This window comes from Catenulispora sp. MAP12-49 (assembly GCF_041262705.1).
In the GTDB taxonomy this organism is placed as follows: domain Bacteria; phylum Actinomycetota; class Actinomycetes; order Streptomycetales; family Catenulisporaceae; genus Catenulispora.
On sequence record NZ_JBGCCP010000030.1, the window covers coordinates 1 to 57,671 of the forward strand.

General features: G+C 70.6%; 37 protein-coding genes and 1 pseudogene (1 of these 38 running past the window's edge). 19 read left to right on the plus strand and 19 right to left on the minus strand.

The features are described 5' to 3' along the window. Positions 1–193 (plus strand): hypothetical protein (locus ABIA35_RS37125; RefSeq protein ID WP_370361036.1); only part of this gene is annotated, 193 nt, incomplete at its 5' end. Between the two features lie 215 nt (positions 194–408). Here ABIA35_RS37125 and ABIA35_RS37130 read toward each other — a convergent pair. Next, on the minus strand, positions 409–1,722 hold the full coding sequence (locus ABIA35_RS37130; RefSeq protein WP_370361037.1) for a DUF3533 domain-containing protein: 1,314 nt from the start codon (positions 1,720–1,722) through the stop codon (positions 409–411). Between the two features lie 176 nt (positions 1,723–1,898). Here ABIA35_RS37130 and ABIA35_RS37135 point away from each other — a divergent pair, with 176 nt between their 5' ends. The 3 genes from ABIA35_RS37135 to ABIA35_RS37145 all read left to right on the plus strand — a co-directional run bounded on the left by ABIA35_RS37135 (position 1,899) and on the right by ABIA35_RS37145 (position 6,656). Next, on the plus strand, positions 1,899–3,557 hold the full coding sequence (locus ABIA35_RS37135; protein ID WP_370361038.1) for an amidohydrolase: 1,659 nt from the start codon (positions 1,899–1,901) through the stop codon (positions 3,555–3,557). A 277-nt stretch (positions 3,558–3,834) separates the two neighbouring features. Next, positions 3,835–5,811 (plus strand): discoidin domain-containing protein, encoded by a 1,977-nt coding sequence (locus ABIA35_RS37140; RefSeq protein WP_370361039.1) that lies wholly within the window; start codon positions 3,835–3,837, stop codon positions 5,809–5,811. A 335-nt stretch (positions 5,812–6,146) separates the two neighbouring features. Then, the gene (locus tag ABIA35_RS37145; RefSeq protein WP_370344591.1) at positions 6,147–6,656 is read left to right on the plus strand and encodes an RICIN domain-containing protein; all 510 of its coding nucleotides are present in this window, start codon (positions 6,147–6,149) and stop codon (positions 6,654–6,656) included. Between the two features lie 80 nt (positions 6,657–6,736). Here the strand turns inward: ABIA35_RS37145 and ABIA35_RS37150 are convergent, their stop codons facing one another. The 3 genes from ABIA35_RS37150 to ABIA35_RS37160 are packed head-to-tail and all read right to left on the minus strand — an operon-like array spanning position 6,737 to position 10,856. Beyond that, the gene (locus tag ABIA35_RS37150) at positions 6,737–7,720 is read right to left on the minus strand and encodes a hypothetical protein (RefSeq protein ID WP_370361040.1); all 984 of its coding nucleotides are present in this window, start codon (positions 7,718–7,720) and stop codon (positions 6,737–6,739) included. Next, entirely contained in the window at positions 7,702–9,021 is a 1,320-nt protein-coding gene (locus ABIA35_RS37155; RefSeq protein WP_370361041.1) for a hypothetical protein, read from the minus strand. Before ABIA35_RS37155 ends, ABIA35_RS37150 begins: the two co-directional genes overlap by 19 nt. Continuing rightward, complete coding sequence (locus ABIA35_RS37160; protein ID WP_370361042.1) at positions 9,018–10,856, minus strand: NACHT domain-containing NTPase; 1,839 nt, start codon at positions 10,854–10,856, stop codon at positions 9,018–9,020. Before ABIA35_RS37160 ends, ABIA35_RS37155 begins: the two co-directional genes overlap by 4 nt. Before the next feature lie 94 nt (positions 10,857–10,950). On the opposite strand from ABIA35_RS37160, the gene ABIA35_RS37165 reads away from it, so the two are divergent. Beyond that, on the plus strand, positions 10,951–11,112 hold the full coding sequence (locus ABIA35_RS37165; RefSeq protein ID WP_370344595.1) for a hypothetical protein: 162 nt from the start codon (positions 10,951–10,953) through the stop codon (positions 11,110–11,112). 205 nt (positions 11,113–11,317) lie between these two features. On the opposite strand, the gene ABIA35_RS37170 is transcribed toward ABIA35_RS37165, so the two are convergent. From ABIA35_RS37170 to ABIA35_RS37195, 6 genes are all read right to left on the minus strand, one after another. After that, positions 11,318–11,971, minus strand: a complete 654-nt coding sequence (locus ABIA35_RS37170) for a hypothetical protein (protein ID WP_370361043.1) — start codon at positions 11,969–11,971, stop codon at positions 11,318–11,320. Between the two features lie 103 nt (positions 11,972–12,074). After that, positions 12,075–16,325, minus strand: a complete 4,251-nt coding sequence (locus tag ABIA35_RS37175) for a carboxypeptidase regulatory-like domain-containing protein (RefSeq protein WP_370361044.1) — start codon at positions 16,323–16,325, stop codon at positions 12,075–12,077. Positions 16,326–16,584: 259 nt separating this feature from the next. Continuing rightward, positions 16,585–19,629, minus strand: coding sequence for an AAA family ATPase (locus tag ABIA35_RS37180; RefSeq protein ID WP_370361045.1), 3,045 nt, complete (start codon positions 19,627–19,629; stop codon positions 16,585–16,587). Positions 19,630–19,736: 107 nt separating this feature from the next. Further along, positions 19,737–20,879 carry a ferritin-like protein gene (locus ABIA35_RS37185; protein WP_370361046.1) on the minus strand — a complete coding sequence of 381 codons (1,143 nt, stop codon included), beginning with the start codon at positions 20,877–20,879 and terminating at the stop codon, positions 19,737–19,739. Continuing rightward, positions 20,876–22,918: a GMC family oxidoreductase gene (locus ABIA35_RS37190; RefSeq protein ID WP_370361047.1), complete on the minus strand. Its 2,043-nt coding sequence runs from the start codon at positions 22,916–22,918 to the stop codon at positions 20,876–20,878. The genes ABIA35_RS37185 and ABIA35_RS37190 overlap by 4 nt, the downstream gene beginning before the upstream one ends. Before the next feature lie 53 nt (positions 22,919–22,971). Then, the gene (locus ABIA35_RS37195) at positions 22,972–23,460 is read right to left on the minus strand and encodes a hypothetical protein (RefSeq protein WP_370344601.1); all 489 of its coding nucleotides are present in this window, start codon (positions 23,458–23,460) and stop codon (positions 22,972–22,974) included. Positions 23,461–23,752: 292 nt separating this feature from the next. On the opposite strand from ABIA35_RS37195, the gene ABIA35_RS37200 reads away from it, so the two are divergent. Then, complete coding sequence (locus ABIA35_RS37200) at positions 23,753–24,265, plus strand: hypothetical protein (RefSeq protein WP_370361048.1); 513 nt, start codon at positions 23,753–23,755, stop codon at positions 24,263–24,265. A 94-nt stretch (positions 24,266–24,359) separates the two neighbouring features. Here ABIA35_RS37200 and ABIA35_RS37205 read toward each other — a convergent pair whose 3' ends face one another. Next, entirely contained in the window at positions 24,360–25,547 is a 1,188-nt protein-coding gene (locus tag ABIA35_RS37205) for an alpha/beta hydrolase (protein ID WP_370361049.1), read from the minus strand. 263 nt (positions 25,548–25,810) lie between these two features. Between ABIA35_RS37205 and ABIA35_RS37210 the strand changes: the two genes are divergently transcribed. Continuing rightward, complete coding sequence (locus ABIA35_RS37210; protein WP_370361050.1) at positions 25,811–29,164, plus strand: LamG-like jellyroll fold domain-containing protein; 3,354 nt, start codon at positions 25,811–25,813, stop codon at positions 29,162–29,164. Positions 29,165–29,230: 66 nt separating this feature from the next. Here the strand turns inward: ABIA35_RS37210 and ABIA35_RS37215 are convergent, their stop codons facing one another. The 3 genes from ABIA35_RS37215 to ABIA35_RS37225 form a co-directional block, all read right to left on the minus strand. Next, positions 29,231–30,067 (minus strand): alpha/beta fold hydrolase, encoded by an 837-nt coding sequence (locus ABIA35_RS37215; protein ID WP_370361051.1) that lies wholly within the window; start codon positions 30,065–30,067, stop codon positions 29,231–29,233. 110 nt (positions 30,068–30,177) lie between these two features. Then, positions 30,178–33,000: an AAA family ATPase gene (locus ABIA35_RS37220; RefSeq protein ID WP_370361052.1), complete on the minus strand. Its 2,823-nt coding sequence runs from the start codon at positions 32,998–33,000 to the stop codon at positions 30,178–30,180. A gap of 40 nt (positions 33,001–33,040) precedes the next feature. Continuing rightward, a complete protein-coding gene (locus ABIA35_RS37225) occupies positions 33,041–35,842 on the minus strand; it encodes an AAA family ATPase (RefSeq protein WP_370361053.1) in 2,802 nt (933 codons plus the stop codon). A gap of 129 nt (positions 35,843–35,971) precedes the next feature. Here ABIA35_RS37225 and ABIA35_RS37230 point away from each other — a divergent pair, with 129 nt between their 5' ends. The 7 genes and pseudogenes from ABIA35_RS37230 (at position 35,972) to ABIA35_RS37260 (ending at position 41,003) form a co-directional block, all read left to right on the plus strand. Beyond that, positions 35,972–36,796 (plus strand): alpha/beta hydrolase, encoded by an 825-nt coding sequence (locus ABIA35_RS37230; protein WP_370361054.1) that lies wholly within the window; start codon positions 35,972–35,974, stop codon positions 36,794–36,796. 2 nt (positions 36,797–36,798) lie between these two features. Further along, on the plus strand, positions 36,799–37,587 hold the full coding sequence (locus ABIA35_RS37235; RefSeq protein WP_370361055.1) for an oxidoreductase: 789 nt from the start codon (positions 36,799–36,801) through the stop codon (positions 37,585–37,587). A gap of 31 nt (positions 37,588–37,618) precedes the next feature. Further along, on the plus strand, positions 37,619–38,638 hold the full coding sequence (locus ABIA35_RS37240) for an alpha/beta fold hydrolase (RefSeq protein WP_370361056.1): 1,020 nt from the start codon (positions 37,619–37,621) through the stop codon (positions 38,636–38,638). Beyond that, a complete protein-coding gene (locus ABIA35_RS37245; RefSeq protein ID WP_370361057.1) occupies positions 38,638–39,117 on the plus strand; it encodes a cupin domain-containing protein in 480 nt (159 codons plus the stop codon). The genes ABIA35_RS37240 and ABIA35_RS37245 overlap by 1 nt, the downstream gene beginning before the upstream one ends. A 106-nt stretch (positions 39,118–39,223) precedes the next feature. Further along, the gene (locus ABIA35_RS37250) at positions 39,224–40,045 is read left to right on the plus strand and encodes an alpha/beta fold hydrolase (RefSeq protein ID WP_370361096.1); all 822 of its coding nucleotides are present in this window, start codon (positions 39,224–39,226) and stop codon (positions 40,043–40,045) included. A 107-nt stretch (positions 40,046–40,152) separates the two neighbouring features. Beyond that, positions 40,153–40,743: pseudogene (locus tag ABIA35_RS37255) on the plus strand (NAD(P)H-dependent oxidoreductase). A gap of 44 nt (positions 40,744–40,787) precedes the next feature. Next, on the plus strand, positions 40,788–41,003 hold the full coding sequence (locus ABIA35_RS37260) for a WhiB family transcriptional regulator (protein WP_370361058.1): 216 nt from the start codon (positions 40,788–40,790) through the stop codon (positions 41,001–41,003). An 18-nt stretch (positions 41,004–41,021) separates the two neighbouring features. On the opposite strand, the gene ABIA35_RS37265 is transcribed toward ABIA35_RS37260, so the two are convergent. Together ABIA35_RS37265 and ABIA35_RS37270 are read right to left on the minus strand one after the other, a co-directional pair. Continuing rightward, positions 41,022–43,787, minus strand: a complete 2,766-nt coding sequence (locus ABIA35_RS37265; protein WP_370361059.1) for an AAA family ATPase — start codon at positions 43,785–43,787, stop codon at positions 41,022–41,024. 100 nt (positions 43,788–43,887) lie between these two features. Then, positions 43,888–46,722, minus strand: coding sequence for an AAA family ATPase (locus ABIA35_RS37270; protein WP_370361060.1), 2,835 nt, complete (start codon positions 46,720–46,722; stop codon positions 43,888–43,890). Between the two features lie 297 nt (positions 46,723–47,019). Between ABIA35_RS37270 and ABIA35_RS37275 the strand changes: the two genes are divergently transcribed. From ABIA35_RS37275 to ABIA35_RS37295, 5 genes are all read left to right on the plus strand, one after another. Then, complete coding sequence (locus ABIA35_RS37275; RefSeq protein WP_370361061.1) at positions 47,020–49,215, plus strand: chitosanase; 2,196 nt, start codon at positions 47,020–47,022, stop codon at positions 49,213–49,215. 86 nt (positions 49,216–49,301) lie between these two features. Then, positions 49,302–50,579: an MFS transporter gene (locus tag ABIA35_RS37280; RefSeq protein WP_370361062.1), complete on the plus strand. Its 1,278-nt coding sequence runs from the start codon at positions 49,302–49,304 to the stop codon at positions 50,577–50,579. After that, complete coding sequence (locus ABIA35_RS37285) at positions 50,576–51,616, plus strand: TolB family protein (protein ID WP_370361063.1); 1,041 nt, start codon at positions 50,576–50,578, stop codon at positions 51,614–51,616. Before ABIA35_RS37280 ends, ABIA35_RS37285 begins: the two co-directional genes overlap by 4 nt. A 113-nt stretch (positions 51,617–51,729) precedes the next feature. Next, positions 51,730–52,848, plus strand: a complete 1,119-nt coding sequence (locus tag ABIA35_RS37290) for a hypothetical protein (protein WP_370361064.1) — start codon at positions 51,730–51,732, stop codon at positions 52,846–52,848. 401 nt (positions 52,849–53,249) lie between these two features. Continuing rightward, complete coding sequence (locus ABIA35_RS37295) at positions 53,250–54,572, plus strand: DUF4132 domain-containing protein (protein WP_370361065.1); 1,323 nt, start codon at positions 53,250–53,252, stop codon at positions 54,570–54,572. 70 nt (positions 54,573–54,642) lie between these two features. Here the strand turns inward: ABIA35_RS37295 and ABIA35_RS37300 are convergent, their stop codons facing one another. From ABIA35_RS37300 to ABIA35_RS37310, 3 genes are all read right to left on the minus strand, one after another. Further along, a complete protein-coding gene (locus tag ABIA35_RS37300; RefSeq protein WP_370361066.1) occupies positions 54,643–56,859 on the minus strand; it encodes a caspase family protein in 2,217 nt (738 codons plus the stop codon). Beyond that, entirely contained in the window at positions 56,856–57,209 is a 354-nt protein-coding gene (locus ABIA35_RS37305) for a hypothetical protein (protein WP_370344612.1), read from the minus strand. The genes ABIA35_RS37300 and ABIA35_RS37305 overlap by 4 nt, the downstream gene beginning before the upstream one ends. A 104-nt stretch (positions 57,210–57,313) precedes the next feature. After that, positions 57,314–57,671: the end of a LysR family transcriptional regulator gene (locus tag ABIA35_RS37310; protein ID WP_370344613.1), read on the minus strand. It continues 539 nt past the right edge of the window; only the last 358 of its 897 coding nucleotides appear in the window; its start codon lies beyond the right edge, outside the window; its stop codon occupies positions 57,314–57,316.

A 57,671-nucleotide genomic window follows, 5' to 3' on the forward strand; every position in this document is an offset into this window, starting at 1 on the left:
GGTTCGAAAACCGGGCGCAGTGCCGAGGTCGCATGGCATCACAATTCGTCACACACTGTTGAGTTCTCAAGAAACAGACGCCCGAACCACTCGTCCCGGAACCTTCGTTCCGATCGGCTGCGACCCGGCGTTGTCAGGTCTTGCTTTGTTTTTCTTTTTTGTCTTTCTCGCCTTGCTTCGCTTTAGATCTTAGCAGATCCTCTGCGGCTCTTCGCAATTCCGTGTCGTGGCGTTCATCCACAGCACCTGGTCGCGATCCGCTTCGGTCAGGAATTCGTTCCCATTTCCTCGGCGGCTTGGAGACTTTATCCGACTGCGCGGCCCGCGACCAAATCGCCACCTGGAGGGTCCTGACGCCGCTGTCGGGTGCCCGTGGGTCCGGGCACCTGACCTCTGTGTTCAGTACACCTAGCTCCCGGCTTCGGCTCCCCCCGCCATCCCGGTCCCCGCCTCCGACATCGGTTGCGGCGTCAGCCGCCTCAGGCCCTTGCGGTCGTAGTACTCCGTCATCGCGAAGCCGAAGATCAGCGCGAGCGCGGCCCCGATGGCGATCATGGCCCAGGCGCGGTTCAGGCCTGCGTCGGCGCGGGCGTCGAAGTACAGGATGGAGCGCACGCCGCCGCTGAGTTGGCGCGCGGGTTCGAACTCCCCGAGGAAGCGGTAGACGGTCGGTGCCGCCTGTAGTGGGACGGTCGCGCCGGAGGAGGGCAGGGCCAGGGCGATGAAGACGAACATCGACACCAGCTGGCCGACGCCGCCGAACGCCGCGTTGATGGCCTGGACGCCGAGGCCGACCGCCAGGCACGCGCAGTAGGAGAAGATCCACAGCAGCGGGATGTGCGAGGCGTCCATGCCGAGGATGGCGATGCAGGCCAGCATCACCGTCGAGGTGGTGAGCGCCGTGACGCCGGCGGTCATCAGCATCTTCAGCAGCAGGGTCTGGGTCCGGTCGATGGGGACCGTCGGGCGGCGGGTGTGCCAGGGGCCGAGCTCGCTGTCGGCGTAGCCGAGCGCGGTGTCCACGCCGGAGTTGATCAGGTTGCCTCCGACGAAGCCGGCCAGGATCAGCAGCAGGGTGTAGTAGAACGCGGTCAGGCCCAGGCCGCTGTGCCGGCCGATGGGGTGGCCCACCTGCGTGGTCACCGCCACCGGGTCGGCCAGCAGCAGGTGCGTGGTGGGGTCGGCGCCGGGCACCGCCGCGGTCAGCTGCTTGCCCAGGGCCAGCGACGCCTGGTGGGCCGCGGTCTGGTTGATCTGGGACGCCAGCGAGGAGCCCAGGCTGCCCAGCCCCGGATTGGTCAGGACCGTGATGGTCGGGCGCACCGTGGCCTGCGTCGTGGTGAGCGCCCCGACCGAGGCGGTGAAGTCCGGCGGGATCACCAGCGCCCCGTAGACCTTGCCCGAGGCCAGCAAGTCCTGCGCCTCGGCCGGGCTGACCCGCTTCCACTGCACCGCGCTCGACGGCGAGCCCGTGACCACCGCCTGCGCCACCTGCGTGCCCAGGTTCTGCGGCCGGCCGGGCGGCGGGGCGCCGGTGTCGGCGTTGACCAGGGCGATCGGCAGGTGGTGGAGGTTGCCGTTCGGGTCCAGGATGCCGCCCATGTAGAGCAGCGACAGGAACAGCGCGACCAGCGTGGCCAGGACGGAGGGGAACAGCCACAGTTTCGGACGGCGCACCAGCACGGTGGCGCGCGCGAGGCCGGAGGGCTTGGTCGGGGTCACGGTCGTCACCGTAATATGCCGCCGCAGGTAAACCCGGGTGGGACACGTGCGAAGGTAGATCGGCGAGACCCTCATGGCCGACGAATGGCCGACAAATGACCGACGAACCCGGGGCGTACCTCCGAACGGGCCCGCAGCGGTGGCCGGGTTATGGCGCCGAAGCAGAGGCTGACGCCATGGCAGCAGAGTCTGAGGCCTCCTCGCGGTTCGCCGACGTCGTGTTCACCGCCGGCGTGGTGCTGACGATGAATCCCGATCAGCCGCTGGCAGAGGCGGTCGCGGTGCGGGACGGCCGCGTCGTGGCGGTCGGCACCGGCGCCGAGATCGAACTGCTGACCGACCGCTCGACGCGGATCGTGGACCTGGGCGGCCGGTGCCTGATGCCCGGTTTCGTCGAGCCGCACGGCCACGTCACCGAGCAGGCGTTCGTGCTCGGGCCGACCGTCGACGACATCCGGCCCGTGACGATCCCCGCCGCAGACGACGTGGTGTCGGCCGTCAAGGCCGCGGTCACCAGGCGCGGCGGGGGCGGAACCTGCTGTTACGGCTGGGACCCGCTCCTGCAGAAGGGCCTCCCGGCCCCGAATCTGACCTGGCTGGACGCGGTGGCGCCGGACACACCCCTGGTGATCGTGCACAACTCCGGGCACCAGGCCTTCTTCAACAGCGCCGCGGCGACCTGGCTCGGGCTGTCGAAGGACACGCCGGATCCCGCCGGCGCACGCTTCGGCCGCGCCGCCGACGGCTCGCTCGACGGCACCGCGTACGAAGCCGGGGCCGTCGGGGCGTGCCTGCAGCCGTTCATGCCGGAGGGCGACGACTGGCCGGCCCTGCTGAACGCGCAGTACGCGCGGCTGAACCAGGCCGGGGTCACGATGTGCTCGGACATGGCCTTCGACGCACGGCTGCGACCGGCGCTGGCCGCCAGCAGCCCGACCGTCAGGGTGCGGATGTACGAGATGTCCGGGCCGAAGATGGGATCGGACATCACCCCGGACAACGGCGACGACCTCGTCAGACAGGTCGGCATCAAGACCTGGGCCGACGGGTCGCCCTGGATCGGGAACATCGCCACCTCCTTCCCTTACCTGACCAACGACACCACCCGGGCCCTGGGCCTGGAGCCGAACCACCGCGGCCGGGCCAACTACACGCCCGAGCAGCTGAAGGCGATCAGCCAGGCGTACTTCCCGGCCGGCTGGCAGCTGGCCTGCCATGTCCAGGGCGACGACGCCGTGGACATGGTCCTGGACGTCTGGGAGAAGCTGCTCGCCGCGCACCCGCGTGACGACCACCGGCTGCGCCTGGAACACGTCTGCACCATGCGCCCGGACCAGTTCGAGCGGGCCGCGGCGCTCGGCATCACCGCCTCGATCTTCGTCGACCAGCTGTACTACTGGGGCGACGTCCTGGTCGACGACCTGTTCGGACCCGAGCACGGCGCGCACTACGCGAACGCCGGCTCGGCCCTCAAAGCCGGTCTGCGGATCTCCTTCCACAACGACGCCCCGGTCACGCCGGTCGAGCCGCTGCGGAACATCACCGAGGCGGTGACGCGGCTGTCGAAGTCGGGCCGGGTCCTGGCGCCCGAGGAACGGATCACCGTCGACCAGGCTCTGCGGGCGCAGACCGTCGACGCCGCCTGGCACCTGTTCGCCGACGACATCACCGGCTCCATCGAGGTCGGGAAGTACGCCGACTTCGTTGTCCTGGACCAGGACCCGCACACCATCGAACCGGCGCACATCGCCGACATCCCCGTCGACGCCACCTGGCTGGCCGGACAGTGCGTCTACAACCGAAGCCGAAGCGCCCGGGGCGAAGCCCGCAGTTAGCCCACGGCAGTCCGTAGAGCCATCCTCACCCGTTCCCGGCCTCGGCCGGGGACGGGTTTTCTCATGGCCAGGTTCCATCCCGGACTGGCGACGGCTCCGCACCAGCGCTTTCTGAGGCCCCTGAGTTCCGGAACCACATTTCCTTGACTCTCCGGTTACGCCTCTGTAAACCGAATCCCATGGGAGAGCGCTCTCCAACGAGTCCCATAGCCACCCCACCCCTGGGAGAACCTCCATGACCGGAATCAGGCGGCGACCATCCGCCATCCTGGTGTTGATGATCGCCCTCGTGGCGAGCGTGATGCTCGTCAGCACCGCCCCGAAGGCCCATGCGGCCGGCACCCTGCTGTCGCAGGGGAAGCCGGCTACCGCGTCGTCGGTCGAGAACGCCGGTACGCCGGCCGCGGACGCGGTCGACGGCAATACCGGGACCCGCTGGTCCAGCGCCTTCAGCGATCCGCAGTGGCTGGAGGTGGACCTCGGTCAGGCCTCGACGATCAGTCAGGTCGTGATCCAGTGGGAGACCGCCTCGGCGAAGGCGTACCAGATCCAGACCTCGAACGACGGCAGCACCTGGACGTCGATCTACTCCACCACCACAGGGCCCGGCGGCACCGAGACCCTGAACATATCCGGGTCCGGACGGTACATCCGCATGTACGGGACGGCCCGGAACACCCAGTACGGCTACAGCATCTGGGAGTTCCAGGTCTACGGCACCGCGGGCACCGGCGGCGGCACCTGCAACAACAACGCGGCCCTGAACCACCCGGCCACCGCGTCCTCGGTCGAGAACGCCGGTAACCCGGCCTCCGCCGCGGTCGACGGCAACACCGCGACCCGCTGGTCCAGCGCCTTCAGCGACCCGCAGTGGCTCCAGGTGGACCTCGGCTCGACTCAGCAGATCTGCGGGATCCAGCTCCAGTGGGAGACCGCGTCCGGCAAGGCGTACCAGATCCAGACGTCGAACGACGGCACGACCTGGACGTCGATCTACTCCACGACCACGGGCCCCGGCGGGACCGAGAACCTGACGGTCAGCGGGTCCGGCCGTTACGTCCGCATGTACGGGACCGCGCGCAACACCCAGTACGGCTACTCGCTGTGGGAGTTCGAGGTCCTGACCGCCACGGTCGTCGGCGGTGACATGATCACCGTCACCAACCCGGGCAACCAGACCGGGGTCGTCAACACGGCCGTCAGCCTGCAGATGGGCGCCACCGACTCGGTGTCCGGCCAGACGCTGACCTACAGCGCGACCGGTCTGCCGGCCGGGCTGTCGATCAGTTCTTCGGGCCTGATCACCGGCACGCCGACCACCGCGGCCACCTCCAGCGTGACCGTGACCGCCAAGGACACCACGGGTGCCACCGGCTCGACCACCTTCGGGTGGACGGTCAACGCCGGCGGCGGCGGCACCGGTGCCCCGCCGGCGGCGTTCTGGGGCAACGTCTCGTCCATCCCGGCGGCGACGCACGTGATGGAGTTCATGATCCAGAACCAGACCAACGGCCAGTACCCCGACAGCCAGGTCTACTGGAGCTTCAACGGCCAGACCGAGTCCATCGCGCAGCAGCGGTACATCGACATGCCGGCGAACTCGGCCGGCCGCATGTACTTCTACCTCGGCACGCCGAACGGCCCCTACTACGACTTCATCGAGTTCACGGTGGGGACCACCTTCATCAACGTCGACACCACCCGGGTCGACCGGTTCGGCCTGAAGCTGGCGCTGCTGGTCCACGACCACAGCGGAAACGAGCAGGAAGTCGGCGAGAACTACGCCACCTTCCAGGAGAGCCGCACGGCGACGTTCAACCGGTTCCAGTCCTCGGTCCCGACCGAGTTCAAGGAACTGGCCACGGACAACGCCCCCTACGGCATCCCCTCGCCGGGCAACGACGCCGCGTTCCAGGCGGGCGGCGCGTACGCGAACTACTTCCAGGCGTACGCGGCGGCCAACGGTGACACGGCCGACAGCACCCCGCAGATCTTCGGCTGCGGCGGCACCCTGTCCGGCAACCCGCAGCTGTGCGCGGGCCTGAACCGGCACGTGGCCCAGCTCCCGACGGCGCAGCAGTCGATTCCGGCGAACTTCTACCAGGCCGGACCGGCGAACTACTACGCGCAGTTCTGGCACCAGAACGCCATCAACGGGATGCAGTACGGCTTCCCGTACGACGACGACGCGGGCCAGAGCTCGGACATCTCGGTGAACAACCCGCAGTACGCGGTCGTCGCCGTGGGCTGGTGAACTGTCGGGCAGAACGCTGATATCTCAGCGATCTGATGCGCGATGAGGCTGCGGCCGGCACCCCGCGAGGGGTCCGGCCGCAGCGGTATCGAGAGCCGAAAAGCCCCTAAAACCCACCACCCAACCGCACCCGCGCCCCCACACCGACCCACACACGAGTCAGGGGCGCCCGAATTCACTCGATGAGGCGTCGCCTCGGCACTCGAGCCGAATCGTGCGCCTGCGACATGCCACGATTGGAGCAATGCCGCTCCTCAGGGCTGACCTGGCGCGATGCTGAGCCTGCCGCTGACATCGCACTGGTTAGGCGGACCAGCTTTTGAGAGGAGAAACGTATGTACGCTTCTGTCAGGACGCGGTGGCACCTCCTGCGCGTGCTCGTCGTGACGGCCGGAATGCTGGTTCCGGCGGCCGGCACCGCCGAGGCCGTGAGCACGGACGGCTCAGTGCACATCCTGACCTTCGCCGACAAGTGCTTCGACATCGGTGGCGCAAGCACCAGCGACGGAGCACCGCTCCAGCAGCGGACCTGTGGCACCCAGTCCGACCAGCAGTTCAAGGTCGTCGACATCGGCGACGGCCAGGTTCAGATCGAGACGTTCGCGAACAAGTGCCTCGATGTCAGAGGGGCGGACTCCTCCAACGGGGTGCAGATCCAGCAGTGGGCCTGCGCGGGCGTCTACAACCAGAGGTTCCGGGTCACGCCGGTCGGGGGCGGCGAGGTCACGATCACGACCTTCGCGGACAAGTGCTTCGACGTGCGGGGCGCCGGCGAGACCGACGGCACCGCCATTCAGCAGTGGGCCTGCTACGGCGGATACAACCAGCGGTTCAGGATCTCCTAAGGCCGGATCGCCGCTCGGCGCGCTGGGTGGTCGGCTTCGCCCCGCCCGCCCAGTAGCCGCGAGGACCGACCGGTCCGGTTCTACCGGGCCAGCGCCGCCAGCGAGAGGAGCAGGTGCGCCGTCTCGGGATGTGCGAAGTCCGAATGGGCTCCCTGCGGAAGCCAGAAGCGGCCCCGCTTGAAGCGCGCGGAGGCGTTGATGTTGACGATGCGGTGCTTCAGCTCGTCCCGGGTGTAGTCCTCGGCGACCGGACGGAGACGGCGGACGACTACTACCTCGGCGGGGGCACGGGCTCCCACATGCCCGATGCCCGGCGAGAACTCCGCGATGCGGTGCCAGATGCCGGTCGCGTGGTCCGCTTTGGAGTACGTCAGCACGATGGGGCAGTTGATGGGCGCAGCGGTGAGGAGCCTGTTGAAGCCCTTGGCGAACACGTCCGGCGGTGATGCCATCTGGAGTATCAGGACGCTGTCCACCGTGAACGGGAAGTCCTTCTTCGTCCAATCCCAGGCAAGCGTCGGCGGGCGGACGAGCCCGGCCCCCGCTTCCTGGATGGCCTGGCACAGGAACCGGCCGCCGAAGGAGTGCCCGATCGCGTGCAGATACTGGCCCTGCGACGTGCGGAGCTTGGCGGGTCCACGGTATGGCTTGTGGCGTTCGGTGTTCAGGTAGCCCAGGAGTTGGGCGACGACTGCGGCCGCCGAGCCTTCCGTGCTCATCCGGTGTGCGCGGTTCCGGATCTTGCGGTAGCGGCCTTTGGACGGCCACCGGACCACGATGTTGTAGCTGCGATAGGGTCGGAGCTGCTGGTAGCGCTCCGGCGAGGCCGCATAGAGGTCGTTGATATCGCGCAGCAGCCGCTGAGCGCTCTGCTCCGCCGAGGTCTTGGACGTCATCCAGCCGTGGGCGAACACGTTGATGTCGGTGGTCCCCGCCGGTATCGCGATACGGCGCTTGAGGAATGCGGGCACGGCTGCTGGCTGCACCGCCTTGCCCTCCGCGTCGAGAAGGAGCCCTTTGCGGTTCAGATCCAGCGTCACCGTGGTCATCGGGAAGTCGTCCATGCCGATTCGGGCGCCGATTCGTGCGGCGCGATATGGGTGTCGATGCCCCGGAACAGCGATATGGCGATGCCGAGGGGGTTCTCGCACTTGTCCGCGAAGTGCCGGGCGAGGTCGCGGGTGACGTCGCCGACGCGTACCCCGCGTTCGAAGAACGCCTCGAAGAAGCGCGTCGCGTATTCGAGGGCGAACACGGGTGGCAGGTCGATCTGCGGCCCGATCAGACAGTTGATCCCGGAATCAAGAAGCGTCGCCCCGATCGACCCGTAGAACTGGGTGGCCAGTTGACCGCCCTGGCAGGCGTTGGCGAACACGATCGGGCCGGGCTTGAACTTCCGGCCCCCCAGCCAGACCAGTACGTCGGCGGTGCGTATCGGATCGTCATCGCTCAGGACGAGTTGGGCCGGCGTCAAAGCGGAGTCCGCGTCCTGCGTCGTTCCGCTCACCTTCATGTGGCACCCGAAGTACATGATCTGTTCGGTCTGGCATCCGGGGCCGAGCGAGGCGGCCATCTTGGGCCGGGTCTCGCGGATCTCGACATCGGAGTGCCGTTGGAAGAACTCGATCATCGGTGCGACGCACGGGTAGTTCTTGTAGGGCGGTAGCCTCGCGAATTCGGTGTCCAGTCGCGGGTCGACGTTCATGCCCGTCCTGAGTCGGCCCTCCGCCGGATGGATCCGGCTGTCATGACCGTTGGCCCGGCCCAGGCACTGCTCCACCCAGTGGCTGTAGCCCCAGAAGCCGGACGTGACCCACTGGGCGTCGGGTGCCTCCAGGCTCGGCGAATCCGCTTGGGGCGTGTAGAGCATCGACCACGGCACGTGGAGATGCTCGGAGTGAATCGTGATGATCTGCGCGTCGCGGTTCAAAGCTTCGCCCAGCTGCTGTCCGATCTCCTGGAGCCCCTCATCTCCGAGTTCGAACAGCATCTTGTAAAGAGTCGACCCTTCGCGGGCGAGGCGTTGGCCGACATCGCTCCAGCGGGTCGGATGGGTGGCGCTTCCACTCAGATCCCATTGCTGGGCATAGGGGAACTCCAGGCCCGGCGTCGCTTCGTACCGTTCGATGACCTGGTCCTGCCAGGCGTCCCGCAGGGTTTGTATGGCCCCCCTGATCTCCTTCGGCTTGGCGGTGAGCCAGCCTTGGAAGCCGCCTCCGCCGTCGTCGGGGAACGCGGTTCCGAACGCCCGCAGGCTGATTCTCTTGCCGTACTCCTCGAAGAGCAGGTTGATCGTCCGATTCCGGACCTGCGGATACCGCGGGGGCGGCTCGGCGTCGAAGACGGCGCGGACAGGGCTGATCATCGGTTCAGCGTCACCTCTTCGTCGATGGCGACGTCCAGTTCTGTCGCGCATTCCTTGAGCGGGATGCCGACTGACTCGTCAAGCACCACGATCCTGATTTCCACCTGGCCCGCGCGTTCCGGGCGGATGTCGAAGTCGGTCGAGACGGGGGCGCCGGCCCTGTCCAACCGCAGCCTGCGGGTCGCCGGCCGGACCTCGAATTCCTCGGCGGACAGCATGAGCCGCACCTCGAGCGTGGCGGCGGCCTCCGCGTCGCCCGGCGCCGGTGCCCAGCGGGCGGTGACCCCGATCGTCTCCACTTCGCCGACCACCGGGGATTCGGTGGTGGTGAGCCGATCCACCTCGATGGTGATCCCGGGTGCCGGCGCCGGATCGGAATCGGAGCCGGAATCGGAATCGGAACCGCTGGAGGCCGGGACCGTGACGGCCGGCGGCGGCAGCTCCGCCACCGGCCGGGTAAGACGGTCCAGCTTGCTGCGAAGCCCTGGTTCGAGGTATGCCGTGGCCTGGGCGCACCGGATGGCCAGGGTCGTGGCGTGGACGCTGCCCGAGGCCAGGCACGCCGCGACGATCGCGTTCACGTTGGCGCGCTGCGCGTACAACCAGGTGGTCTCGCCCCACCACCGGTCGTCGATCGACTCGCTGATCACCTCGGACTGTCCGCTGCGCTCGATATGGACCGATGCCAGGTAATCCTGGAAGGCCCGGTGGACGAACCCCAGTTCCCCGGTACGAGAAGACGCGATCAGGATGCCGCCGGACACCGCGACTCTCAAGACGTCTTCGGGGCTCGGCGCGGCGGGAGCGGCCAAGCTCTCCAGTGCCTGAAGGATCTCGGTGAGTCCGAGGAGGCTCTTGCGTCTGATCTGCATCGCGTAGGCCAGGTCGCGGAGCGGCGTCTCGATGTGCTCGCCGGTCCACGGCTGGTGCACCCCCTTCTCCTCCTGCCGCCGCCACAGCAGGGCCTTGCAGAGCTCGTCGTAGACCTCGGCCCGGCCTTCGGGAAGCGGCGAGGCGTAACGGTGGACGTTGGCGATGCAGGCCAGCGCCAGCGGGCTTTGCGCCAGGCTGGCCAATCCGGGCTCGACGCGCACGCAGGACCACAGCTCGGCGGCGGCGGTGAAGGCATGGCCGTGAGGACGGATGGTGAAGGGCTCGTACCGGTCGAGCGCGCGGTACCACCTGTACAGGAAGTCACGGGCGTGAGCCTGCTCGAACGGTTCGGGGCGGAGCAGGGTGCCCCGCGCGGCCAGCGACCGGTGGAAATCGCGGTCCGGTCTGGAGGTGATGATGAAGTCGCAGAGGGGATGCCGGTCGATCTGGTGCTCGATCCACCGGGCCACGGCGTGCCGGGCGTCGGGATCGATCACCTCGTCGAGCCCGTCGAGCATGACGACGCACCGGTCCCGCTCGAGTGCTCCGCCGAGGAATTCGAACGCTGACGAATCGTCGAATTGAGAGCTCAGTATCTCGACAAGACCACTTTCCGGCATGGCCTTGATAAGACCGGCGTGATCGCGGAGATTGAGCAGTATCGGAAGTCTGGTTTTCTCCTCGCTCTCGTCGGCCTCGGAGAGAAGCCGGCCGGCAGTGTGCCGCACAAGTGTGGTCTTACCGCTGCCGGGAGCACCGGTGATGGCAAGAACCACGCGATCGCTACAGTCAAGGTGGGCACGCAGAGTCTGGAATTCCAGCGGCATGACCGGCGAGAGCTCATCGCGCTCCGGGTCGAAGGCCATCGCCCGCAAAGGCACGTCGACGAAGACGTCTTCGACTCGGGGCGCCTCCGCGCGCGTCGCCAGGCCTTGGAGGTCGACCCGCAGCTCACGGCGCATGAGCGCGGACCACTGCGCGTACCCGGATTCGTCGACCGCGGGACCGCGGCGTCCGATGCCCAGCCCCCTGCGCTGCAAGAGGAAGGCGAAGGGGATGGTGGTGAAGAACGCGGCCGCCCCGGCCGAGACCAGGGTCAGCGAAGCCACGCCGAGGTCGGTGAACCCGGCGGTGAAGGCGACCACGACGGTACCCAGAGCCGTCCCGATGCCGACCGGCTTCAGCCTCTCCTCGGCGACGGCAGCCCGGCGGCGATGAACGCGAGCCATGGTCCCCCTCTTGGGCCGGCCTACCTGATCTACTCAGTGCTCTGCGGCCGGATACATCCGGACGACATTTTCAGAGTACTGCGATAAGGCCGCGACGGAGCCGGATCGGGGTTACCCCTGATTCGACACTCGGCATCATGAGGCATCACGGAGATTGAATGGCATCATCGGGATTTGTCGAGACCGAAACGCCTTTACTCCGACGCCATCCGCCGGGCGAAGCGCTCCCTCACACTGGCTTCGAAAACAGGGTTCTGCGGCCTGGCCGGGTCGTTGAGCAGCGCCTCGACGTACGCCGGGTCGGCCACGTCGATGGCGAGGATGAGTTCGCGGTCCAGGTCGGAGCCGAGGGCTTGCTCGATGGCGAAGGTCGGCGTCTTGAGCTCGGCCATCGCGTTGTCCGGGTCCAGGAGCCAGTGCATGCGGGGGAAGGCTTCCTCGGTGAGGCGCCCGGCGAGGGCGGTGCCGGCTGGTTCGAGGCCGGCGGGCAGGCCCAGGGCCCAGCGGCGTTTGAAGGTGTAGGGGGGTCGTTCGTCCGGGCGGAAGGACCACTCGTCCGGCGGCATGAGGTGGGTGTCGAGGAAGATGCTTTCCTTGCCCGGTTCCGTCGGGCCTCCGCCGCCCTGGTACAGCCGGCGGCAGAAGTCCCAGTAGGCCAGAGGGAGCAGGGCGTAGCCGACCTCGAAGCAGAGCCAACTGGGGTCGGTGGCGTGAGTGTCGAAGTACAGGAGCGTGTGCGAGTACCGGCCCTCCAGGCGGAAGTAGCGTCCCTTGCGGGACAGGCCTGCCTGCTTCGCCGCGGGGGCTACGTACTTCCTGATGATGACATCGATTGGTCCGGCCACCATCAAGCTCCGTTCCGTGGGCGCCTGGCGCCGACACTGTGTCGGCGCCAGGCATCGTATTGGCCGATGCCCACACCCTTGCGGGTCGCGCGTCGGGGACCGTCCGCTATGTGGTCGCCAGCGTGAAGTCGAGCTCGGAGACGCCGCCTGTGCGGATGGTCACCTCCTTCGTTTGCGAGGCGTATCCGGTGCTGGAGGCGACCACCTTCAGTGGCTCGTTCCGGCCGGGCAGCCACAGCGAGTACGCGCCGTGGGCGTCGGTGGTGACCGTGTACGTCGGGCACGTGCACGTGCCGGACGTCGCGTCGCGTGCCGGGCACAGCTGCACCGTCGCGCCGGGAATCGGCTTGGCGGGGCTGCCTGTCGTGCCCGCCGTGCCCGTCGTGGCGGCCGAGGTCACCGTGCCCTTGACCTCGCCCCAGGACCACGGTGCGGCCACGTGCAGGTTCACCGGCAGCGCATTGGTGACGTCGGGCGTGTCGGTGGTGAACGTCAGCGCTCCGGCGTACCTGCCCGGCGCCGTGAGCTGCGAGGCGTCGACCGTCACCCGGACGCGGACGCTCTGGCCCGGTGCCAGCTCCAGGGAGCCGCGGTTCTGCTGGGTGGTGAGCCAGGGGACCGTGTCGCCGCCGCACTGGTCGAAGCCGGGCAGGACCTGTGCCACGGTGTTGCCCGAGGGGAAGGCCAGGCCGTTCGCGATCGAGCCGCCGACCTGGTACATCCCGCAGCTCGCGCCGCCGCTGCGGAACGTCGGGTAGACCGCGTTCGGCAGCGCGCTCCACACGTTGTTGACCGGGTCGTACTGTTCGGCCTGGTTGGTGCCGTCGGCGTCGGTGATGCCGCCGACGATCTGCAACTGGCCGTTGGCGCCGCTGGAGGACATGCCCCAGTCGGGATAGGGGATGTCAGCAGCCTGCGTCCAGGTGTCGGTCTTCGGGTGGAAGAGGTACGTCGAGGCCAGGCCCACGGTGTGGCCGCCGGAGTCGTGCGTGTCGCCGCCCGCGCAGATCACCTCCGCGGCGATGCCGGCGCAGGCGCCCCACTGCACGGACACCGGGTAGTCGGCCAGCTTCGTCCAGCTGTTGGCGTTCGGCGAGTAGCGGTAGACCGCCGAGGAGAGGCTTTCGCAGTTGTCGGTGGCGCAGCCGCCGATCACGTACAGGCTGCCGTCGAGCACCGCGACGGTGGCTGAAGCAGTGCCCTGCGGCAGGTCCGCGACCTGCGTCCAGGAGTCGCCGGCCGGATGGTAGGCGTAGACGGTGGACTGGATCTTGCTGGTGCCGTTCCAGCCGCCGACCACGTACATCGTGCCGTTCAGGAACGCCGCCGCGGGCGACTCCAGCGCCTGGGGCAGCGGCGCGATGGCGGTCCACGACGCGGCGACCGGGTCGTACACGAAGCCGTCGGTGCGGGCCACGCCGCCGATGATCTGGCTCACCCCGCCGACGGAGTAGGCCCGGCCCTGGTAGTACCCGACCGCGTTGTCCATGATCGGCTCGGGGTAGTCGGCGACGGCCTGCCAGCCTCCGGCATCCGGCACCGGGGCGATCGCCGGAGTCGGAGTCGAAGCCGACGGTTTTGAATCAGTGCCCTCAGGTTGTGAATCAGTGCCCACAGCGCGGACTGCCGGACCGGTCGGGTAGTCGCCCGGCACCCTCTTCAGCGGCACCGGACCCGTGGAGTCCTGAGCCGAGGCGCCGGCGTTCGAAACCGGTGCGGTCGAGCCGGCGCTCTGCTCGCCGAGAGTGACGTGCAGCGGGGCCCGTCCGGTGTTGGTCAGGGTGATGTCCCGCTGCGTCTTCTTGCCGAGTTCCTCGCCGACCGAGAGCGACGACGGACCCACCGAGAGCCGCCCGGCCTGCAAGGTGACATCGTGCTCGACGACCGAGTCCGCGACGGTCGCAGCCGACGTGGTCAGCGTGGCGTACCGGTTGGCCGCAGTGGTGTAGGTGTGCCGCCCGGCCCCCTGGCTGAACAGCCAGTAGAAGCCGTCGGCGGTCGCGGTGTCGTCCGGAGTCGGGTGACTGGTCGCGGTGGTGGCCGCGCTCGCCGTGTCCGTGGTCACCGCGCCGTTGAGAGGCTGGCGCGTGTTGCCGTCGGTGACGTGGCCCTCGACGATGCCGCCGGGCACGGTACGGCAGGTGCCGACGTAGACGTTGTCGATCTCCCACAGCGAAGAGCCCGCACCGCTGTAGTGGAACCGCACCTGGACGCCCGCGTGACCGGCCAGACCGGTCAGCGGTACGTCGACCGGGCCCTGGACGACGTTGCCGTTCGCGTTCCAGATCTGGTGCCAGGTCTTGCCGCCGTCGCCGCTCCCGTCGATCTCGGCCTCGGTGCCCGCGGCCGGCAGGTATGCGGTGAGGAACTTCAAGTCCGCGTTGGGCTGACCGGACAGGTCCATGACCGGCGAGACGAAGTCGGTGTCCTCGGCCGCGCCGTTGTGGTCGTAGGGGTCTGCGACGCCGAAGTTGCCCGAGCCCGTGGTGAGGTTCCACATGGTGTTCGGGTCGTCGAACTCCCACGTGCCGGCCGCGCCGCTGTTGTCGGTGACGGTCCAGCCGCCCTTGCCGGTGGTCCCGCTCCAGCCTTCGAAATCCGCCTGGGCCGGGTACCCGTAGCCGGGGGCCGTGCAGAGATTCTGATCGGCTCCCACCGCGAGGTCCTGGGTCACGGCGGCGGTGCCGACCGTGACGGACTCGACGGCCGTGCCATAGCCGGGATAGATCGGCGTCACGTGCAGGGTGTACGTCGCGTCCTCGGGCAGGCTCACCGAGTACGCGCCTGTCTTCGGGTTCGAATAGATCGCGCCGTACGGATAGCCGTCGATGGTGATCTTCGAGTACAGGCCCCACTTGTGGCCGGTCGAGTCGAGCACCTTGCCCGAGACGGTCTTGGCCGGGATGACGGACAGGGTGAGGTTGATCGTCGTGGTCTGATTCGCGGTGATCTGCACAGCGGCCTGCGTCACGGGCTTGAAGCCGTACGCCGATGCGGTCGCGGTATAGGTGCCAGGCGCCACTTCGACCGTGTACTTGCCTTGCGCGTCAGTCGTCGCATGGAAGGTCAGGCCTTGCGATGCGTCGGTGAACACGACACCGGCGTTCGCCACTGCGCTGCCGGCCGAGGAGGTGAGCGTGCCGGTCGCGGTGCCGAAGCTGCCCAGGGTCAGCGCGGTGATGCCGTTCGGCGTGCCCAAGCCGGTCGGGCCGTCCCAGCCGGGACCGGCGGTGCACAGGACGTTGCCGCAGGTGCCGTCAGAGCCCTGGGTCACGTCGTAGAGGTGGTTGCCGCCGAAGGCGTACGGATAGGTCACCGGGTACGTCCCGGCGGCCGGAGCGCCGGCCAGGGCATACATCGCGGTGATCAGCGGTGCGGACAGGCTGGTGCCGCCGACCTGCACCCACCCCGGCTGGCCGAGCGTGTCGTAAACCGCCAGGCCGGTCTTCGGGTCGGCGTCCGCGGAGAGGTCCGCGGTGGCCCGCTTGGCGCAGGCCGTGGCCAGGCCGGTCTGGTACACCGGCTGCGGCTCGTACGCCGAGCAGCCGGACCCGCCGGAGGCCCAGGCGGTCTCGGTCCAGCCGCGCGCCGTCGACGGATCGGCGGTCAGGGTGGTGCCGCCCACCCCGACCACGTCCGGGTCGGACGCCGGCCAGTTGACCACGTTCCCGGTGTCGCCGGAACTGGCCACGATCGCCACACCGGGGTGGTCGTAGTCGGTGTCGGCCTGTTCGCCGGCGAACTCGTTGGGGATGCCGTAGGAGTTCGAGACGTACTTCGCGCCCAGGCTCACCGCGGTCTTCTCGGCGGCGCCCAAGTCGTCAGTGGAGTTGCTGGTCGCCTCGACAAGCAGGATGTGGCACTGCGGGCACGCCGAGGACACCGCGTCCACATCGAGCGAGGTCTCCTCGGCCCAGCCCTTGTCGTCGGCCGGGTAGTCGGCGCCGCCGGTCTGGTCGGTCTTGCGCAAACACCCGTTGGCGGAGGTGCAGGCGGGCAGACCGTAGTGCTGGCGGTAGACGGCCAGATCGGACTCCACGGTGGAGGCGCCGAAGGCGTCGACGATCGCCACGGTCTGGCCCTGGCCGCCGTCCGGCAGGTTGTACGCGGCCTTGATCTGGGCCGGACCGAGCGCGGTGGCCGGCGGTCCGTCGGTACCGGCGATCAGGCTGCGGGTCTGGGTCGTGGCTTCGAGGGCGAAGCAGGTCGCGCGGCCGGGGGTCGGGTCGGGCACGTTGCACGACGCCGGGCTGTAGTCCGGCTGGCCCGCGGCGAGCTTGGCCAGGCGGGGGTCGCTCTGGGCCTCAGCTGTGGGCGGCTTGGGCGTTATAGGCGCAATTGGCGTTGTGGACGTCACAGGGCTCTGCGACGTGGCGGCGATCGTCGTACTCGATGAGGTAGCGATGCCGAGTGAGTTCGTAGCCGCCGACGCCGGGCCGGCGCAGCAGAGGCTGAAGCCGAGCAAGCCGGCTGTCAGTCCGAGAAAGGGCGCGCGCCGGCGCCCGGAAAAGTGCATCGGGCAGTTGCCTTTCGAGGGGAGTTCAGGCGTCCCTGGCGAGTATGCGGGGTGAACGCGTGACACTCGATTGGGCAGATGCCCTAAAGAAAAGAACGCTTTAGTCCTGAGGCCTGTCCGCCGTAGCTGCGAACCGCATCTGCGTCACGATCACGGCCAGCGCGGTGCGCGTCGTCACGCCGTATTTGCGCATTGAGGAGTTGAGCTGGGCGGCGACGGTCTTGGGGGAACGGGACAGCGCGATCGCGATCTCGCGGTTCGTCAGACCGCTGAGCAGCAGCTCGACGACTTCCAGTTCGCGGGGTGAGAGGTGGTTGCCGTAGCCGCGGCGTCCGGCCCGGCGGCGGCCGGCCTTCTCGCCGCCGTGCTCCTTCAGCGTGGTGGCGACACGATCGGCGTCCTTCTTCGCGCCGAGTGCGGCCAGCCCTTGCGCGACCTCGGTCCACTGGGACAGCGCGGCTTCGCGCTCGCCGGCCTTCTCCAGGGACCGGGCCTTCTGCTCACGGGCCAGCAGCGCGTAGTACGGCCGCGGCAGCGCCTGCCATGCGGCGACGGCGACATCCCATGCGGCGACGGCCTCGGCATGGTCGTTGTGCGCTTGGGCGATCAGGGCACGGCAGGTCTCCAATGCCGCACGGGTCGACGGGATCTCCCGGTCGCCGAAGCCCCGGGCGAACGCGGCCGCCAGCTCCCCGGCCTCGCCGACGCGTTCGGCCGCGATCAACGCCGCCACGCGCACCGGTACGGTCTCCGTGGCCCACAACCACATCTCCTTGCCCATGACCACTTGGACGGCGTCGTCGGTGAGCGACAGAGCCTCCTGGACATCGCCGGCGGCCAGGCGGATCCGGGCGAGCGCTCCGGTCGATTCCATCGACATGTCGGCGATGCCGCGCCGGGCGGAGTCCTCCCGGACCGAGCGCACCACGTCCTCGGCCGCCGGGTCGCCGCCTGTGGCCGCGCCCAGCAGTCCGAGGACCAGTCGGCTGTCGAGCTGCATGATGGGTTCGTCGTCGAGCCGCACCCAGTGGCCCGCGCGGTCTGCCAGACCGCTCCACGCGCCGGTGAACCAATCCAGGTGCGCGTTCGTCACCGCCGCCATGTCGCGCAGCCGCACGTAGTGGTGGCGTCGCGAGACGTCTCCGGCGATCGCCAGCCGCCGCCGAGCGTCCTGGTAGTGGCCCCACTGCATCGCGCCGTCGCCGGTGTTCAGCGAGAGCCGTGCCAGGTTCAGCGCGTCCTGGGGCGTGTCCTCCCGGGCGGGGAAGCCCGCGGCCAGGTCCCAGCCGGACGGATCGCCGAGGTCGAGCAGAGAGGTGATCCGGTCGATCGCCAGCGCGAGCCGTTCGGCCTCCGGCAGCCAGGACTCGGCGACCGCCGCGGCCCGGTCGATCCAGCGCCGGTGCTCGGCGGCGGGCCACAGCGAGCCGACCGGGCCGCCGAGGGTGGCCATCGCCCGGGCCACCTCGGACGGGCTGTCCGCCAGGTCCGGGATCGCGCGCTGGAGCTGGTCGACGCCGTCCGCGTGCTCGCCGACGTGGAGCAGTATCCTGCCGAGCTGCGCGCGGATGCGGCCCCGGTCGGCCTGCTGGATCCGCTCGTCGTCCAGCACGAATCGCAGGGTACTGACGACATCGGCGCCGCGCAGATAGCCGGTGATCAGGAACAGCGGGATCTTCTGCGCGACGCGTGCGACGTCGGTCGGGGGCAGACCGCCTTCGGTGAGCAGTTCGTGCAGCAGCGGAAGCGCGGTCGGGTGATCGCCGGCGGCCAGCGCGAGATCGACGACCTGCTCGGCGTACCGGCACCACTGGGTCATCTCGTTCGCGGCCCGGTAGTGGTAGGCCAGCCGCGCGACGGGTAGCGGGTGTTTGTCTTCGAGCACTGCCGCCGCCCGCCGGTGCGCCGCCCGGCGATCCGGGCCGGCGGCACGGTGATAGACGGCGCGGGCCGCCAGGACGTGCCGGAAGGCCAGGCGTCCTGCCTCGTCCTCCGCGATCAGGCCGCTGCGAACGGCCTCGCGCAGCGCGGGCCCGACCTCGTGCGGGGCCAGGCCGCTGACATGGGCCAACACCGGCTCGAACTCGGCGTCCACGAGCACGGCTGAGGCCAGCAGCATCTGCTGTGCCCCGGCGTCGAGCCGGCCGACGCGATCGGTGACCGCGTCCCGGATCGAGGGCGGCACGTCGATCTCGTCGAGGGTGCTCCGGATCCACTCGCCGTCCCGGCGGACCAGGTCGGAGCGGGCGTGCAGCAGGCGTACCGACTCCTCGAGCGCCAGCGGCACGCCTTCGGTGCGCGAGTGCAGCAGCTCGGCGAAGGCCGGGGAGACCAGCTCGTCGTCCAGCATCGAGGAGACCAGCTGCGCGACTTCGAGCGGCTCCAGCCCGCCGAGCGTGACGCGGACGCTCCCGTGGCCGCGGGCCGACAGGCGCGGCACCAGGGAGTCGGCGGGGAGGTCCTCGGCCCGGTAGGTCAGCAGGAGGCTGACCCGCTGGGCGGGGCGGGTGACGAGGAAGAGCAGAAAATCCATGGTGGCCTCGTCGGCCCAGTGCACGTCCTCGACCACGAGCACGCCCACCCCGAGCCGGTCCAGCAGTTCGGCCAGCGCGCGGATCACACGGTGCCGCGCCGCCCCCGGATCGCTCAGCGGCTCGGGCGCGAGCGGCAGTGTGTCGGCCCACTCGGGGAACAACGGACGCAGGGCGCCGGCCAGCGCGCTGAGTCCCAGGCCGGAGACCTCGGAGCAGCGTTGCCGCGCGGCGTCGACGATCGGTCCGAGGGTGAGCGGCTCGCGGAAGGGCGGGCAGACGGCGACCAGGGGCTCGGTGGTCGGCGCGGCGGTCTGCGCGGCGCTCGGTGCGGCGGTCTGCGCGGCGCTCGGTGCGGCGGTCTGCGCGGCGCTCGGTGCGGCGGTCTGCGCGGCGCTCGGTGCGGCGGTCTGCGCGGCGCTCAGGTCGGTCGCGGCGGCGCTGTGCGTCCGGTACGTCCGGAGGGTGGCCAGCGCTTCGCGGACCAGCCGGCTCTTGCCGATGCCGGCCTCACCTTCGACGAGGACCAGTGCGGGCGGGGCGATCAGGGCACGGACGACCCGGGTCAGCTCGGCGTCGCGTCCGACGAAGCGCGGCGTGCCGATCTGGTTCACGGGGCCAGACTACCGATGGCCGCCAGCGCGCTTATAGGTCGGAATTGCTCCAGATCACGGCGCTCGCGGCCGGCGTCGGCGAGGCGGCGCCGGCCGCGGGCGGCGGATCACCGGGATCCGCTGCGCTCCTCGACGTGCCGGATGAGCTTGTCCCGGTCGCCGCCGAGCGCCACGTAGCCGAAACGCGGGCACAGGGTGTGGCCGGGGCGCTCCGGGTTCGGGGTGCGCATCAGGGCTACGGCCTTGTTCTTCAGGCCGTACATGGCGTGCACGGCGACCTGGAGGCCGCTCAGCGGCGGTTCGGACTGGGTCGAGCCGCCGCCGAACGCGGCGTAGACGGCGTCGACCAGCTGGGAGTACGCCAGGTCGAACTCGTCCAGGGCCGCCGCCTCCGGGCCGCCGTCGCCGTTGCGGGGCTGGAATTCGGCGGGCTCGACCTGGCTGTAGTCGACCAGGAGCATCGCACCGGCCGGGGTTTCGCCGGCCGTCTGGTCGGGGCGGAACTTGCGGCCGGCCTGGATCTCGCGGAAGCGCGCGTAGTGCGAGTACATCTTCCAGCCCGAGCTCAGGCGGTCGGCGTCGGTGACGGTCTTGGCCGGCTTGTGCAGGTCCTCCTCGGGCAGGCCTTCGCCCTGGTCCACGATCTTCCTCACGGCCTGGCGCGCCGTCTTGCGGTCGCACACCTGCACCACGTCGCCCGCGCCGCCGTAGTACTCGGTGACAGGGACCTGGTTCACGGGCTTGAACAGCGTGTCCGGGCAGATCTTCGGGTCCCGCAACGCGTTGTCGATCGCGTGGTAGAACTCGCCGATCGTCCGATAGGAGCCCTCCTCGGAGGGGATGGCCTGAATGGTGGCGGCGCCGTGGAGCGGGTGCTCGATCTCGACGTAGTTGTCCACGGCCGGCGGCGAGAACGGCAGCAGCTCCAGGGTGCCGATCCCGGTGATCAGCGGGCTGTCCAGCGGGTAGACCGGGATCGGGCTCAGGTGTCTGCGTCCCAGGAAGTCGACCGGGTCCGGGCTCGGCACCTCGCCGATGGCGTTCAGGACGTTCGCCGCCAGCGTCATGTGCAGCATCTCCTCCATGACGACGCTGCGGATCGTCTGGGCCGCGTCGGTGTTGCGGCCTTCCCGGATCGAGTAGAGACCGGTCAGGTACGCCGGGATCGTGCTGAGCTCCAGGCCGACGGCCAGCTGGAGCCCGGCCTTCAGATCGGCGAGCGTCGGGATCTTCATCGGGTGCTCGTTCATGCGTCCTTCTTCTCCTTCAGCTGCGCCGCGATGTGGTCGCCGGTGCGGATGGCCAGCGCGGTCATGGTCAGAGTCGGGTTGGACGTTCCGAGCGTCGGCATGCTGCCGCATCCGACGACGTACATGTTCGGCAGGTCGTGGCTCCGCTGGTAGCCGTCCACCACCGAGTGCTCCGGGTCCTCGCCCATCCGGTGCGTGCCGACGACGTGGCCGGCGCCGCGCACCCAGTAGGTCGTGCCGTCGTAGTCCACTTGCGACGGGTCGCCGGCGTCCCAGTGCGTGTAGTCGCCGGGCTTGTACTCCGGCCGCCGGACCTTGTCGCCGATGCCGAGCCGCGCGAACAGCTGCCGGCTGGCCTCGGCCGCCCAGGGCAGCGAGGCGCGGACGTACTCCGACAGGTCGTAGTGGATGACCGGGCGGTACATACCCAGCGCGTCCTTGTAGCGCTCGTCGATGGTGATCCGGTTGCTCGACTCAGGGTCCTGTTCCAGCTCCCAGGCGATGCGGAACTGGTTGGGCAGGATCTCGCCGAGCCGCTTGCGAAGCGGACGGCCGTAGAGCTGCGCCGTGCCGGTGGCGGCCCCGCCGACGAGGTCGTGGACCGTGTCGTAGGGCGCGTTCTCCGGGAAGTTCCAGCCCCAGTTGCCGATCTCGACGCGGAACGCGGTGCGCTCCGAGCGGTACGCGCCGTCCCGGAAGGCCGGGATGCCCGACGTCGACCCAGGGCCGCGGTAGGCCCCCGCGCTGTCGTCGAGCAGGCCCCAGGTGAGCAGCAGCGGGTGGTCCATCAGGTTCCGCCCGACCTCGCCGCTGTTGTTGGCGGCCTTGGACGCCAGCAGCAAAGTGGCGTTCTCGATGGCGTTGGCGGCCAGGACGTACACGTCGGCGGTCACCGTCGCCGACACCGGCGGGCTCCCGTCGTCGGAGTACTTCAGGTAGGTGATGCCGGTGACAGTGCCCTGCTTTTTCGGGTGCTGCGTGTGCCGGACGTTCGAGACCACGCACTGGCTGCGGATCGCGACGCGCGCCTTCTCCTTCTCGCCCTCCCCCGGGTCCCGGTCCGGGTATTTCACGATCAGCTCGTACAGGGTCTTCAGGGCGTTGTACTTGGCCTGCACCGGGCAGATCGGGATGCAGCTGGAGTTGCCCTCGCAGCGCTGCCCCTGGTCGGCGTTCCCGACCGCGCCGACCGGCTGGTATCCCGGGGCCGGCGTGGAGTTCCGGCCGACCGGGGTGTTGCTGATCCGGATCGGGAACGTGTACTCCCGGCCGTCGTCGCCCTTCAGCGTCACCACCAGACCGGCGGACTTCTTCGCCAGGTACTCGTCCAGGAAGCTGCTCGGGATCTCCTGCATGGGGAAGTGGTAGGCGCCGTCGGGGAACTTGGCGGTGTTCTTGCTCTTGAAGAACTTCGCCGGGTCGTCGCCGATGCCTGGGTAGTACTGGTGCTCGACGTCCGCCGACACCCCGATGATGTCCCACTCGGCGCGCTCGTAGTAGGGCTTCAACTCGTCGTAGGTGATCGGCCAGTCGACCCCGCGGCCGTACTCCGAGTGCATCCGGAAGTCGTTCGGCAGCATGCGCAGGCAGGTGCCGAGCCAATGCAGCGTGGTGCCGCCGAGCGCGCGGGCGTAGTCGCTGCCGAACGGGAGCGGGCCCATCTGCACGAAGTAGCCGTTGTCGGCGGGGATCTTGGTGGTGCCGTCCGGGCCCATCACCGGGCGGCTGATGTCCAGCACGTCCGGTTGCGGCGCGGAAACGGTCGGCGGGTACGGGGAATTGGGGACCTTGGCCAGGGCCCGCTGGTAGGACTCCACATAGGTGTCGTACTTGTCGGCGCTCATCGCGGTGGCGCGGCCGGCTTCCAGGATCAGGATGCGGGGATGGCGGGCGGGACGGCGCCCGGCGGCCTTCTCGATGACCGTCTTGGCGACCGTGGCCCCGGCGATGCCGCCGCCGACGATGACGATGTCGTAGTGCTCGTCGTAGTGCTCCTCGACGCCGCCGGCGGTCTTTCCCCCGCTGGTCTGCTTCTGCATGTCAGGGTTCTCCTCAAGGCACTTCGGGATGGCTTGCGACGCCTCGTCGCGGCTCAGGACGAGGGGAGCGCGGGCGCCTCGGCCCAGGACCCCCAGCCCGGCGCCTTGGCCCCCATCGGGTGCGCCCCGGCCGCGCGCCAGACCAGAGCCTCCCGGTAGGCCTGCGCGGACACGACGTGTTCGACGTCGTCGGCGGTCGAGCCGTTGACGTCGGCGTAGGAGCCGGGCAAGGGGTACCAGCTGCCGAGGTACCAGAGCTTGATCAGGCTGATGATCACGGGCCCGTAGCGCCTGCTCCCGATGACCCGGGTCCGCAGCGCCTCGCCGTCGTGCTGCTCGCGGTCGGCCTCCAGCGCCTCGGCGGCGGCCTGCAACAGGTGCCCGGCCTCGCGTTCGCCGATCAGCCGGAGCAGGGTGTCGTAATGCTGTTCGAGCAGGCCGGTGCCGGCCAGCTCCACGCGGTCGAAGCCGGTCAGCTCGACCGACAGGTCGGTGAAGACGGCGATCGAATCCGGCCGGGCGGGCATTCCGGTGGTGGTCATGCGGGTGCTCCCTGGGGGGACTTGGAAACGGCCGATCACCACCTTCGCCTTGATCCCGACCTGCGGCGCGGTGGGACGGGGACCCGCGTTGGAGGGTTCGGGCCATTCGGGCGACGCGCGGTTTGGCGGCGGCTGACGGCGGCCGACGATGGCTGGCGGCAGCCGGTGACAGCCGGTGATGGCTGGCAGCGGCTGTCACCGGCTGCCGACAGAGTGTGCGATCGCTGTGGTCGGATTGTGAAAAGGCGATGCGACGGTCTGGACATCATCCGTCGCCGAGAAGGGCCCACCTGTGAGCACCATCGAACCGTCCAGCCGCCGTAAGCATGCCGAAGGCGGCGCCAAGCGCCTGCGGCGCGTCGTGCCGCTCCTCACCGCCGCCACCGTCAGCGCGTCGCTGGTCGCGGCCGCCGCCGGACCCGCCGGCGCGGCCGCGCGACCCGCGGGGGTGGCGAGTATCCAGGTCGCCATGGCCATCCCGGCCGCCGCCCAGGACCAGGTCATCACGATCGCGCCGGGGGTCACGCTCACCATCGGCAGCACCGAGGTGCAGCTGTCGCTGACCAAGGAGGCCGTGACCGAGGTGCAGACCGTCATCGGCTTCGGGCAGACCGTCGCCGCGCTCGTCACCCCGATCCTCGTCGCGGCGGGGGTCCCGAACGCCGCGCTGGTCAGCGGCGCCATCGCCGTGGCGCTCGGGGTCGGCAGCGCGTTCCTCAAGGTCTGCACGGCCAGTGACGGCAGCGCGGCTTTCACCGTCTCGTTGAACGCTCTCCCCTCCTGCAGCGGCTTGGGCTCCCTGTAGAAGCAAGCACAGCAGCGCATCGCCGCCCGACAGGAAGCCGGGCGGCGATGCGGCGATGCGGCCGTGCGGTAATGCAGGATGCTGTGATGCGCTTTCAGCCGGCGTTCGTGGTACCGAAGTCCTGCTGGAGCCGCGGAATCAGGTCGGCCAGGTCCTGGTCCCAGCACGTGACGTCATGACCGCCGTCGCAGTGTCCCCACCCGGCGCCGTCGCCGTAGTCCTGGAAGTACGGGTGCTGACCCGCCGCCGTCAGCGCGGCGTCGAAGTGCTGGGACGCGCTCTCCAGCCACCACTCGCGGTAGTCCCCCGTCGGCCCGTTGCCGTTGCCGACGTAGATGGAGACGCCCATCCCCGCGAACGCCGAGGCGTTCTCCGTGGGATCGGCGGCGGTCCACAGGGAGTCGTCGAAGGGCGGCGTCACCGATATCGGATACGGGGACCCGAACAGCGCGTCGCTGCTGACGGCCGGCTGGTAGGGGTCGTTCACCGGATGGCAGGCGCTCCAGGCGACGGTGCCGGGGAGGATGCCGCTGCTGACGACCGGCAGCGCCCCCTGGGCGTCGATGAGCGAGGCCACGACGATCTCGCGCAGGACCATCTCGTTCCGTGACAGGTCGGCGTCCCCCGACAGCGTCGCCACCTGGCTGAACAGGGCGGGGTGGAGCTGCGCGAGGTGCAGCGCGCCGAAGCCGCCCATGGAGATGCCGGCGATGGCGCGGTGCTGCTTGTCCGCGACGGTGCGCAGGTTCGCGTCGACGAACGGGATCACCTGCTGGGTCTCGAAGGTGTCCCAGTTCTGCGCGCCGGCCGCGGTGGACTGGTCGCGCCAGTCGGAATACCAGCCGCGCGCGCCGCCGTCGGGCATGACGACGATCATCCCCGAGGTGTTCTTCAGCGCGTTGAACTGCGGGAAGCCGGCGCTGCCGAAGTAGTCGCAGGGGTCGCCCGGCGAGCCGTCGAGAAGGTACAGGACGGGGTAGCGCTTGCCGGGATCGCTGTAGTAGTCGGCGGGCAGGACGATGCGGACGTGGTGTCCGACCGTGCCGGGGTCGTTGGCGACCTGCGGCGAGGTCACCGTGATGGTGAAGTCGGTCGCGGTCGGGGCGGCGATGCCCGGGTTCGACAGGGACGGATCGGCGACCTGCGTCAGCCCGTACCCGTCCGACAGGACAGGCGGGCCGGCGGGGTCGGCGTGGGCGGCGACGGGACCGGCGATGGCGCCGGCGGCCGTGAGGGAAGCGGTGACGAACACCGCCATGGTGGCGGCTAGCCGATGTTTCACAGAGCCCTCCTGAACAGTGGTGAGGTTGTGGCTCGGTTCGGAGTGTCACAGCGGCGTTTCACAATCCGAGCACAGTGATCGCACACCCCCGGCCCGGCCGGTCACGGCACGGCGCTGAGTCAAGAGAAGGTAAAGAGTTCTTGACGGCTTGTGTTCGAAGTTGTTCGCTGACGTTCGATACAACGTTGTAAAAGCCGAACAGAGCATGACAGAACGCTGATCCGATGCCACAGGCAGCGCCCTGGCTCGGAAGGAGAAGCCTGATGTCCATCCACCTCCATCGGCCACCCCATAAGCCGCGCCGTCGGCCACCGGGTCTGACGGCCGTGCTCATGGCCCTCGCCGTCATCGTGGGCCTGTGTGTGCCGGCGGCCGCCGCGTCGACCACGGCCACGGCCGCGACCGGCACCGGCACCGGCACCCCGACATCGACGACCGAATACCCGGGCCTGGAAGCCCAGTACGGGCCCGCCACCGGCACGGCCGGCGGCAGCGACTGGACCCTGGGGCCGGTGAAGAACACCATCGTCGATCCCGACATCGACTTCTCGGATCTGCTCCCCCGCCTCCAGCAGTTCGCCGGCAGCGGGACCGCCGCCGGGATCCAGTGGAGCGGCGTCATCCACGTGCCGACGGCCGGCAGCTACACCTTCAAGTGGTACGGGGACAACGGCTTCCGGATGTCGATCGACGGGAGCTCGGTCATCGACCACTGGGTCGACGACTGGAACGTCCCGGTCACCGCGACCGTGGACCTCACCGCCGGCGAGCATTCCTTCCAGGCGCAGTACTTCCAGGACACCGGCGGTGCGAACGCGCAGCTGTCCTGGGCGCCGCCCGGCCAGGCGATGGCGGTCGTCCCCGCCTCCGCCTTCACGCTGCCGCCCGGCTATGTCCCGACCCTGACCAACGCCTCGCTGTCCACCGACGGCACACAGGTTCGGATGACGTTCAGCAAGCCGCTGGCCGCGTGGCCCGCGACGGCGACCAGCCACCTGAGCGTCGCGGGGTTCCCCATCGCCTCGGCGGCGCTGGATCCGACCGATCCGGCGACGCTCGTGGTCGTCCTCGGCGGCCCGCTCTACAAGACCTGGGCCAACCTCACCATCGGCTATGACGGCACCGGCGGCGCCGACTACGCCGACGGCTCGGCTGTGCCGCTGTTCTACAGCGGTCTGGCCAACACCTCGACGGCGAACATGACCACGCCGTGGGCCTCGCAGGTCAACCCGAACAACCCGCTGCCGGACTACCCCCGCCCGCAGATGACGCGGCAGCAGTGGCAGTCGCTCAACGGCAAATGGAGCTTCCAGGGGCTGCCGGAGAGCACCGGCGCGACCGACGTCCAGACGCCGCCGGCGACCAGCGCGCACCTCACCGGCTCGATCGTCGTGCCCTACCCGATGGAGTCGGAGCTGTCCGGCGTCCAGCAGCACTACGACTACTCCTTCTACCGCCGCACGTTCAACGTCCCGGCCTCGTGGCGGGTCGGCGGTCAGCGGACCGTGCTCGACTTCGGCGCGGTGAACTACCAGACGACGGTCTGGGTGAACAACGTCCAGGTCGCCACCCACACCGGCGGCTACCTGCCTTTCAGCGTCGACATCACCGCCGCCCTGAAGGGTTCCGGCCCGCAGCAGATCACCGTGGGCGTCAGCAACACCGACGCGCCCAACCAGCCGCAGGGCAAGCAGCAGCTCGACCCGTCAGGGATCTTCTATACGGCCTCCAGCGGCATCTGGCAGACCGTGTGGATGGAGCCGACGCCGGCCAAGCGCCTGGACCAGGTCGTGTTCACACCGAACCTGCCGAGCGCGCCGAGCACCGCGAACGCCTCGGTCACCGTGGACGCGGTCAGCAGCACCTCGGCCGGCGGCCGCGTCACTGTCGCCATCACCGACGGCCGACGGATCGTGGCCGTGGGCACCGGGACGACGAACACGCGGTTCACCATCCCATTGGCCGACCCGCATCTGTGGTCGCCATCGGATCCGTACCTCTATCACGCGACGGTCGTGCTGACCGACGGCTCCATCCCGGACGTGGTCGGTTCCTACTTCGGCGAGCGCACGGTGAGCGTCGGAGCCGTGAACGGGGTCAGCAAGATCCTGCTGAACGGCACCCCGACCTTCGTCGACGCGACCCTCGACCAGGGGTTCTGGCCGGACGGCATCTACACCGCGCCGACCGACGCCGCCCTGAAGTGGGACATCACCGAGACCAAGGCCATGGGCTTCAACGCGATCCGCAAGCACATCAAGGTCGAACCGGCGCGGTGGTACTACGACGCCGACACCACCGGGATGCTCGTCCTGCAGGACATGCCGTCGATGAACGCCGGGTACACCCCGACCGCCTCGGACGACACCGCGTTCCGGTCGCAGCTGCACCAGATGGTCGAGGACCTGCGCGGGGAGACGTCGATCATCTCCTTCGAGCCCTACAACGAGGGCTGGGGCCTGGACCGGAACACCGTGTCCAACGCGGTGAGCGAGGTCAAGGCGGCCGCCGCGCAGGTCCACGCCGACGACCCGAGCCGGCTCGTCGACGCCGAGTCCGGCTTCAACTGCTGCGGCAGCGTGAACACCGACACCGGCGCCGGCAACGTCATCGACTGGCACACCTACACCGGCCCGGCCGACCCGCAGCCCGACACCGCGGACAACCGCGCCGCCATCGACGGCGAGCACGGCGGCTGGGGCCTGGCCATCCCGGTCCACGACTGGGACCAGGGCTTCATCAACTACGCCGGCGCCGCCGACACCGCGCAGCTGACTCAGAAGTTCGTGCAGACGGCCGACGCGGTCCGCGTGGAGGCCCAGTGCCAACTCTCCGGCAGCGTCTACACCCAGCTGACCGACGTCGAGGGCGAGGTCAACGGTCTGTGGACCTACGACCGCCGGGAACCGAAGATGGACATGTCCCAGGTCGCGGCGGCCAACGCCAAGATCATCGCGGCCGGGAGCAGCGCCGGCGACTGCGGCCAGAACGTCGTCAGCAAGGCGGGCACCTGGCCGCTGACTGACGGAACCGGCACGGTCGCCAAGGACACGTCCGGCAACGGCGATGACGCGACGCTGTCGAACGGCGCCACCTGGGCCACCTCCGGCCCGAACGGCGGCGGGCTCCAGCTGAACGGGACCAACCAGTACGCGCAGACGCAGGGACCGCTGCTCAACAGCGCCGGCAGCTACACCGTCGCGGCCTGGGTCAACCTGAGCAAGAAGGGCGCGTTCGCCACCGCGGTGAGCGAGGACGGCACGGTGAACAGCGTGTTCTTCCTGCAATACGACTCCGCGGACGACCGCTTCGCCTTCAGCAACGCCAACGCCCGAGCGGTCGGCAACACCGGCGCGAACGGCGGATCTCCGGCGACAGGTACCTGGTACCACATCGTCGGAGTCCGGGACGCGACGGCGAACACCATGTCCATCTACGTCAACGGCACGCTCGCCGGCACGACGACCGTCTCGCCGGCCGACATGGCGACCGGCCCGATCGCTATAGGGCGCGCCAAATTCGGCGCGCAACAGGTGGACTTCTGGCCGGGAAGCCTGGACGGCGTCCAGATCTTCCCGACGGCTCTGACAGCTGACCAGGTGTCCGCGCTCGGCTGATGCAACCGCGTTAAAGCAGCCACGTTCGTGACGCGCCGGCCGGATGGTCGGCGCGTCACGAACGTCTCAGCTCGCCAGGAAATCCAGCAGCGCAGCGTTGAACTCAGCGGTATGAGTCGCGTTGACGCCGTGCGGGCCGCCTTCGATCAGCGCGAGCCGGGATCCCGGGATCGCCTCGTGGGTCCGCGCGCCGCTGGTCTCGAAGGCGACGACCGCGTCGGAGTCGCCGTGGACGACGAGGGTCGGGATCGTGAACTTGGCGAGGTCGCCGCGGAAGTCCGTCGTGCCGAACGCGGCTATGCACTCCCGGGTCCCCTCGGGCGACGCCGTCACAGCGAGGCCGAGGTGGTAGTCGCGGCGCTGCGGGCTGATGAGGTCGGTGCGGTCCCCCGCCGTGAAGAACCGGGTGATGAACGCTTCGAGGAAGGCGATCCGGTCCTCGGCGACGCCGGCCTGCATCGTGGCCAGTGCCTCGTCGGTGAAGGCGCCGCCCGGGTTGTCCGGCCCGGCGTAGAGGTAGGGCGGTATCGCGGCGGCGAAGACGGCCTGGGCGACCCGCTCGGTGCCATAGCTGCCGACGTACCGGGCGACCTCGCCGCCGCCCATGGAGAAGCCGACGAGGGTCGCCTCGCGCAGGTCCAAGTGCTCCATCAGGGCGTTGAGGTCGGCGGCGAAGGTGTCGTAGTCGTAGCCGGTCCAGGGCTGCGACGAGTTGCCGAACCCGCGTCGGTCGTAGGTGATCACCCGGTACCCGGCCGCCACGAGCGGAGAGACCTGGCCCTCCCACGAGCGGCCGGACAGCGGCCAGCCGTGGATCAGGACGACGGGCCGCCCGGCGCCGTGGTCCTCGTAGTAGAGGTCGATGGATGTGCTGTTCTCGGTGCCGACGTTGACGTGTCCCACAGTTGTCTCCTCGGATTGCCGGCGGTGCGATGCCGTGCCGCCACCCCACCACCGCCGCGGGATCACTCATATCCTGGAAAGACCCCAGTCCCGAGGGGTCCTGAGGAGAATCAGGCTGCGCCGAGGACGTCGGACAGCTGCCTGCGGGACGTGATGTCGAGCTTCCGGAACACCTTGTTCAGGTGGTACTCGACGGTGGACGTGGTGATGAACAGCCGCGTGGCGATCTCGGTGTTGGTGGAGCCGCCGGCGGCCAGGGCGGCGACCTGCTTCTCCTGCGGCGTCAGGTCGAAGTCGGCGCGCACGCCGCGTTTGCGGGCGTGCTCGCCGAGAGCGAGCAGCTCGGTGCGGGCGCGCTCGGCGAAGCCGGCGGCTCCCATGTCGGTGAACATCTCGTAGGACTTCCGCAACTGGGTCCGGGCCTCGGCGCGGCGTCCGACGCTGCTCAGCCACTCGCCGAAGAGCAGGTGGGTCCGGGCCTGTTCGGTGACGATCGCGGTGTCGGCGAGATGCTTCACGGCCTGCTCGTAGAGCTCCTCGGCCTGCTCGTCGCCGGCCATCAGGGCCCTGGAACGGGCCAACAGGCCGAGCGCCCACGGCGTGCCGCTGAGCGGTGCGCGTTCGGTCAGGCGGGCCAGCGCGGCCGAGGCCGTCGCCGGGTCGCCGGCGCGGACCGCGGCCTCGATCACATCGGGAAGCAGGAGATTGCCTTGCCCCGGCACGTCGTTCTCGAATCCGCGACGGGCCCAGGCGAGCGCTTCGGAGTAGTTCCCGGCGCCCAGTTCCAGGATGGCCAGAGCGTTGTAGGCGTTGTTGGCCATGACCTCGAATCCCAGATAGCCGCCCCATCTGGTGATCGCGTCTTCGGCACCGACCAGTAGCTCATCCCTGCGGCCCTGCCACGCCAGCAGCTCCACGCGGTGGGAAGGCCCCTTCGGCACCGTCCCGAGGGCCACGGCGAGCTCGTCGGCCTCGTCGTAACAGGACTGCGCGCCGACGAACCGGCCGGCCCACAGTTCGCTGACGGCCAGGGCGTAGAGCACCACACCGAGGGACTGCAAAGCGCCCTGGGCCCGGGCGACCGCCGCGAGACGCGCCATCACGGCCCCGTAGCCCCGGTCGTCCCACAGATCCTCGGCGCCGACGTAGGCCATCAGCGCGATGGGCATCCCGGTCTCCACCAGGTCGTCGGTCAACAGCGCCGCGACCGAGGCCCGCAGCTTGGGGACCGCCGCCGCGTACCCCTCGGCGATCCGGGTGCAGTACGCGTCCATCACCAGATCGGGAAGGGTCGGGGCCGAACGGTCCCACGGCATCGCGAGCGTCTGGCGGGCCATCTCCTCCAGCGTCATGCCGACGGTCCGGTCTCGCGTCATCATCCCGGCGGCGAGCGCCTCGAACACCATGTCCCGGGCCACTCGCTGGTCGATCGGGAGGACGTCCGCGGCGGCGGGCATCAGGATCGAGGGCGCCATCGCGGCGCGGCCCCGCAGCCATTCGATGGTCGCACGCAGCCGCTGCGCCGTGGCCCGCGCCGTCGGGGTGCCGGGCTCGTTTCCGGCTTGGTCGAGCACGGATTGGGCCATGGCGGTGTCGCCGATGACGAGGTGTGCTTGGGCGGCGGTGAAGTACCGTTCGGCGCGGATCCGCGGGTCGGGGGTCAGCTCGGCGGCCCGGATCAGGAAGGTGGCCTGCGCGGCGTAGCCACCACGGCCCCTCGCGCGCTCGGCCGCCCGTTCCAGTTCGGCGGCGACGTCCTCGTCGAGACCGACGACCGCCTCGGCCAGGTGCCAGGCCCGCCGGTCCGGTGCCGACGCGCGGTCGGTGGCCTCGGCGAGCGCCTGGTGCGCACGCCGCAGTTCGCCCGGCGCGGCTCCGGAATGCACCGCCGAGCGGATGAGCGGGTGGCGGAACGCCGGGTGCGGGTTCGTGGTGAGGATCCGGCCCGCGACGGCCGCGTCCAGGGCTTGCGCCGACAGTCCGAGAGCGGCCGCCGCGAGCCACAGGGCGATGGGATCGTCGGAGGGAGCGACGGACAGCAGGAGCAGAAGCGACTTCGTCTCCTGCGGCAGGGAATCCACCTGACGCTGGAAGTGGGCTTCGAGCCTGGGCCCGAGCGGCAGCGGCGCCAACGACACCGCGCCGCCGCTCAGGTCCGCGGCGAACTCGTTCAGGGCGAGCGGGTTGCCCGCGGCCTCGGCGATGATCCGGGAGACCACGGAAGCGTTGCGCAGTGCGACCGGAGCAGAAGACGATCCGGCCGGCACCGAAGCCAGGAGCTGCGTGGCATCGGCGTCGGACAGCCCGGTGAGGCGGAGCGCGGGCAGCCCGTCGATCGGCGTCGGCGTCGGCGTCGGCGAGGTGCCGGGCTCCCGGTCCCGCGTGCACAGCACCATGCCGACGCCGTCGGCATGCAGGCGGCGAGCGACGAAGGCGAGGACTTCCAGGGATTCGCGGTCCAGCCATTGCGCATCGTCGACGAGGCACATCAGCGGCCCGTCCGGGACGACCTCGGACAGCAGGGTCAGGGTGGCCAGGCCGGCCAGGAACCGGTCCGCCGGCGGGGCCGCGACCAGACCGAACGCCGAGCCGAGCGCCTCGCGCTGCGGATCGGGGAGCCGGTCGAGCCGGTCCAGGAAGGGAAGCAGCAGCCGGTGCAGCGCGGCGTAGGCGAGCTGGGATTCGGTCTCGACACCGGCGACGCGCGCCGTCTGCAGGTCGCCCGCGGCCTCGGCGGCGTACTTCAGGAGCCGGGTCTTGCCGATGCCGGCCTCGCCGGAGATGACCAGTACGCCGCTCAGGCCCTCGCGGACCCGCGCGATGAGCTCGTCGACGGCCCGGCATTCCTCGTCCCGGCCGAGGAACCGCGACGGCTCGAAGGCCCGGTGTCGCGCGTCGATGCGGTGGAGGGCCGAGGAATCGGGTGTGCTCACGAGCCCGAGGGTAGAAGGCCGGCGGCGGGCATCGCGTGCGTCACGTGACGGTCGTCCCGTCCCCGAAGTCGCCGTCTTCGAGCAGGTCGGGGGGCAGATTGAGGGTCCAGGCCAGTTCCGAGCGCGACACGACCCCCAGTTTGGGGAAGATCCGGTGCAGGTGCGTGCTGATCGTCCGGTGCGAGAGATAGAGCTTCTGGCCGATCTCCCGGTTCGTCAGGCCGCTCGCGGCCATCTGCGCGATCTGGAGTTCCTGCGCGGTGAGCTGGTCGCGGGCGTCGAGATTCCGGCTCCGGCTGGTCTCGCCGGAGGCCCTGAGCTCCTGCCGGGCGCGGTCGCTCCACGGGATGACGCCGAGCGCGTCGAAGGTCTCCCGGGCGGCGCGCAGGTGCGGCCGGGAGTCCGCGGCGCGGCGCTGGCGGCGCAGCCATTCGCCGTAGGCCAGCTGTGTCCGGGCCCTGATGAACGGCCAGCCGGCCAGGTCGGCGCGCAACGCGGCGGTGTAGAGCTGCTCGGCTTCGGTGTCGTCGGCCAGCAGCGCGCGGGCGAAGCGCAGGCCGGCGTGCAGAACCGGGGACGGGGTCTTCAGCGCGGCGGACTCCATCTCCCGCATGATGTCCGCGATCGCCGCGCCCCGGCCGCAGTGCGCGGCGGCGTCGACGAGGTCTGCGATGGCGAAGCAGCGCAGCGCCACCTGGTAGCAGGGGTCGGCCGGATCGTGCAGGCGGCGCAGCTGGGTGTACGCCTCGTCGAACCGGCCCGCGCCCAGCGCCGCCAGTCCGCGTGCCATCTGGGCCCGGGCCAGGACCGGGCGCGCGCCGACCGGGAGTCCGGCCTGTTCGGCCTGCGCTGTCAGGACCCTGACCCTGTCCTGGTCGCCGCGCAGCGCGCCGATCGCCGCCTCGATGGCGCGGATGAGGCCGTGCAGGAACGGCTGGGTGGTCTCGCGGGCCAGCCGGCCGGATTCCTCGGCCGCTGGTATCGCCACACTCAGGTCGCCGAGCTGCACGGCGCTGGAGGCCTCGGCCCCGAGCGCGCGGGCCAGCAGTCCCAGCCGGCCCTGCGGCCGCAGTCCCGCCGCGGCGGCCGCCGACAGCTTCTGGGCCAGGTCGAAGGAGCCGACCATGAGCGCCCCGGTCCCCAGCATCCGGTCCATGCGGGCGTCGCGGCCCGGGGTGGCCACTATCCGGTTGAGCCGCTCGATCACCACCGCGCCGCGGTCGATCGGGGCGGCGTAGGCGAGGATGGCCAGCAGCCACGGGTCGTGCTCGTCCAGCCCCAGGTTCTCGGCGACGTCGACGACGTGCTGCCGGGCCGGGCCTCCCGGCTCGGTCCAAAAGCAGCGCTGCGCCGCGCTCCACAGGATGCGGACGGCCAGGTCGCGGTCGCCCTCGGCGGCGACCGTCTCGGCGAGTCCGGCCAGGGCCCGGGTGTCGGCGGTCCGGCCGCGCAGCCCTTCGTCGAATCCGCCGCGCAGCCACACCACCCGCGCGCGCTGCTGCGTCGTCAGATCGCAGCGGGAGGCCTCGTCCAGAAGGTTCCCGACAACCTCCCGGCTTCCCAGCTCGACGGCCAGTTCGGCGGCCCGCAGCAGGCGGTCCGCGCGCGACGCAGGATCCTGACTGAGCCGCGCGGCATGGTCGAGCGCCATCACGGCGTCGCCGATCCCGCCGCGGTGTTCGGCCCGCAGCGCGGCGGCCTGGAGCTGGACGGCGACCGATTCCTCGGGCAGGGCGGTGGCCGCGGCGCGATGCCAGATACGGCGGTCTTCCTGGTCGGCTATGACCTCGGCCAGCGCGGCATGGGCCGCGTAGCGCTCCGGCAGGGCCATGCTCTGGTGGATCGCCGAGCGCATCAGCGGATGCCGGAAGCGGATCTCGCCCCGGTGCACGTCGATGAGTTGCGCGGCGACCGCCGGCGTCAGATCGCCGGTGCCGGAGCCGAGGCCAGTGCCGATGCCGGTGCCGGGTTCGCCGCCGGCCAGCCGGGCCATGGCGCTCATCGTCTCGGTCAGCGAGGGGCTGTCGTTGAGCGCCGCGATCTGGAGCAGCGTGCGGGTCGGTGCCGGGAGCCCGGACAGGCGGATCGTGAACGCCTGCTCCAGCCGTTCGGTCAGCGGGATCCAGGAGCCCGGCGTCGAGGTGCCCTCGGCGGTCGCGGCGGCGGTGCGTGGAAGTTCGGTCAGGGCCAGCGGGTTGCCCGCGGCCTCGGCCAACACTCGGCGGCGCAGTGCCGGGTCGAGGTCGGGAGCGTGGGTGTCCAGCAGGGCCACGGCCGCGTCGGCGCCGAGCGGCGGCAGGTTCAGCTCGGGCAGCTCGGCGTCGACCAGCGACGAGGGGAACCCGTCGCGCGCCGCCGCCAGCAGCACGATCGGCTCGGATTCCAGCCGCCGGGCGAGGAAGGCCAGGACGTGGGAGGTGGAGATGTCCAGCCAGTGCGAGTCCTCCACGACCACCAGGACCGGCGTCGTCTCGGCCGCCTCGGCGATCAGGTTCAGGGCGGCCAGCCCGACCAAGAAAAGGTCAGGGGCGGCTGATTCCGCGCCGCCGAGCGCCGCCTCCAGCGCCGCGCGCTGCCGCTCCGGGATCAGGGCGATCCTGTCGCGGATGGGGTAGAGCAGCTGGTGCAGGCCCGCATAGGGAAGGTGCGTCTCGCACTGGACGCCGGAGGTCGTCAGCACCCGCATCCCGGAGGTCCTGGCACGTCCGGCCGCGTAATCCAGCAGGGCGGACTTCCCGACGCCGGCTTCGCCGCGCACCACCAGGGCGGTTCCGCGCTCGCGGACGCCGACTATCAGGCCCCTGAGTCGCTTCGTCTCCGCCGCCCGCCCGACCAGTGCCACAAAGCTCCCTGAAGGAAGAGGCGGCGCCAGGTCGCCGTGGGCATCACTTTAGTTGATCAAGCTGCGGCTCCGCAGGACTGGGGTCTTTCCACGGTACGAAGTCCGCCACCCGGCTGTTGTGCTTCTGCCATGACCACACCGACCGCATCGACAACGCCAACGACACCGACCCCGGTCCTGTTCATCCACGGACTGTGGCTGCACGCCACGTCCTGGGAGCCCTGGATCGACCTGTTCCGCCAGGAGGGCTACGACCCGTCCGCCCCGGGCTGGCCCGGCGACCCCGACACCGTCGAGGAGGCCCGCGCCAACCCCGAGAGCATCGCCGACCACGGCATCGACGACGTCGTCGAGCACTACGCCGGGATCATCAGGGAGCTGCCGGTCCTGCCGATCCTGATCGGGCACTCCTTCGGCGGCATGATCGCGCAGAAGCTGCTGGGCCAGGACCTGGCCGCCGCCACCGTCGCGATCGACGCCGCGCAGATCAAGGGCGTGCTCCCGCTGCCGCTGTCCGCGCTGCGCGCCACGCTGCCGGTGTTCAAGAACCCGGCGAACAAGCACCGCGCCGTATCGCTGACAGCCGACCAGTTCCGCTTCGCGTTCGGCAACGCGCTGACCCCCGAGGAGTCCTCCGCGCTGTACGAGCGCTGGACGATCCCCGCCCCGGGCAAGCCGCTGTTCGAGGCGGCCGCGGCGAACTTCAACCCGCACTCGCCGGCCAAGGTCGACACCGCCAACGCCGCGCGCGGCCCGCTACTGCTGATGACCGGTGGCAAGGACCACACCGTCCCGGAGGCGGTGACCCGCGCGACGCTCAAGCAGTACCGGCACTCCGAAGCGGTCACCGACATCACCGACTTCCCCGACCGCGGGCACTCGCTGACCATCGACGGCGGCTGGCGCGAGGTCGCCGGCACCGCCCTGGAGTGGCTGCGCCGGCAGGGGCTGTGAGCATGGACCTGCATCTGACCGGCAAGACCGCGGTCGTCACCGGCGCCAGCCGCGGCATCGGACTGGCTGTGACCCGCGCCCTGGTCGCCGAGGGCGCCCGGGTGGTGGCCGGCGCCCGCGAGCTCACCCCCGAGCTGAAGGAGCTCGTCGCGGACGGCGGGGTCCTGGCGGTCGAGGCGGACCTGACCGCGCCGGAGGGTCCGGCCGAGCTGATCGCCGCCGCCGTGCTCGCCTTCGGCGGCCTGGACATCCTGGTCAACAACGTCGGGGCGGTCCGGCCGCGGGTCGACGGCTTCCTGGCCGTGACCGACGAGGACTGGGACGCGACGCTGGCCGTCAACTTCCTGGCCGCCGTGCGCACGACCCGGGCCGCTCTGCCGCACCTGGTGGAGCGGGGCACGGGAGCCGTCGTGACGGTCAGCTCCGTGAACGCCTTCCTGCCCGACCCGCTCGTCATCGACTACAGCGCCGCCAAGGCCGCGCTGTCCAACTTCTGCAAGTCGCTGTCCAAGCAGGTCGGCCCTCAGGGCGTCCGCGTCAACACCGTCAGCCCCGGACCGGTCGCCACCGGCCTGTGGCTGGCCGACGAGGGCGTCGCGGCGACCGTCGCGAAGGCCACCGGCAGCACCGCCGGCGCCATCGCCGAGCAGGCCGCCAGCGACGCGGTCACCGGCCGGTTCACCCGGCCCGAGGAGGTCGCGGACGTCGTCTTGTTCCTGGCCAGCGACCGGGCCGCGAACATCACCGGATCGGACGTCGTCATCGACGGCGGTCTGATCAGCACCCTGTAACACCTGTCCCACTCACACCCTGGAGCACTTTGTGAAGCACCTCCATGCCGTTTTCCGGCCGGGCGTCATGCTCACCCTCGCCGTGGCCTCGGCCTTCGGGCTGGCCGCCACCACGATCAGCACCGGGACCGCGCAGGCCACGACGAGTCCGCCACCGGCAGCCTCGTCCGCCTCCTCGGGCGAGCAGATGCCGGCCGGGTTCAGCGAGCACAAGGTCCAGGTCGGCACGACCGGCATCGACTACGTGATCGGCGGCCACGGCCCGACCCTGGTCCTGCTGCACGGCTACCCGCAGACCTGGTACGAGTGGCGCGAGGTCCTGCCCACGCTGGCCCAGCACTACACGGTCATCGCGCCCGACCTGCCCGGCGCCGGCCGCAGCGACGCCCCGGCCACCGGCTACGACAAGAAGGACCTCGCGGCCGACATCCACGGCCTGCTGGTCAAGATCGGGCGCGACCACGACATCCGGCTGGTCGGCCACGACATCGGCACGATGGTCGCCTACTCCTACGCCGCCGCCTACCCGCGCGACGTCACGAAGCTGGTGCTCAGCGAGGCCCCGATCCCCGACCCGAGCATCTACACCTTCCCCTCGCTCACCGCGGACGGCCCCGGGGCCTGGCACTTCGGGTTCTTCGCCCTCACCAACGGCCTTCCCGAGGAGCTCATCACGGGGCGGGAATCGCTGTGGGTCGACAAGTTCATCGACGACCTCGAGGTCGTCAAGGGCGCCGTCACGCCGAACGACGTCGCGGTGTTCTCCACCTACCTGAAGGACCCGGCCCACCTGGAGGCGAGCTTCCAGTGGTTCCGGACCCTGCCGCAGGACATCGCGAACGACGCCGTGTACCAGAAGACCAAGCTCACCATGCCGGTGCTCGCGATCGGGGCCTCCGGCAGCCTCGGCAGCTTCGTCCCGGACCAGGTCCGCAAGTACGCGAAGAACGTCACAGGCGTCGTCGTCCCGGACTCCGGCCACTGGATGTACGAGGAACACCCGGCGGAGATGGCCCAGATCCTGCTCACCTTCCTGAAGGGCGACAAGTAATGCTCCCCCCGTTCCCCGACGACACGTTCCCCGACACCGAATCCGAGCCCTTCTGGTTCCTCGGCGGCCGCAGCCGGATCCTGCTGCCCGGAAGCAAGACCAACGGCGCGCTGAGCGTCATGGAGTTCCTGGACACGGCCGGCCACGCGCCTCCGATGCACGCCCACGAGGACGAGGACGAGGTCTGGATCGTCCTGGACGGCGAGGTCTCCTTCTTCGTCGACGACAAGCGCCTGGACCTGCACACCGGCCAGATCGCGCACGGGCCGCGCGGCGTCCCGCACAGCTACCTGGTCCGCTCGGAGAGCGCCCGGCTGGCCGTCGTGTTCAGCCCGTCGCGCATCGAGGAGTGGTTCAGCACCAACGGGACGCCCGCCACCCGCCTCGACGAGGAGCCCGCGCCCTTCGACATCGGCGGCATCCTCGCCTCCGCGGATTCCTTCCACCTGCGCGTCGCCGGCCCGCCGCCGACCGCCTGAGACGAAGAAAGGCTTACCCATGCTTGAAATCTCGCCCGATGCCGCGCACTCGCACCCGCACCGCTGGGCCCGCAAGCGCGCCACGATACCGGCCGTCCTGGCTGTCATGACCCTCCTGGTCCCGGCTGTCGCCTCGGCTTCGGCCGCACCGGCGACTCCGGCGGCCCGGCAGAGCCAGAGCAGGGCCGCCGCGTCGAAGCACCACGGCCCCAAGCCCACGGTCGTGCTGGTCCACGGCGCCTTCGCCGACTCCTCCAGTTGGAACGGCGTCATCTCCCGCCTGGAACACGACGGCTATCCGGTCATCGCGGCGGCGAATCCGTTGCGCGGACTGGACAACGACTCGGCGTACGTCTCCAGCCTGCTGAGCACCATCCCCGGGCCGGTGATCCTGGTCGGCCACTCCTACGGCGGCGCGGTCATCACCAACGCCGCCGTCGGGCACGCCAATGTCAAAGCCCTGGTTTACATCGCCGCGTTCGCCCCGGACCAGGGCGAGAGCGCGCTGGGGCTGACCGGGATGAACCCCGGCAGCCAGCTCGGTGCGGCGCTGGTCGTCCGGCCGTACTCGGCCACCGGAGGCGACGGCGGGGACGGCGAGGACGGATACGTCGACCAGGCGAAGTTCCGCGCGGTCTTCGCCGCGGACGTCCCGGCGTCCACCGCCGACCTGATGGCGGCCGAACAGCGCCCGGTGGCACTGGCCGCTCTCCAGGGCGCCAGCGGCGTCCCGGCCTGGAAGACCATCCCGTCCTGGTACCTGGTCGCCGGAGCAGACCAGGCGATCCCGGCCGCGACCGAGAAGTTCATGGCCAAGCGGGCCGGCGCCCACACAGTCGTCGTCCCGAACGCCTCGCACGCGGTCATGGTCTCGCACCCCGACCAGGCCGAGGACCTCATCGTCCAGGCCGCCGACGCGACCGGCTGAGGCGCTCGACCGGCACCACAGCGGGGTCGCAGCGCCGATCGGCGGTGCGGCCCCGCGCCACCTATGACCCTTTTGATCCTTTTGGCCCTTTGAAAGGACCGCATCCCATGGAGACACCCGTCAACGTCGCCGTCATCTACTACTCGGCCACCGGCAGCGTCTTCAAGCTGGCCAAGGCCGCGGCGACGGAGGCCGAGAAGGCCGGCGCCGAAGTACGGCTGCGCAAAGTCCGCGAACTCGCGCCCGACGAGGCGATCGCCACCAACGAAGGCTGGTCCGAGCACGTCGCGACCACCCAGCACATCGCCGAGGCCGCTCTGGACGATCTGGAGCGGGCCGACGTGATCCTCCTGGGCTCGCCGACGCGCTTCGGACTGCCGGCCGCGCAACTCAAGCAGTTCGCCCGCCCGTCTCCCACCACCACCCGTTAAGGAGGCGCTATGCGCCGCAGTTACATTGCCACCACCGGACCCCTGTGGGGCCAGGGCCGGCTCGTCAACAAGATCGGCTCCTCGTTCACCTCCACCGCCACCGCCCACGGCGGCCAGGAGTCCACCATCCTGGCGATGAACAACACCTTCTACCACTGGGGCTGCATCATCGTCCCGCCCGGCGAGCTGGAGCTGGCCGCCGTGGAGTTCCAGACCCGCCGCGCCATCGAGATCGCCGAGATCCTGCGGCGCGGGCGCGACACGTGAAGCCGCCGAGGACGCGGCCGCTCGCCTCGGTATGGGACTGGCAGATGTCAGCGGCCTGTCGTGGCCTGGAGAGCGCCAGGTTCTTCTCTCCGACCGGCGAGCGGGGTATGGCGCGCATGGAAAGAGAGCGGGCAGCCGGCGAGATCTGCCGAGGCTGCGCCGTCCGTGAACAGTGCGCCCGGTTCGCCGCGGAATCCGGCGAACGGCACGGAGTCTGGGGCGGTGTCAGCCGCGAGCGGGCGACGGCACGGCAGCGATGAACGGCCTCTGGCGCGAGCTCACTGAAGGACCGTGCGCAGCTGCCGCCGGGATGTGATGCCGAGCTTCCGGAACACCTTGTTGAGGTGGTACTCGACGGTCGACTGGGTGATGAACAACCGGGTCGCGATCTCGGTGTTCGTCGCCCCCTCGGCTGCCAGCCCCGCGATCCGCCGTTCCTGCGGCGTCAGATCATGTTCGGTCGGTTCGGTCCGCTTCCGGGTGTGCTCACCGGTCGCCAGCAGCTCGACCCGGGCGCGTTCGGCGAAGGCCGCCGCGCCCATCCGCGCGAACATCTCGTACGCGGTCCGCAACTCCTCCCGGGCGTCGGCGCGGCGTCTGCGCCGGCGCAGCCACTCGCCGTAGAGCAGGTGGGTCCGCGCGAGCTCCGTGCGCACCCGCGTGCTGCCGAGCAGCGCGATGGACTCGGCGAACAAGGCCTCGGCCCGGTCGTCGTCGGCCATCAGGGCCCTGCTGCGCGCCAGCAGCCCCAGCGCCCAGGGGGTGCCGGCCGACGGCGCGCGCTCCTCCAGCCGCCGCAGGGCGTCCTGGGCCGTCAGGTCGTCGCCGCAGCGCACGGCGGCCTCGACCAGGTCCGGCAGGACCCGTTGCACGGCCCCCGCGTTGTCGTGGTCGTAGGCCACGCGGGCCCGGGCCACGGCCTCGGCGTAGCGTCCGAGGCTGATGTCCAGCACGGCCAAGCAGTTCCGGGCCCAGTCCCCCAGACCGCCGTTCCTGTAGCGCGCCGCCAGGTTGCCGAGGAGCTCCTCGGCCGCGGCCCGGGTCTGCGCCTCCTGGCCGCTCCACGCCATCAGCTCGACCCGGTAGGCCAGGCCCGAGGGCTGGCCGATGACGCCTGCGAGGTCCTCGGCCTCGTCCAGGCACGCCGTGGCCGCGGCGAACCGCCCGGCCCGCAGCTCCCAGGTGGACCGGACCATCAGCGTGAACTGCAGCGCCCCCAACGCGCCGACGCGGCGCTCGTGGGCCTCGGCGAGCAGGGCGGCCTCGTGGCCGCCGACGTCGTCCCAGACTTCTTCGGCGGCGTAGAGGGCCAGCGTCGCCGGGCGCAGGCCCTGCTCGATCACCTCGCCGTCCCGGCCCATCGCGGCCAGCGCCGCCGTGAGCACCGGCACCGCCCGCGGGTGGTCGCCCTCGGCGCGCAGAGCGAAACCCCGCAGGAGCAGATCGGCGCTGGTCGCTCCGACAGACCGCACGGCGGACGAGGCCAGGACCGCCGCGCCGAACCTCTTCGGCGCGACCGGATCGTGGTCGCCGAACAGGACCCCGAGAAGCCCTTGCATCAGGATCGACCGGGCCAGGTCCGGATCGGTGCCGGCGACGATGTCGGCGGCGTCCAGCAGCCGGGTCAGCACGTCCCCGATCCGTTCGACGTAGATGTCGGCGCTCGCCCTGGTCTGCAGGGCCCGGGCCCGCAGCACCGGATCGCCGGCGGCCAGGAAGGGCTCGGCCTGTTCGAGCATCGTGTGCGCGGCGGCCGGGTCCCCGAGCAGGAGGTGGGCATGGGCGGCTTCGACCAGCCGGGCCCCCCGCCCGGCGACCGACAGCTGCGCCGCCTTGGCCAGGAGCGCGGCCCGCTCGGCGTAGCCGCCTCGGGCGCGCGCCAGCTCCGAGGCGGTGTCGAGTTCGGCGGCGACCTCGTCGTCGAGCCCGATCGTCGCCTCGGCGCGGTGCCAGGCCCGGCGCTCGGGACTGCGGACCGGATCGCTGGCCGCGGCGAGCGCGGCGTGGACCCGGCGGCGTTCGGCGGCGTCGGCTCCGCGGTAGACGGCCGAGCGGATCAGCGAGTGGCGGAACTCGATGAGCCGGCCTCGCTTGAGAACCCCGGCGGTCATCGCGGCGTCGGCGGCTTCGGCGGTCACGCCGAGTTCGGCGGCGGCGCGCCACAGCAGCAGCGGGTCCTCCGGGGGCGTGGCCGACAGCAGCACCAGGAAGGTCCGGGTGTCCTCGGGAAAGCCTTGAATCAGCTGACCGAAATGGGCCTCCAGGCTTTCCCCGACCGGGAGCGGCCCGATCAGCGGCGCGGTGCCGGCCAGATGGGCCGGGGTGAGCGCGTCGAGGCTCTCGATCAGGGCCAGGGGGTTCCCGCCGGTGTCGGCGACGATGCGCGCGGCCACCGCCGGGTCCAGCCGTCCGGCGACGTTCAGCCCGAGCAGTTCGTGCGCGTCGGCGTCGCTCAGGCCGCGGACCGGCAGCACGCTGAGCCCTTCGAAGGCCCGCAGCCCCGAAGGATCGTCGCGGCCGGCCAGGACCAGGCCGATCGCGTCGGCCCCGAGGCGTCGGCCGACGAAGGCCAGCGCGTCGCGGGACTCGCGGTCGAGCCAGTGCACATCGTCGATCAGGCACAGCAGCGGCCGCGCCGAGGCCGCGCCGGCCAGCAGGGTCAGGGTCGCCATGCCGACCAGGTGCCGGTCCGCCGGCGGCCCGGCGAGCATCCCGAAGGCCGAGGCGAGGGCTTCCCGCTGCGGAGCCGGCAGCGCGTCGAGCCCGTCCAGGAACGGACGCAGCAGGCTGTGAAGGGCGGCGAAGCCCAGGCGCTCCTCGGATTCGACGCCGGCCGCGCGGACGATGTGCACGCCGGACGCCGTCTCGGCCACGTGCTCCAGCAGCCTGGTCTTGCCGACGCCCGCCTCGCCGGCCAGCACCAGCGCCGAGCTCATGCCCTCGCGCACACCGGCCAGCAAGTCGGTCAGCGCCCGCAGTTCTTCGCCCCGGCCGGTCAGCGGAACCCGGCGGGATCGGATTCCGGCCGGGAAGTAATCGGCCATCCCCTCCAGGGAACCAACCAGAGGCCTACCGGCACCCTAGGGTCGGACCCTAGTTCGCTCGTCTGTACGGCTGCGACTACCCGCCTACTCGCCTACTCGCCTACTCGGTCCGCAGCGCCTCGCCGAGCTGTCGGCGCGACGATATGCCCAGCTTCGCGTAGATGTTGGACAGGTGGTACTCCACCGTCTTCTGGCTGACGTAGAGCTCGGCCGCGGCCTCCTGGTTCGTGCGGCCGTCCACGATCAGGTGGGCCACCGACAGCTCCCGCTCGGTCAGCGCGAGCACACGGCTGCTGGTCCGGCCCAGGGCGGTCAGGCCGATGGCCGCCAGGTCGGCGTCGCAGCGTTCGAGGAACGGCGTGGCGCGAAGGGCGCTGAAGCGGTCGTGGGCCGATCTGAACCAGCGTGCGGCCTCGCGGCGGGAGCCGGAGCCGGTCGCGACGAGCAGTCTCGCGTAGCGGTGTTCCAGCATCGCGCGGAAGAAGGGCGCGTCGTCGTCGGCACCGGACGCCGGGACGACGGCCTGCTCGTAGATCGCCAGCGCGTCGCCCGGCCGGTCCTGTGCTTCGGCCAGGTGGCCGGTGAGCCGGGCTATGACGAGCCGCATGTAACCCGTGCCGTCGTGTTCGGAGGCGAGAGCGTCGACGGCCTGTTCCGCCGCCTCCAACTCCCCCACGCCGATCAACGCCTCGGCCAGCAGCGACTGCTGCCACAGCCAGAAAGGCCTGTGGCGGAAGCGCATCTGCTCCTGCGCGCCGTCGGTTCTGGCCTCCAGCAACGGCTCCAACGACCTGAGCATGGCTGCCGGGTCCGTCTGGGCCTGCGCCAGCACCGCCCCGGCCAACGCCCAGAACACGGTCTCGGCGGCCGGCGAGCCGAAGGCCTGGTTCATCCGGTCCAGGGTGTCGATCTGGGCCAGGGCCTCGTCCCAGTGCCCGCGGCCGGCCAGGACGCACACGACCGCGAACCCGGCGGCGGCGTCGCCGAACACGTGATCCTGGGCGGCGGCGATCGTCTGCGCCCGGTCGGCCGCCGACTCCGCGGCGTTCCAGTCGCCCGCCACGTATTCCGCCACCGCCAGCAGGGCCAGCGACAGGTGGCTGAGTTTCGACCCGGCGCCCTGCCGGTCGCGCAGCGCCACCGCCGCCAGATCGGCGCGCGCCGCGGGAATCCTTGCCAGGAACAGGTTGCAGACGCCCCGGGTGGCCAGCGAGTCGAGCTGGTCGTTCGGCACCTCGGTGGCCTCGGCGGCCAGGTAGTCCAGCCGCCGCAGCGCGGTGCGCGGGCCCTGGTCCCACATCACGCCGGTCGCCAGCAGCGTCCGGGTCAGGTCGGTCGTCGCGGGGTCGAGGTCGCCGATGGCCAGGGTCCGGGCGGCCACCTCGGCGGTCTCGGCCCCGCGGCCGTCCCGGATCATGATGGTGGCCAGGAACGTCCCGGCCAGGACCGCGACCCAGCCCGGCTCCGGATCCGTGTCCGCGAGGGCCTCGCGCCAGGCTTCGGTGAGGCGGGCCTCGGCGGCGGGGAACCGGCCGGAGAGCATCTCCATCACGCCGAGGACGCAGTTGCGCAACGCGCTCGGCGCGCAGTCCTCGACCTGCGGCCGCATCGTCATCGCCGCCACCGGCTGCATGGTCAGCAGCGATTGGGCGCAGGCGGTCAGCAGCCGGCGCTCCCGGTCCGCGCGCCCTTCGGAGAGCTCGGCGGCCCACTGCAGGCGGGTGGCCGCCAGGGCGTTGCGGCCCGCGGCGGCCTCGGCCGCTCCGGATTGTTCCAGTTCGGCGGCGAGCCCGGCATCGACGGAGACCGCCGCCGCGACCCGGTGCGCCCAGGCCGCGCCGGTGGCGACGACGTCGGCGGCGGCGAGGTGGAGGGCACGGCGGCGTTCGGGGGCGATGGCGTCGTAGACGGCGTCCCGTTGCAGGGCGTGGACCAGCGTGACAGGGCTTTGCGATTCGGTCGGCCACCAGCGGACGAGTCCGGCCTGCAGCGCCGGGCCGAGCGCCTTGGCCGGATCGGGTGTCCCGGCGACCTGCGCGACGGTCGCGAGCGGCACGCGGGCGGCCAGCACCGCCATCGCCTCCAGGAGGGCCACGGAGTCCGGGGGAAGCTGGTCCAGCAGGGTTCTGATACTCACCCGGAGCGTGCGCGGGGCCGGCCAGCGCTGCGCGGTCTCGTCACGCAGGGTCTGGACCGGCACCTCGGCCAGGACCGTGCGGAGGTAGAGGGGATGACCCTTCGTGTAGCTGTGCAGCCGCTCGACCAGGCCCGGCGCCAGACGCACGTCGAGCAGCCGCCGGGCCACCAGCGCCACGTCGTCCTCGCCGAGCCCGCCGATCTCGACGCCCACGGCCCGTTCCAGGGACCGGACCAGCCGGTCCAGGGTCCCGACGGTGTCCTCCTCGTCGGACCGCGACACCAGGACGGTCAGCACCCGGTCGGCCCACAGCCGGCGCAGGACGAACCCCAGCACCTGCACCGACAGCTGATCGGCCCAGTGGAGATCGTCGACGACGATCGCGACCGGCCCCTTGGACTCCTGCAGCACACCCAGCAGAAGCAACAACTGCCCGGCGATGGCATTCGCCGACGCCCCGCCGGCCCCCTGAAGCGCCAGCAGCGGAAACGGGGCCGCCAGGTCGTGCTCCACCCGCCGTATCAGTTGGCTGATGACGCCGCCCTGCAGGTCCGTCTCCGACGCGTCGCCGGTGGCCCACAGGACGGTGAAGTCCTCCAGCGAGGACACCACCCGGCGCACGAGGGCACTCTTGCCGATGCCGGCCTCGCCCTCGACCACGGCCAGCCACGCCTCGCCGTCCCGCGCCTTCCCCGCGCACGCCGCGAGCAGGTCGCACTCGCGGACCCGGCCGACGAACACCTCGGCCCGGCCGTCCGGGACTGGTACCGGGCCCGAACCCGGGCCCCCCGCACTCATGGCCACGCTCATAGTTCAGGTCTCCCAGGGGGCGGGGTCGTGCGGACCGGGCAGCCGCGGACGAGGTGATCATAATGCGATTCGATCCGGTGCGTGGCCTGGCCAGTGCCAGCACCCACCTTTCTAGTAAACCTTCTTGACAGGATCTACCGGGGCCGGTAGGTATGAGTGTCAGTGGCTTGGCGTGGAAGTTCCGAACCGGACACGCTCAGAGGGATCTGACCCGGCCGCTTGCGGCCATATGCCGCCTTCTCGTTCCCCACCGCTTCGAGGGCAGCGTCCCTCAAGGAGACCGGAATGCGACTTCGGCACCCCTTCTCACCGGCCACTTCGTTGGCCACGAAACGGCGTCGCGCCGTGATAGCCACCGGCGCGGCCTTCCTGCTCACCGGGTTCGGCGTGGCGGCGACCGCCGCCGCGGGATCCTCGACGGCGACGTCGGGGCCTTCGGCTTCGGGCTTGCCCGTCTATGACCACATCGTGCTGGTCACCGAGGAGAACAAGTACTACGACGACATCGTCGGCAGCAGCAACGCGCCCTACATCAATTCCCTGATGAAGCAGGGCGCGTCGTTCACGAACTTCCACGGCACGACCCACCCCAGCCAGGGCAACTACGTGGCGTTGTTCTCCGGGTCCCTGCACGGGGTCGACTCCGACGACTGCCCGTACAACTTCAGCGCCGACAACCTCGGCAACCAGCTGCTGACCAGCGGCCACACGTTCGTCGGCTACTCCGAGAGCCTGCCCTCGGACGGCTCGAAGGACTGCGGCGACGACGGGAGCGGCGGGTACGCGCGCAAGCACAACGGCTGGGTCGACTTCGCCGACATCCAGGCGAGCTCGAACCTGCGCTACAGCCGGTTCCCGACCGACTTCAGCCAGCTGCCCACCGTGTCCTTCGTGACGCCGAACCTCGACGACGACATGCACGACGGGACGGTCAAGCAGGGCGACACCTGGCTGCACGACCACATCGACGCCTATGCGCAGTGGGCCAAGACGCACAACAGCCTGCTGATCGTGACGTGGGACGAGAACGACGGCGACGACTCCAACAACCAGATCGCCACCACGATCGTCGGCGCGCACGTCACTCCCGGCTCCAGCAGCGGCACCCGCTACGATCACTACTCGCTGCTGCGCACCATGGAAGACATCTACGGCCTGCCGGCGCTGGGCAGCGCGGCCACGGCCGGCGACATCGCGGGCATCTGGGACGGGGGCGGACCGCCGACCTCACCGTCCTCGCCGTCCTCGCCCTCCTCGCCCCCGACGTCGCCGTCCTCGCCACCGTCCTCGTCACCGGCCGGCGACATCAACCTCGCGTTGCACCGAACGGCCACCGCGTCCTCCACGGAGAGTTCGTCGCTGAGTGCCGCCAAGGCCTTCGACGGCGACAACGCGACCCGCTGGGGCAGCAAGGAGGGCTCGGATCCGCAGTGGCTCTCGGTCGATCTGGGAACCAGCTCGACGATCCACCAGATCAAGCTGAACTGGGAGGCCGCGTACGGCAAGGCCTACACGATCCAGACCTCCGACGACGACAAGACCTGGACAACCGTCTACAGCACCACCACCGGCAAGGGCGGAAACGAAACCCTTTCCGTCACCGGTCACGGCCGCTACGTGCGGATGTACGGCACCAAGCGCGGCACCTCCTACGGCTACTCGCTGTACGAGTTCGGGGTATACGGCCCCGAGCCCGCCACGCTCGCCCCGCCGGCGAACGCACCGGCAGACGCAGCGGCGAACATACCGGTCAACGCCCCGGCGGACGTCACGACGACCCCCGCGGCGAGCGACCTGACCGCTCCGAGCAAGAAGGAAGCCGCACTGGAACTGGTCTCCAGCGCGGAGAACTCCTCGCTGGACTGGAAGGCGCAGTACGCGGCCATCGAGGACATCAGCGACGGCCGCGGCTACACCGCGGGCGTCGCCGGATTCAGCTCCGGCAACGGCCACCTGCTCGACCTGGTGAACCTCTACACCCAGCGCGTCCCGAACAACGTGCTGGCCGGGTACCTGCCGGCGCTGCGCGCGGTCAACGGCAGCAGCTCGCACCGCGGCCTGGACCCGGGCTTCACCGCCGCCTGGCACACCGCGGCACTGGATCCGGCATTCCAGCAGGCCCAGAACGACGAGCTGGACCGGCTCTACTTCGACCCGGCGGTCGCCCAGGCCAAGGCCGACGGCCTGCACGCGCTGGGGCAGTTCGCCTACTTCGACGCGGTCATGAGCAGCGCCGACCAGGGCCAGGCCGGCCTCAGCGCGATCCGCGCCGCGGCCATGAAGCAGGCCCGCACTCCCGCGCAAGGCGGCGACGAGGCGACGTACATCAAGGCCTTCCTCAATGCCCGCGAGGCCGCGATGCACGGCGACTTCAGTCGAATCGACAGCGAGCAGCAGGTCTTCCTCGCCAAGGGCAACCTGGACCTGAACGCGCCCCTGTCCTGGCAGACCGACGGCGACACGTACAACATCGCCGACTGACGCCTGCTCGCCCCTCCTTCCGGTCGGCGCACCGCTGAGGTGCGCCGACCGGAACCCCTTGGGGCAGCCGGTCTGAGAGGACTGCCATGTACATCTCGTCGACGCGCCAAGCCCCCGCCGGTCCGGGGATCCCGGTGGTATCCGAAAGTTCCGATTCTCCTTCGGCGGCGCGGTCCCGGGCGGCCGTGGCCCCCAACGTGCTCGCGCTGGGCTCGGTCAGCCTGGTCACCGACATCTCCTCGGAGATGATCACGGCGGTGCTGCCGATGTACGTCATCTTCACCCTCGGCCTGAGCCCGCTCCAGTTCGGCGCGCTCAACGGCCTGTACTTCGGCGTCACCGCGCTGGTGCGGCTGGCGGGCGGGCACGCGGCCGACCGGTGGCAGCGCCGCAAGCTCGTGGCGGGCAGCGGCTACGCGCTGTCGGCCGTCTGCAAGCTGGGCCTGCTGGGCGCCGGTTCGTCGGTGCCGGTGCTCGGTGCCGTCATCGCCGCGGACCGCACCGGCAAGGGACTGCGCACCGGGCCCCGGGACGCGCTGATCTCCTTGAGCAGCACGCCGGAGACGCTCGGCCGTTCGTTCGGCGTGCACCGCGCCCTGGACACCATCGGGGCGTTCCTGGGTCCGCTGGTCGCCTTCGGGCTGCTGCTGGCGACCCCGGACCGGTACGACACCGTCTTCGTCGCCAGCTTCGGCATCGCGGCGTTCGGGGTCGTGATGCTGGCGCTGCTGGTCCGCGATCGGACGCAGGCCGTGGACCGGGAGAACCCGGTTTCCGTGGACGCCGCGCTGCGGCTTCTGCTCATGCCGCGCTTCCGCCGGGTCTGCATCGCCGCGCTGCTGCTGGGGGTCGTGGCGCTCAGCGACGCCTTCGTCTACCTGCTGCTGCAACAGCGCCTCGACATCTCCGCCGAGTACTTCCCCCTGCTGCCGCTCGGCACCACGGCCTCCTACCTGCTGCTCGCGGTCCCGTTCGGGCAGCTCGCCGACCGGGTCGGGAGGATCCGGGTGTTCGTCGGCGGCTACGTCGCCCTGCTGTGCGCCTATCTGATGTTGTTCGGACCGGTCGGCGGCGTGGTGTTGCTGCTGCCGACCCTCGCCCTGCACGGCTTGTTCTACGCCGCCACCGACGGCGTCCTGATGGCCGCCGTCGGGCCCATGCTGCCGGCCCATCTGCGGGCCAGCGGCATGGCCCTGATCCAGACCGGCCAGTCCCTCGCGCTGCTGGCGTCCTCGGTGCTGTTCGGCGCGGCCTGGGACCGGTGGGGACTGCACGCGGCCATCGCGGCGGCGGTGGTCTCTTTGGCCGCCGCGATCCTCGCGGCCTTGTGGATCCTCCCGCTCGCGAAAGAAAGCAAGGCATGAACACGCGCTCCCGAGTACTGATACTGGCGGCCTCCGGACTCGTCGCCGCCACCGCGATCACCGGGTACGTGGTGAACGCCCATGACGCCGCGGAGGGTACTGGAACCGGTGCTGGCACGACCGGCAGCATCGATCTCAGAACAAGCGAGACGGCCGGCACGCCCGGCACGCCCGGCACCGCCACCACGATCCTCTTCCGCGACACCGCACCGGGGCCCGAATTCGGCCACGTCGCCTCCGTCCCGGCCGCCCACCCCGGCGCCGCGCCGACCGTCAGCAGCACCCTGTGCGACCGCTTCTACGCGGCCCACGACACCGCCGTCTGCCTCCAGCGCGGAGGCGCGCTCCCCGCCACCTACGCCACCGTCCTGGACCACTCCCTGCACCAGGTCCGCCAGGTCAAGACCGCCGGCTTCCCCAACCGCGCGCGGGTGTCCGCCAGCGGCACGATGGTGTCCTGGACGACCTTCGTCCAAGGCGACTCCTACCTGAGCGACGACTTCTCGACCCGGACCTCCATCCTGGACACCAAGACCGGCCGGCTCGTCGACACCATCGAGAGCATCCCGCTGACCCTGGACGGCAAGCCGTACCACGCCGCGGACGTGAACTACTGGGGCGTCACCTTCGCCGCGGACGACAACACCTTCTACGCCACCGTGCGGACCGGGGGCCGCACGTACCTCGTCCAGGGCGACTACCGCGCCTGGACCGCGCGGACGTTGCGGGAGAACGTCGAATGCCCCTCCCTGTCGCCGGACGGCACCCGCCTGGTGTTCAAGAAGCGCGTCGACGCCAGCGCGAACCGGCCCTGGCGGCTCTACGTCCTGGATCTGCGCACGATGGTGGAAACGCCGCTCGCGGAAGAACACAGCATCGACGACCAGGCGGCCTGGCTCGACGACCACACGGTCATGTACGGCCGGCCCCGGCAGACCGGCGGCGACTGGGACGTCTGGGCCGTGCCCGCCGACGGCGGGGGCGAACCGCGGGTCCTCATCCCCGACGCGAGCTCCCCGACCCCCCTGGGAGGCTGACCGCGCCGCGTGTCGTCGCCGGGATCGGGAGTCGTGTGGAGGAGGATTCCCTCTGCCCGCTTTGACCGGCTTCAGGAGTGATGATGACTATGTCGGCGCGTTTTTGGAACCGCATGCGCAGGACTCTGGCACGCGTCGGGATCGGGGCGGTGGCAACGGCCGCCGGTATCGCACCGGCGTCGGCGGACGGTCCGCTCACCGAGTACGGCCCGGTGCCCTCGATCCCGCTCAGCGGCGTGTGCGAGACGCACTTCGACCCCGGCGGCAGCCTGTGGGTCGAGCAGTATCTGAGCAGCCAGGTCGCGCGCTTCGATCCGGCGGCGGGCACGTTCACCGAATTCAACACGCCGATGCCGCTGTCGGTTCCCGGCGGCATGGCGCTCGGTCCGGACGGCGGCATGTGGATGCCGGAGGTGACCGGCAACGCCCTGCTCCGTGTGAACACCGCCGACGGCAGCATGCAGGAGTACCGGCTGCCGTGGCTGAACGCCTTGAACACCACGGCCCTCGGCCTGCCGCTGCATCTCGGGCTGGGGCTGGCCAACGACATCACCGCCGGGCCGGACGGAGCACTCTGGTTCACCCTGGGCGGCCTGAACGCCATCGGCCGCTTCGATCCGGCGACGCACGCCTTCACCGAGTACCCGGTGCCCGGGGAGATCCTGGGCCAGGTGCAGTCGCTGTTCGGGATCATCAAGCCGGGGCCCGGCAACACGGTCGCCATGGATCTGCCGCAGCAGAACGCGGTGGTCACCCTTGACGTGACCACGCACGCGTTCACCCGGTACACGATGCCGACCGCGTTGTCCTTCCCGGTCGGGGTGTGGACGGCGAAGGACGGCTCGATCTGGGTCAGCGAATCCCTCGGCATGAAGCTCGCCCGGATCACCCCGGCCACCGGCGCGATCAAGGAGTTCCCGCTGTTCAGCGTCGGCGGTCTGCTCAGCACCGTCGAGGACGACCTGCTGCACGGATCGCTCGGCAACCCGCTGCCGCTGCCCGGCCCGATCACCCAGGGCAGCGACGGCGCCATGTACTTCGCGCTCTCCTTCCCCGCCGCCGTGGGCCTGGGCAACCAGATCGGCATGCTCGACCCGGCGACCGGCCGGACCCGGGTGTGGCAGACGCCGTCGTCGGCGTCGTACCCGTGCGACGTCCAGAGCGACCGGCCCGGGTCGATCTGGATCGGGGAACTCACCTCGAACAAGATCGCCCGGCTGCCGGTCGGCTGAACCGCTCCGGACGGTCGGGGAAACTTTTGAATCCACCCCCTGTGACAGCGTTCACCTTTAATTGGTCAGAGGTAATCCCTGCCATGCCTTAGAATTGGAGGCGAAGCGAGAACAGATCCGATGGATCCCAAGAGGAGTCAACGATGAACGCCGAAGTCCTGACCGCCCGCCTGCAGATCGCCGCCGCCCGCCGCAAGGCCGAGGCCGAGCGCCAGACCCGCCCGGCGAAGCCCGAGGCGAAGAAGTAGCCCGGCGCGCGCCCAACGGGTTCGACCCTGCGGCGCCGCCCCCGAGATGCTTGCGCGATGCCCCCGGCAGCACGATCTGCCGGGGGCATCGTCGTGTGCGCGATGCGGATTCCTCGTACGCTGTGGTCCAAAACGCGAGATCAGGGGGCGGGCATGGGGCAGGACGGTCTTCTCGGGAAGTTGTTCCGGCGCAAGGGCACGGAGGCCGGCTCCCAGCCGACCGCGAGCGGCGCGTCTTCGCCGCACCGTGTAACGGAGCCGGCCGTCCAGGACGCCGTCCCGCCGCCGGCCGCCACCACGAGCTGGGACCAGGACGAGGCCCTGCGGCACATCCTCGGCCCGTCCGCCGACGCGCCAGCCGTCCGGGACGTCCTCGACCTCTGCGACACCCTGCACGGCCCGATGCCGCCGGTGCCGTGGCGCGAGCAGATGGCCGCGCTGCTCGCCGACAACGCCGCGGGCAACGCTGACGGTAACGCCACGGGTAACGCCACGGGTAACGCCGCGGCCATCGGCGCGCTGCGGACGATCGCGCTGCGCGAGACCCCGTTCGACGACCCGCGGGCCGACCACCGCGTCCCGTTCGTGCGCAGCGTCGTGTGGGCCATCGGCCTGACCGAGCCCGCCGACGCCGTGCCGCTGCTCATCCGCATCACCGAGGTGTACGGGGAGCCGGGGCGCGGCCGCGAGTACCGCTCCGTCGCGGTCACCGCCGTCGAGGCGCTCGGCGGGATCGGCGGCGAGCGCGCACTCCCGGCGCTGCGGCAGATCAGGGCCGAGGCCAAGCTCGGCGACGTCCGCCGGGCCGCGTCCCGCGAGCTCGACCGGAACCTGGACGAGGCGCACCTCTCGCGCGCCGACGTCCCCGAGTGGCAGGCCGAGACCTTCGAGCTCGACCGGGACGGCCTGCGCGTCATCGAGCTCGGGCACGGCTACACGGCGGGGATCCAGCTGGATGCCGACGGAACCGTCGTCCTGTCCTACAGCGGCCCGAGCGGCCAGCACCGGTCCACGCCGCCGGCAGGTGCACGCGCGAACGACCTCCACGAAGCGGCCGACGTCGCGGCGAACCTGCGCACGGTCGTCTACGCCGAGCGCTTCCGGCTCAAGCAGCTCATGAAGGACCAGCGGACGCTGACGTACGAGGACTGGATGGAGTCCTACCTCGGCAACCCCGTCACCGGACAACTGTGCCGAGCGCTGATCTGGGAGTCGTCGATCGACGGCGGCGAGCACTGGCAGCGCTTCGTCCCGGTGTGGAGCGCGCGCCGCGAGGCCTGGCTGCGCCTCGGCGAGGACGGCGTCTCGCACGACATCGCCGAGCAGTCCCAGGCGCGCGTCGTCGATCCGAAGAACTTCAGCGCCGCCGAGAAGCGGGCCTGGGACGTGCAGCTGCTGAAGCTCCGGCTGACGCAGCCGTTCGAGCAGTTGGCTCTGGCCGATGGCGGCGGCAACCGCCGGCGGGAACGCCGTTGACGGAGACCCAGCGCGCTCGCGAGCTGCTGGCCAGACGACGCCGTATCAGGCCCTGTGCACGTTCCCGGCCTCACAAACCCAACCGGCGCCGCACCCCGGCGATCTCCGTCAGCGCCCACGCCTTCGACTCGCTGGCGGGCAGGGCGTGTCCGATTCTCGCCGCGTCGCCGACCAGCCTCGCGGCGTGGTCGGGGTCGGCGGGGATCAGGGCTTCGGCGACCATGGCCAGGGCGCGGGCCCGCCACGATTCGGCGGCGATCGTGTACGCGACCGTCTCGGCCTCGTCGGGGTCGGTCGCGGCCAGGGCTCCGGCGAAGGTGGCCAGGGCACGGGCCCTGAGTTGCGGGTCGGTGATGTTATAGGCGATCGTGCCGGCGCGGTCGGGGTGGTTCGCGGCCAGTTCCTCCGCGAGCATCGTCAGGGCCCATGCCTTCGACTGCGGGCGGGCGATGGAGGCGGCGACGGTCTCGGCGCGGTCCGGGTCGCTCGCGGCCGCCGCCTGCACGATCTCGGCCAGGGCCAGCCCCTTGGATTCCGCGTCGGTCATGGCTTCGGCGATCCTCTCGGCTTCGTCGATCAGCCCGGCGGCCCGTTGCGGGTCGCTCGCGGCCAGCGCCGTCGCCACCATGGTCAGCGCCTGGACGTGGGCCGATTCCTCGATCGACTCGTGGGCGATCGCCTCGGCCTGGGCGAGCAGTCTGGACGCGCGGGCCGGGTCGTTCGCGGCCGTCACCGACGCGACCTTCACCAGTGCCGAGACCCGCGAGAACGAGTCGACGATCCTGCGGGCGATCCCCTCGGCCCGGTTCGGCGCGTTCGCGGACAGCGCCTCGGCGACGGCGGCCAGGGCCCAGCCCTTCGCCGACTCGTCGGGGACGGCCAGGGCGATCTCCTCGGCCTCGCCGACCAGGCTCCCGGCCCGGTCGGGGTCGCCGGGAGGGACCGCTGCCGCGATCTTGACCAGGAGCTCGGCCCGCGTCGGCGGGTCCTGGACGGTGCCCGCGATGAGCGCGGCTTCGGCGACCAGCCGCGCGGCCCGGCGCTCGTCATACTCGGCCACCGCTTTCGCGATCGCGGCCAGCGTCTCAGCCCTCGACAAGCTCACTGAGATCTGGCGCGCCAGGAGCTCAGCGGTGTCCATGATGGTTTCCGTGGTGGTGTCCGTGGTGTGGTCGGTCGCCGTCGGGATCCCGGGCGACAGGACTCCGGCGGTATGGGTGGCGGCGCGGCCCGGTGCCGCCCGTACCCTCCCGGAGGCCGAGACCGGTCGAGGGCGCAACGCGGCACGTGCCACGTCCGCGACGTCCGGACGGTCGCTCTCAGCGATCTTCCGAAGTTCATCACGCGCGGCCCGCACCCGGCGGAGGTCGGGGTCGTCCAGCCATTCGGCGAGGACCTCCACGGCAGCCGCCCGGATCTTCGGGTGCTGATGCCCCAACGTCGCCCGGAGATCCTTCGGCAGCGGCGCGGGCTGCACACTGCGCCGCACCATCGTTTTCCGGTGCGCGGAGTTGCGGCCCGTCGCGGGTTTGCCCTTGCTGTAGGCGGGGTTCGGCGTGAGGGCGAGCTGATCACCGGTCGCGGTCCCGCGCTGTTGCGGCTCGGGCAGCCCGTCGGCGCGCAGCCGGGCCCGCATGTACCGGTAGATATCGCCCAGGCTCAGATCCGGCCCGGCATCCGGATTCCCGGCCCGGAGCAGTTCCAAGAGCCGCCCGGTGAACGCGGTGTGGCGCTCACCGGGCAGGGCCGCGCTCGCCGGCCGGGTGGCCGGGGACGCGGTGAGGGTGTAGGTCCCGGCGATGTCCAACGGCTCCAGCACGTCGGTGTCGCCCAGGATCGGCCCGATCGCCTTACCGCTGTAGCAGCAGTCGAGAATGACCACCCGACTCCGGGCCGCAGAGCCCAGGAAGACATCGCGCACCGCGTCGAACGGCAAGGCCGTGAACGCCGGACGGTCGATTCCGGTGCCGGCCAGGCTCAGATACAACTCCGCCCGGCTCCTCGTGGGGAACCCGTGGCCGGCGTAGTAGAACAGAAGCAGGTCCTCGGCCTCGTCGGCGGCGGCGATCAGCAGGTTCCCGACCTGCTCCACCCCGGCGCCGGCCGGCGCGACCAGCAGATGCCCCGGATCGAAGGCGCCCAGCCCCGGATCGGTCAGCACTTCGGTGAGATCGGTGATGTTGTTGGCGATCGCCGGCTCGTCGGGGATGGCCGCGTCGGTGTACGCCTCCACCCCGACCAGGATGATCCGCGAGCGAGCCGGATCCACGCGGCGGACCTCGTTCATTCCCCGTCGCCGCAGACCTCGCGCACCAACGCCTCGACGTCCCGGACCCGCTTGGCGTCGATCTCCACCCGCCGTCCGTCCGCGGCGGTGAGCACGATCGTCACATCCGACCGGCGAGGCTGGGCCAGGAACGCCTTCAACGACGCGGCCAGCACGCTCACCGCGCCGCCACTGCCGACAGCGGCCACCAGCACCTCGACGGCCGCCCCCAACTCACCCGCGACGGGGACCACCGGCGCCGGCTTGACCAGGCCACGGAGTTCATCATCCTGAGCGAGCCAGTCCGCCAGCTCCGCCAACCCCTCAGCCGGTTCCCCGCTCTGTACCGATACCGACAGCTCGATCCGCACGTGACACTCCCCCGCAAAGGTCTTCTTGCCTGAGATTAAGTATGGTTCGGGTGCTGAGCACGTGTCAGGTACTTGCCCCACGGGTTGGAAGACTTCTCGCACAATCAGCGGATTTCGCGCACCGCCGCGCCCACGAGTCGATCCACCAACTCCTGCGGCGCCGCGTCCGTCCACGCCACGGCGAGCTCCGCCGGCTCCAGGTCCGTCACCGGCACCAGCGCCACGCCCGGGCACACGGCCCACTCGGCCATCGCGATCGGCGCGAACCACACACCGTGGCCGCGGCGTACCTGGGTCAGGCAGTCTTCGAGCGTCGCCACCACCGGTCCGCGCACGGCCGGGCGGCCGTCGGGGCGCGGGTCGGCGATGCGGTGGGCCTGGACGGCCGGGGAGCCGAACGCGTCCACGATCACCACCGGGTCCTCCGCGAGATCCGCGAGGGTGACCGATGGTCGGCCCGCG

Coding starts and splice junctions, on each gene's coding strand:
- ABIA35_RS37135 (WP_370361038.1), top strand. CDS start 1,899: ATGGCAGCAGAGTCTGAGGCCTCCTCGCGGTTCGCCGACGTCGTGTTC.
- ABIA35_RS37140 (WP_370361039.1), top strand. CDS start 3,835: ATGATCGCCCTCGTGGCGAGCGTGATGCTCGTCAGCACCGCCCCGAAG.
- ABIA35_RS37145 (WP_370344591.1), top strand. CDS start 6,147: ATGTACGCTTCTGTCAGGACGCGGTGGCACCTCCTGCGCGTGCTCGTC.
- ABIA35_RS37150 (WP_370361040.1), bottom strand. CDS start 7,720: ATGGACGACTTCCCGATGACCACGGTGACGCTGGATCTGAACCGCAAA.
- ABIA35_RS37155 (WP_370361041.1), bottom strand. CDS start 9,021: ATGATCAGCCCTGTCCGCGCCGTCTTCGACGCCGAGCCGCCCCCGCGG.
- ABIA35_RS37160 (WP_370361042.1), bottom strand. CDS start 10,856: ATGCGCCGTGAGCTGCGGGTCGACCTCCAAGGCCTGGCGACGCGCGCG.
- ABIA35_RS37165 (WP_370344595.1), top strand. CDS start 10,951: ATGGTGGTGAAGAACGCGGCCGCCCCGGCCGAGACCAGGGTCAGCGAA.
- ABIA35_RS37170 (WP_370361043.1), bottom strand. CDS start 11,971: ATGGTGGCCGGACCAATCGATGTCATCATCAGGAAGTACGTAGCCCCC.
- ABIA35_RS37185 (WP_370361046.1), bottom strand. CDS start 20,879: ATGAACGAGCACCCGATGAAGATCCCGACGCTCGCCGATCTGAAGGCC.
- ABIA35_RS37190 (WP_370361047.1), bottom strand. CDS start 22,918: ATGCAGAAGCAGACCAGCGGGGGAAAGACCGCCGGCGGCGTCGAGGAG.
- ABIA35_RS37195 (WP_370344601.1), bottom strand. CDS start 23,460: ATGACCACCACCGGAATGCCCGCCCGGCCGGATTCGATCGCCGTCTTC.
- ABIA35_RS37210 (WP_370361050.1), top strand. CDS start 25,811: ATGTCCATCCACCTCCATCGGCCACCCCATAAGCCGCGCCGTCGGCCA.
- ABIA35_RS37230 (WP_370361054.1), top strand. CDS start 35,972: ATGACCACACCGACCGCATCGACAACGCCAACGACACCGACCCCGGTC.
- ABIA35_RS37235 (WP_370361055.1), top strand. CDS start 36,799: ATGGACCTGCATCTGACCGGCAAGACCGCGGTCGTCACCGGCGCCAGC.
- ABIA35_RS37245 (WP_370361057.1), top strand. CDS start 38,638: ATGCTCCCCCCGTTCCCCGACGACACGTTCCCCGACACCGAATCCGAG.
- ABIA35_RS37250 (WP_370361096.1), top strand. CDS start 39,224: ATGACCCTCCTGGTCCCGGCTGTCGCCTCGGCTTCGGCCGCACCGGCG.
- ABIA35_RS37260 (WP_370361058.1), top strand. CDS start 40,788: ATGTCAGCGGCCTGTCGTGGCCTGGAGAGCGCCAGGTTCTTCTCTCCG.
- ABIA35_RS37265 (WP_370361059.1), bottom strand. CDS start 43,787: ATGGCCGATTACTTCCCGGCCGGAATCCGATCCCGCCGGGTTCCGCTG.
- ABIA35_RS37270 (WP_370361060.1), bottom strand. CDS start 46,722: ATGAGTGCGGGGGGCCCGGGTTCGGGCCCGGTACCAGTCCCGGACGGC.
- ABIA35_RS37275 (WP_370361061.1), top strand. CDS start 47,020: ATGCGACTTCGGCACCCCTTCTCACCGGCCACTTCGTTGGCCACGAAA.
- ABIA35_RS37280 (WP_370361062.1), top strand. CDS start 49,302: ATGTACATCTCGTCGACGCGCCAAGCCCCCGCCGGTCCGGGGATCCCG.
- ABIA35_RS37285 (WP_370361063.1), top strand. CDS start 50,576: ATGAACACGCGCTCCCGAGTACTGATACTGGCGGCCTCCGGACTCGTC.
- ABIA35_RS37290 (WP_370361064.1), top strand. CDS start 51,730: ATGCGCAGGACTCTGGCACGCGTCGGGATCGGGGCGGTGGCAACGGCC.
- ABIA35_RS37295 (WP_370361065.1), top strand. CDS start 53,250: ATGGGGCAGGACGGTCTTCTCGGGAAGTTGTTCCGGCGCAAGGGCACG.
- ABIA35_RS37300 (WP_370361066.1), bottom strand. CDS start 56,859: ATGAACGAGGTCCGCCGCGTGGATCCGGCTCGCTCGCGGATCATCCTG.